Below are 56070 nucleotides of genomic sequence, written 5' to 3'. Positions count from 1 at the left end.
GCACAAGATCTTCCTGTACCACTTCTTCGAGGGCGCGGTACCGGGCAGCTGGTCGATGGGCGAACTGTACAACTACGACGAACCCAGCCAGGACGCCCGCAACTGCGGCACGACCGCCAGCTTCTGCGGCATCGAAAAGGCCCTGATCACGCACGACAGGCCGGCTCTGGACAAGGCCGTCGACCGTGATCTCATGCTGCACCGCACGATCGCGTTCCTGCGCGGCTTCCCGATGCTCAACTGCGGCGACGAGATCGCGCAGCTCAACGGCTGGGACTACAAGGAGGACCCGGACCGCATCGAGGACAGCCGCAACCTGCACCGCAGCAAGTTCGACTGGGACAAGGCCACGCTGCGCAAGCAGAAGGGCACGCTGCAGAACCGTCTGTGGGAGGGCATGGAGTCCCTGCGCGAGGAACGCAAGGATCCGTGCTTCGCGCCGGACGCGTGGGTGTCGACGTGGGATACGGCGAACGATGCGGTGCTGGCGATGGTACGCAAGATCGACGGCGAGACGCTGGTCGGCCTGTTCAACTTCTCGAACGCGCCGCAGCACGTCCACCTCAACGGCTCGCCGCAGGTGATGGACGCGCTCGACGCTGACCTCGAACCGTACGAGACCAAGTTCGTGCGTCGCTGACGTCGAGTCCTGATCGCAGCGTCGGCCGCTGATTCGACGGCCGCGCAAAAACCAGGGGCGGTTCCGACATCATCTGTCGGAACCGCCCCTGTCATATGCGGCGCTTGTCGGCGGCTGCGCGGCCGCCGACAAGTCTGCGATCACTTCCTGCGCTTGACTGCCAGCACGGCGATCGCGACGGCTACGAGCACCGCCACGACGATCGCCACCGGCAGCACCGCGGCGCCGGTCGAAGAGATCGTCGCCTTGTTGCCGGCCTGCGGCTTCCCGTTGCCGGGCTTGGTCGCATTGCCGTTGGTACCCGGCTTGGTGGTCGGCTTGCCGTTGTCGCCGGGCTTGGTCGTATCGGTCTTCGTCACGGTGACCGTGGCGGACACGGTGAAGTCGCCGACCTTGCCCGAAACGGTGAACGTGCCCGACGTCTCGATCCACGAGGCGTCGTAGTCGTCCCACGCCACCGTTTCGTCGGTGACGTCGCCGTTCGACCAGGTGACGGCCAGGGTCGCCGGCAGCGCCGGCTTGCGGCCGACCTGCGTGGTGACTTTCACGGCGCCGTTGTTCTCGACGCTGACCTGCGTGGCCGGGTTGACGTGCACGGTGATGCTCACGTCGAGACCGGCGGCGGTGCGTTCCTGCCGGGGTTGTCTGCCTGCCGATATTCGGCGATGATCATCACGAATCGTTCAGCAAAGGCGATTAGCCTTACGTTCCATGAGCACCAATGAACCTCAGCCGTCATCGGACGCGCCGTCGCCGGACTCCTGGCCGCAGCGGCCGGCCGTCGACCCGCAGACGCAGCAGTCTTCCTCGTCGTCCGTCGAACCGTCAACGCCATCTGCACAGTCCGCGCACACCGAGTCAGAATTATCTCCGCAGTCCGAGTCCGGACCGTCTTCGCAGTCTCAGCCGTCCCGGCCGTCCGCGCAGCCTTACACGCCGCCGCAACCACTGCCGCAGGGCGTGTATCCCGGCTATCCGCCTCAGCCGCAGTCCCAGCCGCCGTATCCGTACGGCCAGCCGGCCCAGCCGTACCAGTCTCAGCCGTATCGGTATGGTCAACCGCAGCCCGGTCAGTACGGTCATCCGGAAGCCCGGTATCAGCCGGCCGGTCAGTATCAGCCGCAGCCCGGTCAAGCCACGCAGCCTGCAGGCCAATACCCGCCGTCCGGACAGTACGCGAACCAGTATCCCGGCCAGACCGCGCCGTACCAGCAGCCTCAGTCCCAGCCGTACCAGCCCAATCCCTACCCGTATCCGCCGCAGTATCCGCAAACGGCGTATCCGTATCAGCAGTATCAGCCATACCAGCCGTATCAGCCGTATCAGCCGTATCCGCAGTACGCCGCCCGTCCGGTCGATCCGGTCGTCGCGCGCCGCCGCGCCCTGCGCAAGGCGGTCGGCCGTCCCGCCGGACTCACGCTCGCCTATCAGGGCGTGTTCACCGGCGCCAGCTTCGTGTGCGGACTTGTGCTCGGACTCGTCATGGGACTGGGCCGCTCCGGCGCGGGCCACATGTCCGGTTCGACGTTCGACCAGACCATGCAGGATGTCGCCCAGCAGACCGTGCAATGGATGGGCGTGCTGAGTCTCGTCTCGGTGGCGGTCGGATTCCTGTTCATGCTGCTCATGCGGCATCGGGTGATCCTCACTCGCGCGTTCTGGCTCGGCGATCCGCGCGAGCCGCACGCGCCGATGCGTCCCGCATGGTTCGCCGTGTTCGTCGCGCTGATCCTCGGCGTGCAGGGACTGTCGATCCTGTTGCAGCTCGCGTTCTCCGCGATCGGGCTGTCGCTCGTCTCTCCCACGTCGGAAAGCATCGACGAATCGGCCGTCACGATCAGCATGTGGCTGTACATCGGACTTTTCGGGCCGATCGTGGAGGAGGTCGTGTTCCGCGGCGTGCTCATGAAGGAACTCAAACCGCTCGGCAAGAACTTCGCGATCCTCACGTCGTCGCTCATGTTCGCGCTGTTTCACGACGACGTGGTGCAGGGCCTGTTCGCGTTCGGATGCGGTCTCGTGTTCGCGTTCGTCGCGATGGAATACTCGCTGATCTGGTCGATTGCGCTGCACATCTTCAACAACGCCGTCCTCAGCGGCGTACTCGGCGAATTCGCCGCCGGATTCGGCGAGACCGGCAACATGATCTACGCGGTATGCCTGCTGGTGATCGGCATCGGCGCACTCATCGCCGTGCTCGTCAAATACGGCTGGGGTCTCAAGCAGTACCGGCTGGCGAACCGCAGCATGCCCGGCACGTACTGGGGTTGGACGTCCGGACTGTTCCTCACGTTCGTGATCCTCAACGGCGGATACGCGCTGCTGTCGTTCGTGACGGCGATGATCTCCGCGAACGGGTGAGCCGGCGCGGCGCGTGCGTTGCCGGCGTGCCCTACAGTGGAAGTACCGCACCGATTACCACCGTGACCGTTGGGAGAACCATGAGTGATTTCGAACCGTTCTACGATGTCAACCTGAGCTACGACGACAACTACGCGAAAGGCCCGTTCGGCGCGTTCGCCGCGGCGCTGGCGGGCGGGACGACCCCCTCAGCCGGCTGCGCCGACAGCTCCCCCTGTCAGGGGGAGCAGGGGAAGGAATCCGAATGTTCTTGCTCCCCCCGTGAGGGGGAGCTGTCGGCGCAGCCGACTGAGGGGGTGCCTGAGCACTCCGACGCCGGCACCGCCGATTTCCTCGGCCATCGGGTGAACCTGCCGTTCGGCATCCCGGCCGGCCCGCTGCTCAACTCGCGCTTCACCACGGCCGCGTTCCGCATGGGCTTCGACCTCGCCACCTACAAGACCGTGCGCTCGCGTGCGTGGGGCTGCAACCCGTTCCCGAACGTGCTCGCCGTGCACCCGAAGGCCGCCGACGGCTCGCTCACCCCGGGCAGCGCCGAACTCGACGAGGGCGTGCTCGCCGATACCCGCTACGAGCAGCCGATCTCCATCTCCAACTCGTTCGGCGTGCCCTCGCGCGACCCGGACGAATGGCAGCCCGACATGAAGCGCGCCATCGAGGCCGCCGGCCCCGGCCAGTTGCTCATTCCGAGCTTCCAGGGCTCGCGCACGGAAGGCATGACTACCGAGGACTACATCGCCGACCACGTCGCCACCGCGCGGCTCGTCACCGAAACCGGCGCCGACCTCATGGTCATGAACACCAGCTGTCCGAACGAGGGCCACAACCGTCTGCTGTGCCATGATCCGGCGCTGGTCGGCCGCATCACCGAGGCTGTGAAGAACGAGATCGGCGACCGTGCGCTCGCGATCAAGCTCGCGTACATTCCGCCGACCGAAGTGACCGGTGGCTGGGGACCGGAGCGTCGCATCGTCGATGATTCCGCGCTTGAGTTCATGGTGCGCGAGACGGCCGCGCGCGGTTCGGTGCAGGCGTTCTCCGCGATCAACACGATTTCCGCGCGACTGGTTGACGCCGCCGGTCAGCAGGCGCTGCCGGGCGCCGGCCGCGACCGCAGCGGCGTGTGCGGCCGTGCGATCCGCCACGCCGGCCTCGACATGGTGGCGCGTCTGGCCGTGATCCGCGAGAAGCTCGGACTGGACTACACGATCATCGGCCTGGGCGGCGTGGTCTCTCCCGAGGATTACGCCGCGTACCGCGCGGCCGGTGCCGATGCGGTGATGAGCGCCACCGGCGCGATGTGGGACGCCGATCTCGCCCGCAAGATCAAGGCCGCCCGCTAAGCCTCGCGGGATCGTCCGGTCCCCGTCCCTTTTCCGTTCGTTTCCTAGGGTGTTCTCGTCCAATGGCCCTGTGGCGAGAGCACCCTAGAAATGTTTCGAACGACGGTCCGGCCCCGGTCCTGCCCCGCTCACACGCTCACGGTCGTCAGCGTCGGCGTCTCCGTGCTCGACTTGATTTGCTTGAAGCCCACGAACGCGATCGCCAGCGACGCCAATGCCAGCACGGTCACCACCAGGAATCCGCCGTGCGAGCCCATTCGGTCGATGAACTGGCCGGCGATCGCCGAACCCAGCGAACCGCCGATCGAATTCATCGCGCCCATCCACGCCATGCCTTCGGTGAACCGCGTCGGCGGCACCAGATGCAGCATGAGCTGGTTGCCGTTCACCCATGTAGGCGCTTGGCACACGCCCACCAGCAGGTAGATGATCATGATCACCCACAGGTGCCGCGCGAACAGGAAGCATCCGATGCCGAGATTCACCACGAGCAGGCAGAAGTAGAAACGCTTCCACAGCGGGATCGTCCAGTTCTTCGCGCCGTACACGAGCGCGCCCACCAGCGAGCTGATCGAGAAGCACGCGAACACGAAACCGGTGTACTGCTTCATGTTCGACTCGGTGGCGAACGCGACGATCGAAATGCCGGCCGCCGACTGGAACGCGCCCAGTCCGAACCACGTCACGCACATGGCGATCAGGCCCGGACCCCAGATCGACTCCTTGTGTCCGGCCAGGGCGTCGGCCTGCGCCCGTTCGACTGCCGCGCGCACGCCGGCTTCGTCCAGCCCCTCATCGATGGCCTGGCATCGCGCGCGTTCCACGGCGGCCTCGGCCTGCAGGGCCTTCGCCCGCGCCGCCTCGCGTTCGCGGTACTGCTTGCGTGTCATGCCCGCCTCGCGTGCGAGCACGGTCTGCGACTTCGGCTCGGTCGTCAGTTCCGTCAGAAACATCAGCGCGCCCACGACCACGCACATGCCGGTCACGGAGAACGCGAGCAGGCCGGAGATCACGGCCAGCGTCGAGGCGAGCGGATTGCCGATCACCCACATGGCCTCGTCGAACACGCTCGACAGGCTCAACGCGCGGTTCGTGCGTTCGCGGTCGCCCTTGAGCAGCGTCGTCCAGCGCTGGCGGCTCATCGCGCCCCACGGCGGGATCGCGGCCATGAACGGCACGATGCAGAACAGGATCCACGACGGCACGCGCGCGGTGATGCATGTCACCAGCGAGGTCGCCGCGATCATCCACACGATGATCGTCGGGATCGACACCTGCCGCTGGCCGAACTTGTCGACCAGCTTGCCGAGCACGGGGGAGAAGATCGCCAGCGCGATCGCCTGCACGGCCGTGAGCGCACCGGCCAGCGAATAGTTGCCGTAGTACTGCTGCACGGAGATCGTGATTGTCATGCCGACCATCGGGAACGGCATGCACGCGATGACCGATCCGACCGCGAACCGCGCGGTGTGGGGTATGCTCAGCAGTTCCGCATACCCGCCGAAGAGTTTATGGTTGATGTCCTTGATTGCGCCCACTACCTGGTTTGCCATAGCCGCTCCTTTCCGCTCACGGTTGGATATTGGGGCCGGTCGCCGTTTTGCGTCGCGGCGGACGGTCGTTCGTTGGTTTGATCGTTTGGCTGGTCGATGGTTTGACGTTCGCGCGCATCCTCGGCGCAGCGTTGATTACCACTTGGTAGCTTGAAGGAAACCGGCTGTCCCGTTACTCCCCAGCGGCAGGTCACTGCGTCATGTTGCCGTGCCTTGGGTCAGCCGTGCGAATGCATGCGTTGCTCTTCACTTGTGCAGTCATGGATACTCTAGAAGTTCGCCCGCCGCGACACGCGGTGCGCCGGATCATCCGTGTTGAATAATTGATGGAGAACACGAGTCCCGTCCACCGCACGAAGGAGCCGGACATGACAGCGACCACCATCCATTTCGTCCGTCACGGCAAGGTCTACAATCCCGGCCATCTGCTGTACGAACGGCTGCCCGGATTCCACCTGTCCGACCGCGGCATGCGCATGGCCCGGGCGACCGGCGCCTACCTCGCCGCCAACCCGCAGACCAACACCATCGCCGCCGTCTACTCGTCGCCGCTCGAACGCACGCAGGAAACCGCCGGCGCCATCATCGACGCGCTCAACCCGGTCCGCGCCGAACGCGGGCAGGAACCGCTCGCGCTCGTCACCGACCCGCGCGTCATCGAGGCGGGCAACGAGTTCCGCGGCCTGCGCATCGGCCACGGCGAAGGCGCGCTGTGGAAGAACGGCAACTGGAAGCTCGTGCTCAACCTGTACCGGCCGAGCTGGGGCGAGTCGTACCGTTCGATCGCCGAACGCATGAGCGCGTTCGCCCGCGAGAAGGTCGCGCAGCATCCCGGCGAGCAGATCGTCGTCGTCAGCCACGAATCGCCGATCTGGTCGTACCGTCACCTGCTCGAAACCGGACATCCCGAACACTGGATGTTCCTGCGGCACACCGCGCTCGCGTCCGTCACGTCCGTCACGTACGACTGCGAGAGCGGCGATGTGATGTCAATCACGTACGTCGACCCCGCCGCCGACGTGCAGTAGCGTGACAATGGTGAACGGTGACCGCCGCGTGATGCTCCCTAACGAGGGGCAGACGCGTTCCCTCCCCTGGCAGGGGAGGGTGGCCGACGGAGCCGGACGGGTGGGGTGCTACCCGTTGCGTTCGGCACGACGCGGTTCATATGCAAAGGAGCGAACATGACTTTTTCTCTTGATTCCGCTAAGGTCGCGCGCGTGGCCGCCCTGCCGGCCGTGCGCGAGGCGGCCGGGGCCGGGGCGCGACTGGTTTCGCTGTGGCCTCTGACCGACGCCAAGCAGATGGACAACGACGCGAAATACGCGGAGAACCTGCAGGTGCGGCTCACCCGCATGATCGCGCGCGTCGTCACCGGCGAGGACGTCACCGTGCCCGACGCCGAGTTCGTCTACGAGGGCGCGGACGAGATCCCCGGCCGCCCGCAGGAGATCGTCGACGTGCTGCTTGCCGCGAACGACGCGTACGACACGATGGTCGGATACCGTGACGCGCACGATCCTGCCGTGCTGTTCGAGGCGGCGTCCGCGATGGGTGTCGACTGGCCGGAAGCGACCGTCGCCGCGCTGGACGGCGCGATGCCGGCGATCGAGACAGTGCTGGCGGAAAGCGAGGCCGGCACGACCGGTACCGCGGACGGCGAGACGGATGCCGCGGCGGTCGCCGACGCGCTCGCCCGACGATTCGCCGAGGCGCTGACGATCTGCGACAGGCTGCTCGCCATCGTCTCCGAGACCGACACCGACCATCTGGCGACGGCCTCGCTGCCGGTCATCCTGTTCGTCAACGAACTGCGCGAACAGCTGTCGGTGCCTCGGCTGTGCCTGACCGACGAACAGTACCGTACGCTGCTCGACGCGCGCCGAAACGCGGACGATACGTTGTCCGCGACCGTTTCGACGATCGCCCCGATCGCCGCCGCCGAATGGAACCGCCACTACGACGACGTGACCTGGGATCCCGACGAGGCCAAGCGCCGCGCCAAGGAGGAGGACGAGCGCAAGAACAAGGAGGCGCTCGCCGCCAAGTTCGCGCATATCAAGGACGATCCGTCCAAACCGGCCGTCGAACTGTGAGATAACTGTTCGACGGCTATTGGCAGCCGCGATGTGCGTCGGCGGCCGTTCGGCGGCTGTTTGACGGATCCGGTACGTACGACGAGGCCCGTTGACCGATGACATCCATCATCGGCCAACGGGCCTCGTATCGTTCATGCTGCCGCGGGTGCCCGCGTTATGCGGACGTCACTGCTGCGCGGGGTTCTGCGTGCCCGGTTGGGACGGATCCTGCGGGTACTGCTGCGGATAGCCCTGTTGCGGCTGCGGATAATCCTGCGGTGCCTGCGGATACTGCTGGGTCGGGTCCGGGTACTGCTGAGACGGATACTGCTGATCCTGGGCGGGGTACTGTCCGGCCGGATACTGCTGGACGGACGTGTACTGCTGCGACGGATACTGCGCGGACGGATCGGTCTGGCCCGCGTACTGCGCGTCGGTCGGCTGCTGGTACTGACCCTGCTGGTACTGGTCCTGCGGGTAAGCCTGCGGCGCCTCCTGATACTGCGGGTACTGCTGTGCGTACGGATCCTGCTGGTACTGCTGCGTGTACTGCGACTGCAGCGCGGCCTGCCGGTAATCGTCGTCGAAGCGCACGCCTTCCGGTTTGGACGGCAACGCCATGTACACGACGTACACGATGCCCGGCACGACCACCAGCAACGCACCGATGACCAGCGCGATGCCGCCGCCGGCGAGCATGGCGCCGACGCCAGCGGCATCGCCCCCATGCAGTCCGACCGCGCTCATGACCGCGCCGAGGCCGCCGAAGAGCATCACCACGACGCCGACCGCCATCAGGCCGTAGAAGATGCCGACCAGCCATCCCGGACGGTTCGTGTCGTGCAGGCGGCGCATGCTCAGCGAGATCGTGGGAATGAAGGTCGCCAGATCCCAGACCGTGACGAGCAGGCTGATGCGGTCGTCGAGGCCGGAATTGGCGAAATCGAGCACGTTGCCGATGATCGTGGCGGCGAGAATCCACCACCAGAACTCGCTGCGGGACGCACGGCCGGAGAATTTCGCGTACTTCTTCCAGAAGCGCAGGAACGCCTCGGGGAACGGGCATCCGTAGTACGGCTTGTCCAGCGGTACGGTCGCCGCATACTGGCCGACGGCCGGCGGATACGCCGTCTGCTGCTGCGCGTACGGGTCGGGTTGCGGTGCGTACGCGTTCTGCTGTTGTGCGTATTGCGGTTGCGGTTGCGCGTACTGCTGACCGTAATCGGGCTGCGGTTGTGCGTACTGCGGCTGCTGTCCGTACTCCGGCTGTCCGTACTGTTGGCCATAGTCCGACTGTCCGTACTGCGGTTGTCCGTACTGCGCAGGCTGTCCGGAATATTCAGGCTGTCCGGAATGCGCGGGCTGCTGATAGTCCGGCTGCTGTCCGTACGATGGCTGCGCGTACTGCGGCTGTCCGTATGACGGCTGCTGCGGTCCCTCTCCGCTGGTGCCGTCGCCGGTGCCGAACGGGTTGTTTGATCCTTGATCGCTCATTGGGTACCCCTTCGTATGGCGAATGATGTCACCGTCATTGTCTCACGGATATTGCACGGCACGCGGCGATTCGTCTATTACGTGACGGTGTGCCGCATGCCGTGACATACGAAAAGGCCGCGGACGTGAAAATCCGCGGCCTTCGATCGTCTATCGTCTATCGTCAGTCGCCGTCGGCACCGCTTGCCACGGTATCGTCCTCGCCGAGCGCGATCCGTTCCACCAGCGTGATCACGCCGAGCAGCACGGCCGTCTCAACGATCACGACCACGGTGGCCGAGAAGATCAGCGGTGTACGGAACGAGTTGAACGCGGCCTGCAGCCAGATGCCGAGGCCGTTCATCGCGCCGAGGTATTCGGCGGTGGCGGCCGTGCCGAAGATGTAGGCCGCCGAGATGCGCACGCCGCCGAAGATCTGGCGGGCGGCCACGCGCATCTTCACATGCCACAGGGCCCATGCGCGGGTCGCGCCGCAGGTCAGGGCCACGTCCTCATAGAACTGCGGCACGGCGGCCAGTCCGCGGGTGGTCTGCACGGCGATCGGGAAGACGCCGAACACGGCGACGATCACGATCTTGCCGATCGGTTCGAAACCGAACCAGATCATGAACAGCGGGGCGACCGTGATCAGGGGGATCGTCTGCGCGGAGACGAGCAGCGGGAAGACCGCGCGGTGCAGCGTCTTCGACAGGTACAGTCCGATGCCGATCACGATGCCGGCGACGATCGCGACGGCGAAGCCGGCCAGACCCTCGTACGTGGTGATCGCCGTGGCCTCCATGAGATCGGACCAGTTGTCGGCGATCGCCTTGACGATCTGCGTCGGGGCGGCCAGCGTGCGTTCGGACACCTTGCCGAGCCGCACGCAGGCCTCCCAGACGATCAGCAGCACTCCGATCGTGACCGCGGGAGGCGCGACGCGGGCGAGCCAATTCCTGAGACTACGCATCGGTGCCGCGTCAGTCCACGAACTCGTTGGTGGAGATGTCGCCCATCTGCGGCGCCTTGTCCAGCGTCTTGCCGTCCTTGTCGGTGAACACCTTGTTCTCCTGCAGGAAGTCGAGGTACTCCTGGCCGTCCTGCTCGTTGAACGTGCCGTCGACCTTCTTCGGGTCCTTGGTGGACCAGATGTTCTGTTCGGTGATCATCTTCATCGACGCCTTGACCAGCTTCTCGTCGAGCTTGGCCTCCTTGGCCTGCTCGACGAGGATGTCGGAGGCCTTGTCCGGGTTGGCGAGCGCGTAGTCGTAGCCCTTCTTGGTGGCGGCGATGAACTTCTTGAGGTTCTCCTTGTTGCTGCCTTCGTTCAGCCACGACTTCTTGACGTGGAAGCCGATCTGGTCCGGGTTGCCGGGCACGCCCCAGTCGGAGGCGACGAAGCAGTTGAGCGCCGGGCCGTTGAGCTCGCTTTCCACGCCTTCCCAAGTGGCGTAGAAGCCGCCGAAGTCGCCCTTGCCGCTGGTGAGCGTGTTGAACGTGTTCGTGCCGGCCGTGGCGCGCTTGATTTCGGGGTTGCCGCCGGCGGTCTTGATCATCTGCAGGATGTTCGCGTCCTGTTCGGCCGAGCCGAAGCTCACGAACGTCTTGCCGGAGAAGTCCTTCGGGGTCTTGATGTCGGTGCGGCTGGCGAGCGAGCACCAGCGGGCGATCGGCTTCTGCACGAGGTCGAAGACGGCTTCGAGGTCGGCGCCCTGCGCGTTGTAGGAGGCGATGTTGGTCAGGCCGCCGAAGCCGACGTTCGCGACGCCGTTCTCGACGCTGGTCTCGGCGCCGGCCTGCGCGGTCGGCAGGATCTTCACGTTGATGCCGGCGTCCTTGTAGTAGCCGAGCTTTTCGGCCACGTACAGGCCGATGTGGTTCGTGTTCGGCGTCCAGTCGAGCATGAACGAAATGGTCGGCGTCGAGGCCGAGCCGTTGTCGGAGGCGTCGTTCGAGCTGCCGCACGCCGCCATCGTGAATCCGAGCGCCGTGGCCGCGGCCGCAGCCACGATCGAACGCATGCCCTTCTTGATCTCAATCCTCATCTTTGTCACCTTGCCTTTCGCGCGGTATCCCGCGCATTCGTTGCGGCCTGGCGCGCGCCGCGGGAAGGTGAGGAGCCCGCGCGAAACATCAGACCGCCGTTCCGTCGATGCCGTGCCTGACCATTCGCTTCCCTTGTCGGGAGTGCCGTCACGGAGTGACTGGGGGAATGGTCGGAAGGGATGACTCTGATCCGATCCGTCAAGTCACGTCGGTGTCGCGCGACATGAAAACGACGCGCGAACATGACGATGCCTGTGGTGGTGTGCGGAACTTGTTCCATATGATGCCGGCGCGATTGCTGCCACCAATCGCGCGAACGCCCCCAGTATAGGTGATGCGCCTGATCAGGTGGGGCCAAGTGAAATGTTAGTGAACTCACATTGTTCGTTATTGTGCGGTTCTGATGCATATGGTACGATTGAATCGTTTCATGAAGGTGCAGTGATGCATCTAAAACGGTTTAGTCAGCAATGGCGTGACGCTCAAGGAGGTGCCCAATGAACCAGCTCGAACGCGATACCCGCGATGACGAATCGCAGGATTGGACCGCACTGTTCGCCGGTCTGTCCGCCTGATCGAACGACGTACGCAGACGTGCGGCGAGACGTGGGGCATGACTTCCCGATCGGGGAGGTATGCCCCACGTCGTAACGGAAGGTCGCCGCGAAGGTGCGGCCCTCGTCCCGGTGCGGTCCACGTCCCGCTTGCGCGGCAGAATAAGGGATTATGACTGAAGCTGAAACCAATTCCGCAACCACCGAAAACACGAAGGACGGCAAGCCCGCCCTGCCGAAGGACGTGCGCGTGCGCTTCTGCCCGTCGCCGACCGGCACCCCGCACGTCGGCATGGTCCGCACCGCCCTGTTCAACTGGGCCGAGGCCCGCGCCACCGGCGGCAAGCTGATCTTCCGCATCGAGGACACCGACGCCGCCCGCGATTCCGAGGAAAGCTACAACCAGATCCTCGAAGCCCTGCGCTGGCTCGGCATCGACTGGGACGAGGGCATCGACGTCGGCGGCCCCCACGGCCCGTACCGCCAGTCCGAGCGCGGCGACATCTACAAGGACGTGGCCGCCAAGCTGCTTGAGGCCGGCTACGCGTACGAGTCCTTCTCCACGCCCGAGGAGATCGAGGCGCGCAACATCGCCGCCGGTCGTCCGAAGGAGTTTGGCTACGACGGCTACGACCGCAACCTGACCGAAGAGCAGAAGGCCGCGTTCCGCGCCGAGGGCCGCAAGCCCGCGCTGCGCCTGCGCATGCCCGACGAGGACATCGCGTTCGACGACCTGATCCGCGGCACCATCGAGTTCAAGGCCGGTTCCGTGCCGGACTACGTGATCGTGCGCCCGAACGGCGATCCGCTGTACACGCTCACCAACCCGGTCGACGACGCGATGATGGACATCAACGTCGTGCTGCGCGGCGAGGACCTTCTGAGCTCCACCCCGCGTCAGATCGTGCTCTACCGTTACCTCGAGGAGCTCGGCATCGCCAAGACCACCCCGCTGTTCGGCCACATGCCGTACGTGATGGGCCAGGGCAACAAGAAGCTTTCCAAGCGCGACCCGGAGTCCAACCTGTTCAACCACCGCGACGCCGGCTTCATCCGCGAGGGTCTGCTCAACTACCTCGCGCTGCTCGGCTGGTCGATCGCGCCGGACCGCGACGTGTTCTCGATGGAGGAGATGATTGAGAAGTTCGACGTGCGCGACGTCAAGGCCAACCCGGCCCGCTTCGATCTCGACAAGGCCATCTCGATCAACGCCGAGCACATCCGCATGCTCTCCGCCGATGATTTCCTGCGTCGTTCCGTGCCGTACCTGCACCGTGACGGCGTGGTGTCCGCCGCGTCCTGGGATGAGCTGACCGACCGCGAGCGCGCGATCCTGACCGCCGCCGCGCCGCTCGTGCAGCCGCGCGTGCGTCTGCTCGGCGAGGTCGCCGGCATGGTCGGCTCGCTGCTGTCGACCGAGGGCTACATCGAGCCGGCGGATGACGCGAAGAAGCAGCTCAAGGATTCCTCCGCGGCCGTGCTCGATCTGGCGATCGCGGCGCTCGAAGGCGTGTCCGAGGCCGATTGGAAGACCGACAACTTGCACGAGACGCTGAACAAGGCGCTCGTGGAGGACGGCGGCTACAAGCCGCGCCTGGCGTTCGGTCCGGTGCGCGTGGCCATGTCCGGCCGCCGCGTCTCCCCGCCGCTGTTCGAGTCGATGGAGATCGTCGGCAAGGATATCTCCTTGGCCCGTCTCAAGGGCCTGCGCGAGCACCTGTGATCGGCTGATCATTCTCTCGTCGCGTGAGTGCATGGGCGTCCGTTCCGTGGAACGGGCGCCTTTTTGGTTACGTCCGTCAGCTGTCCTATGCATGGCGAGAGTCGGTGAATCGTGTTCTGTCAACCGATGAATCACAATGTGACACGCCGTGCTTGACGTCGGTGAACCATTCCCGTATATTGGTCGTTCGTTGCGTGGTTCGCTACGTAGCGCACAACTTAAGCCCCCATCGTCTAGCGGTCTAGGACTACGCCCTCTCACGGCGCCAACACCGGTTCAAATCCGGTTGGGGGTACGGATCGCAAGGCCTCGGGTTCGCCCGGGGCCTTTGTCGTTTGGCGAACTTGGCCCCCTCGGTCGGGGATTCCCGAGTCGGTCGGCGCGTTCGCGTCCCGGAAATTCTTGGTCCCCTCGGCTGAGGGGCTCCCGGCAAAGCCGGGTGGGGGAGCGTCAAACCCGAAGGCCGTTTGTGACGATGATCGTGTGATGCATACGGCCATGCCGGCATCATGGGATATGCGAGGCCGCGCTTTCTTCCGCTGCGCAATCCAACAGGAATCCATAAAACCATTGGAAAATAACGCGACACGCCGTAAGTTGCGCAATGCATGGGATCCGCGTATATTAATCACTCGTTGCGCGGTTCGCTGCACAACCGGTTGAAAAACTGAATATGCCCCCATCGTCTAGCGGTCTAGGACTACGCCCTCTCACGGCGCCAACACCGGTTCAAATCCGGTTGGGGGTACGACGACTAGCTCTTCGGAGTTGGTACGCCAGCCAAATTGGGATGTGGTGTAATTGGCAACACAGCTGATTCTGGTTCAGCCATTCTTGGTTCGAGTCCAGGCATCCCAGCCAATGAGCCCTCGCTTCGTGCGAGGGTTTTTTGTTTTCCCGGGTACCGAACCAATGTGGCGTTCGGGCCTTTCGTTTGACTCCTCCGTCTGGCGCAACTATCTCGGAAACCATCCCATTGTTCCGAAAATGGTTGCACTGGCGTCGTCCTGGCGCAACTATCTCGGGAAAAGAGCGGTTGTGTCCGGAAATAGTTGCACTGACGGTATCCCAGCGCAACTCATTTCGGAGATGTGGGATGATTTCCGGAAATAGTTGCGCCGAGCCCGCGGTACCTAGCGTGCGGAATACTGGGAGCCATGACATATGTGAATGAAGGGCAGTCCGGAACCATCCCCGATGATGAATTCGAGTCGGGCAACGGCTCGGCTGACATGGCGGATGCGTCGGACACGTTGCTGAATGCCGGCGGACGCGAATCCGCGGCGGTCGCAGCGTCCGACAGCGTGATCACGATCCCGCGTGGCACCGTCGTGCTCGCCGCCACCCCGATCGGCAACGTCGGCGACGCGTCGGCCCGCCTGCGGGCGCTGCTCGCCGATGCCGACATCGTCGCCGCCGAGGACACGCGCCGCCTGTACGATCTGGCGAACCGTCTCGGCGTGCATGTGAACGGCACCGTCATCGCGTATCACGATCACAACGAGCGCAACAAGGCCGACGGCCTGCTTGACCGTGTCGAAACCGGTGCGACCGTGCTCGTCGTTTCCGACGCCGGCATGCCGACGATCAACGATCCGGGACTGGCGATCGTGCGCCGCGCGATCGAACGCGGCCTGCCGGTCACCTGCGCGCCCGGCCCGTCCGCCGTACTGGACGCACTCGCGCTGTCCGGCCTGCCGACCGACCGGTTCTGCTACGAGGGATTCCTGCCGCGCAAGCACTCCGAGCGTGTCCAGCATCTGCGCATGCTGCAATCCGAACGTCGCACGATCGTGTTCTATGAGACGCCGCACCGCATCGCCGAATCGATGGACGACCTGCTCGACGGGTTCGGTCCGAATCGCCCGATGGCATTGTGCCGTGAGCTGACCAAGGATTACGAGGAGATCCGCCGCGGCACGATCGCCGAAATCCGTCAGGGCGTGATCGACGAGCCGCCGCGCGGCGAGATCGTGCTTGTGATCGGCGGCGCGTCCGACGAGGAGGCTGCGGCGGCCGCGCCTTCCACGCTGAGCATCGAGGAACTGGCCGTGCTGGCGATCGACCGTGCCCTCGATGACGGCCTGCGCATCAAGGATGCGATCGCGCAGGTCGCGCAGGAGCATCCGCTGCCGGACGGATCACTGCCCAACCGCAAGCAGATCTACACCGCGGTACTGGCGATCAAGTCCTGAACGGGCCGCTCACCCGTCGAGCAGTACGGTCAGCGCGTCCCTGACGCCCGGTCCGCCGGCCTGCGCCACATATTCGAGCAACGCCGCGTCGGCCTTCGGATTGGCCACAAGCCAGCGGCGCAACTCCGGCGCATGACGGGCGATATGCCAGAGCACATCCGTATCGGTGTCGGGATCGCAGGCCAGCAGCGGCGTGAGCTTGATCGGCGGCTGCGGCGGACGCAATGACTGCGCGGGCTGACCTGACGGTTGTGCATGACCCGTCCGCAGACCCGTCCGTGCGGCGTCGAGCGCGCCCAGTCGTCGCCATGACGGCGACCTGCCGTGCCGTCGCATGGTCCGGGATCCGGACAGACGGAACAGGCGTCTCGCCGCATCGCCGACCGTCCCGCCGCGATGCCGTGCGCGTCGTCGGACAATGGTCATGGCTCGTTCATTCCTTCGAACATGGCGCGTGCGGTCGAGGCGCGAGGCCAGAACGGATTGAGGTTGAGAATGTCGAGGCAGTCGGCCGGCGTCACCTGATATTCGGCCATCAATTCGGCGATCATCCGGCCGATCGATTCGTTGCCGTCCTGCGTTTCGGGCAGCAACGCCAGATCGCAGACCGTGCGTACCGGCGTGGTCACGCGCGTGTCCCCTACGCGGATGAGATGTTCGGGTGGACTTTTGCGGTTGAACACGCGAATCGAACGTTCATGGACGGACGCCCGGTAATGCGAGCGCGAGATCACGTCGACGGTGCCGGGGAACGTGCCGCCGAGCCACAGCCATGCCGCGGTCGTCGCGCAGACGGTGGCGTTGCGCGGCACCATGCCGGTGAGGATCGTCGAGCGTCCGTACAGCGTGTCCGCGTGCGCCGCACGGTACCCGCTGACGTTGTCGAGCCGCCGCAGCGTGCCGTACCCGGCGAGCGAGTTGAGACTGAGTGGTCCGGGCAGATCCCTGTCGTTGAGCAGCGGCTTGTCGGCCGGGCGCAGGGTATTCGCAAGCCCGGTGGCGGTGGACGCGCCGCGTCTGCGTGCGGCGGCGAAGTTCGACAGGTCGGGATCGCCCAGATCGTAGGGTGATGCGTCGGTTTCGTCGCCACCCGGCGGGCGTGGTCCGGTGAGGATGGCGGACGTGGTGCGGGCCGTATCGTCGGTTCCGTTGCCGCCGTCCGTCGCGTTTCGTGTAGGTAATTCGATGGTCATGCCTTGACCTTAACGGTCGCCGACCGGCCGCGCCACCGGCCCGCATCCGATTGTGGATAATTCGCGTGCATCTTCCGATAATGTGGATAACGCGGTGGACGGCCGGCCGTGACCTCCCGCCCGAGCCCGCGCTGTCCCCGCTGAGCCCGATAATTTGGCCTTATGAGTCATATTCTGGTGAATGTTGCATGGCCGTACGCGAACGGCCCCCGTCATATCGGCCACGTCGCCGGCTTTGGTGTGCCGTCCGACGTCTACGCGCGCTACGAGCGCATGAAGGGCAACGACGTCCTGATGGTGTCCGGCACCGACGAACACGGCACCCCGATCCTCGTCGAAGCCGAGAAGGAAGGCGTGACCGCGCAGGAACTGGCCAACCGCTACAACCGCGTGATCGCCAAGGATCTGTGCGATCTCGGCCTGAGCTACGACCTGTTCACCCGCACCACCACCGGCAACCATGAGCACGTCGTGCAGGAACTGTTCAAGCAGTGCCTCAAGAACGGTTACATCTACAAGGGCACGCAGAAGGTCGCTATCTCGCCGTCCACCGGCCGCACCCTGCCCGACCGCTACATCGAGGGCGAGTGCCCGATCTGCCACGCCGAGGGCGCGCGCGGCGACCAGTGCGACGCCTGCGGCAACGAGCTCGACCCGGACGAGCTCATCAACCCCGTCTCCAAAATCAACGGCGAAACCCCGCGCTTCGAGGAGACCGAACACTACTTCCTCGACCTGCCGGCGCTCGCCGACGCGAACCTCGCGTGGCTCAAGACCCGTACCGGCTGGCGCACCAACGTCATCAACTTCTCGATCGGCCTGTTCAAGGAGGTCAAGCCGCGCGCGATCACGCGCGACATCGACTGGGGCATCCCGGTTCCGGTCGCCGGCTGGATCGACAACCCGAACAAGAAGCTGTACGTGTGGTTCGACGCGGTGATCGGCTACCTGTCGGCGTCGATCGAATGGGCCCGCCGCAAGGGCGACCCGGAGGCGTGGCGCGCATGGTGGAACGACCCGGCGTCCCCGGCCTACTACTTCATGGGCAAGGACAACATCACGTTCCACTCGCAGATCTGGCCGTCCGAGATGCTCGGCTACAACGGCCAAGGCTCCAAGGGCGGCGAGACCGGCGAATACGGCCCGCTCAACATGCCCGAGCAGGTCGTGGCCTCCGAGTTCATGACGATGGAAGGCAAGAAGTTCTCCTCCTCGCGCGGCATCGTCATCTACGTCAAGGACATCCTCGCCCGCTACCCCGTGGACGCGGTGCGCTACTACATCTCCGTGGCCGGCCCGGAATCCTCCGACTCCGACTTCACCTGGGCCGAGTTCGTGCGTCACAACAACGAGGAGCTCGCATCGAGCTGGGGCAATCTGGTCAACCGCGTCGCGAACCTCATCAACAAGAACTTCGGTGAGATCCCGGCCATCGACGAAGCGTCCCTGACCGACGAGGACCGTGCGCTGCTCGACGAGACGAACGCCGCGTTCGCGACCGTCGGCGGCCTGATCGAGCACCATCGCCAGAAGGGCGCGCTCAACGAGGCCATGAAGATCGTCGGCGACATCAACAAGTACATCTCCGCCACCGAGCCGTGGAAGATCAAGGACAACCCGGCGCGCCTGGGCACCGTGCTGCATGTAGCCGCGCAGGCCGTGTCCGACGCGAACCACCTGCTCGCGCCGTTCCTGCCGCACTCCGCGCAGAAGGTGTGGGAGGCGCTCGGCGGCACCGGCACCTTCTCGCCGCTGCCGCGCATCGAGGAGGTCGAGGATCTCGACAAGCCGGGCTTCACGTACCCGATCATCACCGGCGACTACAAGCTCGGCGAGACCGTGCACCCGTGGAAGCGCGAGGAGATCGTGCCGGGTACTCCGGTGGCCAAGCCGACGCCGATCTTCGCGAAGATCCCGCAGGAGGCCGTGGCCGAGGAGCTCGCCCGCTTCGACGCCGAGCTGGCCGCGCGCAAGGAGGCCGAGGCGAAGCGCCTTGCCGCCGCCAAGGCCGAACTCAACAAGTAAGCGGCCCGACGGCCTTCGACGGCTGATCGATGACAACGCCCGTACCCTGCGGTACGGGCGTTGTCATCGCGCATGCGGGATTCCGGCGCCTTGTATGGCGCCGCGTGCCGCGATCGGCGCGGCGCATTGCACAAACCCGTCACACGGTTCTCAGGGTTTTGTGAGGAACACGCATCGTTCCTCACAGCAACGGGCGGTTATATAGGTCATGTCAACGGTTACGGCCGATGGCGAGGTTCCGTGAGAACCCCATAACTGAACCCTTCTTCTCTCTTCTCTCTCGCCCGGCGGCTCCCACCGCCGGGTTTCTTCTTTTCCGGGCGGTTTTTCGTATCTTGGACGGCCGTACCCGTCACTGGATCCGGCGCATCACGCTGATGCTCAACGCCGGTATCGTCCACAGATCATGGTCGTACCGTCCGTCAGCGGTCGGCGCATCGGCCGGACCGTCATCGGTGTCGGACGTATGCTCCGCCACGTCGGCCGTGTCGTCGCCGACCTCGGACGGTACCGCATCGGTCGCCATGCCGGACGTCGAGTCGGTCGGGACTGCCGGCTCGGTTGATTCGGCAGAATCGAGAGAACCGGTCTCGTGTTCGGGCCCGTTCGTCGGCGCGCTAGCCGGACCGACGCTCGTCTTGTGCGCGTCGGTCGCGTCGGCGAGCGCCGCCTCACGCGGCAGATCCAGTTTCTCCTGCCGTTTCAGTTCGGCCTGCACAAGCTCGACCAGCTCGTGGATCGGATCCTGCTCGTCCACCGACACGGTCCAGTTCGTATCGGGGTAGTCGCGCGGGTTGAGCCGTTCGGTGAACAGGCCCTGCCCGGGCCGCACGCCGCACACCACGCTGGAGCTCCACTCGCACCGCCATTCGCAGTCCGACGGCAGACGGAACCGCTGATCACGGTCCACGCCGTTGATCACGATGAGGATGTCCGCCTCGTTGGCCGACAGCAGCCGCATCGCGAACGACCGCACGCTGGTGTCGAACCAGTCTTTCTCCATCGGCGTCGTGCCGTCCGTCAAATACCATTGCACGCGGCTCGACGGCTTGAACAGACCCAGCTGCGTGAGCCTGGTGAAGAACTCCTCGTGATGGTACAGGTCGAGCGACTTGCGGATGGCGATCAGCCGCGACACCGTCTCCAGACGCCGCATCTCCGGCGTCTTCTTCGTCTGGTACAGCCAGTCCCAGTTCAGCCAGGTGATGTCGTTGTCCTGCGAGTAGGCGTTGTTGTTGCCGTCCTGCGTGTTGCGGAACTCGTCGCCGGCGAGCATCATCGGCGTGCCGAGCGACAGCATGAGCGTGCCGAGCATGTTCATCGCCGCGCGTTCGCGGTTGCGCTCGATCGCCGGTTCGCGGGTCGGCCCCTCCACGCCGAAGTTCACGGAATGGTTCATGTTCGAACCATCCATGTTGTTCTCGCCGTTGGCCTCGTTGTGCTTGCTCACGTAGCGCGTCAGATCGGTGAGCGTGAAGCCGTCGTGGCAGGCCACGTAGTTGATCGAGGCGACGCATCCGCGGCCCGGGTCCGTGGCGAACAGGTCGGCGGATCCGCACAGGCGCGTCGCCATCTCCTGCATGCCGACGCTGCCGTCGGAGTCGGGCTGCGTGTCGGTCAGCCAGAATCTGCGCACCGTGTCGCGGAACCGGTCGTTCCACTCGCTGAACGGCATGCCGAAACCGCCGGTACGCCAGCCTTGCGGTCCCAGATCCCACGGTTCCATGATGAGCTTGAGATTGCCGAGCAGCAGATCGGAACGCAGCGCGTACAGGAACGGGTGATGCTTGGTGAAGTCGCCGTCGAGACGCGCGAGCGATGCGGCCAGGTCGAAGCGGAACCCGTCGATGCCGATGCGTTTGGCCCAGTATCGCAGCGAATCGACCGCGAACGTCACGACGTGCGTGTTCGTGAAATCGAACGTGTTTCCGCAGCCGGTCGTGTCCTCCAGCCGTCCGACGTTGTTCTTCTGCCGGCGGTAGTACGAGATCGCGTCGAGGCCGCGCCAGCAGACGGTCGGTCCTTCCACGCCGCCCTCGCAGGTGTGGTTGTAGACCACATCCATGATGACCTCGAAGCCGGCCTCGTGCATGGCGTTGACCATGGCGATGACCTCGTCGCGCACGCCGCCCGCGCCCTTCGCGCGTGCCGCCGCGGTCGCGTACGACGGTTCGGGGGAGAAGTAGCCGAGCGTCGAATAGCCCCAGTAGTTCGGCCGTCCGTGCTCCTGGAGGAACAGCTCGTCCTGCTTGGCCTGGATCGGCAGCAGTTCGATGGACGTGACGCCGAGCCCCTGCAGATACGCCAGCGTGATCGGATGCGCGAGTCCGGCGTACGTGCCGCGCAGTTCGGGAGGCAGCCACGGCGCGTTCTTCGTGAATCCCTTGACGTGCAGCTCGTACAGCACGGTCTTGCTCCACGGCACATGCGGGTGCACGGGGTCGCCGTCATGCTTGGTGACGTCGCGGTCGTCGATCGCCACCGACAGCGGCACCTTGCCGAGCGCGTCCACCGTGCTCATCGCGCCGAACGCGGATCCGCGCACCTTGCGGTCCGGACCGATCTCGCACTGGTAGGAGAACGCCGCCGGGTCGAGCTCCATCTTCCCGTCGATGCCTTTGCCGTACGGGTCGAGCAGCAGCTTGTACGGGTTGAACCGCAGGCCATGCTTCGGATCCCACGCGCCGTCGACGCGGTAGGCGTAGCGCATGCCGTCCCATGCCTTGGGCAGATGCACGTACCACAGGCCGTAGTTCGGTCCTTCCATGCGGAACAGCGTCTCGCGCACGTACATCGATTCGATGATGCGCGTGCACACCTCGTGCTCGTGGATCTCGTTGATGAACGGCGTGCTGGAATCCTCGAAGATGCGGATCGCGCCGTTGAAGAATTTGGTCGGCTGGTCGACGGGCTCGTAGACGCACAGCCACACCTGATCGGCGGTTTCGGAGCGGACGACGGCGTCGGCGCCACCGTCCTCGGTGAAGTACAGGCCCGGCCTCGTCGCATAGCGGTGCGGTATCGCATACCGCTGGGGTATCGCGTTCTTCATACACTCATTGTAGACGTGTCGGCTTACGGCGGTTCGGGGCGGGGCGCGGGGCGTGCGGGGAACGCGGGCTGGATCGGCCATCGTGTCCCGCACGCCCCTGCAATTCGGCGGGTCGCCGAGGGGCGACGGTTCGATGCGGTTGTGCCGGCTCGATCACAGGCCGATGAGATCGTGCAGGTACCGTTGCGTGAACCGCAACGCCGCACCGGTCAGATGCAGCCGGTCGTCGGCGCGGGCTGCGCGCAGCGTGAACGACCCGTCGTCGTCTTCCGTTCTCATGCACACGCGCCGTTTCAGTTCGGTGAGATCGTCGTCGTCCAGATACTGCGCCGCCTCGCCGCCGACGATCACGTCGCCCGTCACGACGGAACGCGCGTTCGTGATCGCCTGCGCCACGTAGCCGAGCCACTCGTCCATGCGCTCGCGATGATGCGTTTCGCCCTGTTCGAGCACGCTGAAGAAGCCCGGGATGCTTTCGTAGTCCTCAGGCAGCGTCTGCGGCGAACAGTACGCGCTCATGCAGCCGAGACGGCCGCACGTGCACTTGCGTCCGCCGGGCACGAGCGTCATATGCTCGATCGTTCCGTTGCGGTGTGCGACGATGGTGCCTGCGTCGTCTTCGTCGGACGTTCGGATTGTCGGCTGATGCAGTCGTCCGCCGATGATGAGCGAACCGCTGGGCTGACGGTCCAGGTAGACGCAGACCGCGTCGTCGATCGTCGGATCGAACCATGCCTCGGCCGTGGCCGAGGCGTCCGCATGGTGGATCGTGACGTACGGATGGCGTGTGGTCTGGGTGAACGGTGCGACTGCCGGCGTACGCAGACACAGTCCGATGCCGAGTACCGTCGCCGCATTGCCGCCGGCAGGCGCGGCGACGTTCCGGCCGCGCGATGTGACGGCGTTCGCGGCGAATTCGTTGACGATGATGTCGACCCGTTGCCAGTATGCGGCATCATCGCGATAGGGGAGCGTGCGGTTGAGATCGGCGACCGTGTCGCCGTACAGGTTGATCGCCCGCAACGTTACGGTGGTCGGCGTGGAGGCGACGCCGATCGCGAGATGATGGTTCGGATTGAAGACGAAGTCGCGGGCCTTGCGTCCTCCGGTGGATCGTTGCAGTCCGCCGGGGGAGACGGTGCCGTCGGCTATCAGTTCGCGCAGGTTCTGCGTGACCGTGGGGGCGCTCAGGCCGAGCGACTGCATGAGTTCCTGCGTGGTGGCCGTTCGATGCGTATACAGATGACGTGCGATCATGGCGCGGTTGCGCGCTTTGGCTGAGGGCGCTGGCATCGACTCCATTGTTGGCCTTTCGCGTGGGTTGGCGATGGATACCAGCATACTTTATGAAAGCTATTTTGTATAACTTGGTCTGACTTGATGACTTATGTAAAGGTATTTTCATAAAGTTGTTCCGGGGATGTGTGCGGTAGCTTGTGATGTCGATGGAAAAAGCGAACAAAAGACGGCGAAAACATGATTTTTGTTGTCAACTTGTCATAAATCGACCTTATAACGAACAAAAACAAGACAAAAAAGCACATGAAACGCCGCGGTTTTTGTGCGTGTGCGAGGCGAACGTTCGTTCGGTACATTGTGGCGTAGGCCACAAAGCGGCGACCGATTCAGGTGCCGTACGACCGGCGGTTTTCGGCCGTTGATGTGGCGGGAATAAGTTGCTCCGGACAAGTCGAGGAGGATTCATGGCAGAAGCAAAGCAGGCCGAGGCTCCCACCAAGCCGACCCCTGAAGAGAAGAAGGCGGCCGCCGAGGCCGAGGTCGACGCGCTGGTCAAGAAGGGTCTGAAGGCCCTCACCGAGTTCGAGAAGCTCGACCAGAAGCAGGTCGACCGCATCGTCGCCAAGGCTTCGATCGCCGCGCTGAACAAGCACCTCGTGCTCGCGAAGATGGCCGTCGACGAGACCGGACGTGGTCTCGTCGAAGACAAGGCCACCAAGAACATCTTCGCGTGCGAGCACGTCACCAACTACCTGGCGGGACAGAAGACCGTCGGCGTGATCCGCGAGGACGACGTCATGGGCATCGACGAGATCGCCGAGCCGGTCGGCGTGGTCGCCGGCGTCACCCCGGTCACCAACCCGACCTCCACCACCATCTTCAAGTCGCTCATCGCGCTCAAGACCCGTTGCCCGATCATCTTCGGCTTCCACCCGTTCGCACAGAAGTGCTCCGCCGAGGCGGCGCGCATCGTGCGTGACGCGGCCATCGAGGCCGGCGCCCCGGTCGACTGCATCCAGTGGATCGAGCACCCGTCCATCGAGGCCACCGGCGCGCTCATGAAGCACGACGGCGTCGCCACCATCCTCGCCACCGGCGGTCCGGGCATGGTCAAGGCCGCGTACTCCTCCGGCAAGCCGGCCCTCGGCGTCGGCGCCGGCAACGCCCCGGCCTACGTCGACTCCGACGTTGACATCGTGCGCGCCGCGAACGACCTGATCCTGTCCAAGCACTTCGACTACGGCATGATCTGCGCCACCGAACAGGCCATCATCGCCCACAAGGACATCTACGATCCGCTGGTCAAGGAACTGAAGCGCCGCAAGGCGTACTTCGTCAACGACGAGGAGAAGGCCAAGCTCGAGCAGTACATGTTCGGCTGCACCGCGTTCTCCGGCGGCACCCCGAAGCTCAACTCCGTCGTGCCGGGCAAGTCCCCGCAGTACATCGCCAAGGCCGCCGGCTTCGAGATCCCCGCCGACGCGACCATCCTGGCCGCCGAATGCTCCGAGGTCTCCGACAACGAGCCGCTCACCCACGAGAAGCTCGCCCCGGTGCACGCCGTCCTCAAGGCCGACTCCAAGGAGCAGGCCTTCGAGATGTGCGAGGCCATGCTCAAGCTCGGCGCCGGCCACACCGCCGCCATCCACACCAACAACGAGGCGCTCGTGCGCGAATACGGCCTGCGGATGCACGCCTGCCGCATCATCTGGAACTCCCCGAGCTCGCTCGGCGGCGTCGGCGACATCTACAACGCCATCGCCCCGTCGCTCACCCTCGGCTGCGGCTCCTACGGCGGCAACTCGGTGTCCGGCAACGTGCAGGCCGTGAACCTGCTCAACATCAAGCGCATCGCTCGGAGGAACAACAACATGCAGTGGTTCAAGATCCCGGCCAAGACCTACTTCGAGCCGAACGCGATCAAGTACCTTCGCGACATGTACGGCATCGAGAAGGCCGTCATCGTGTGCGACAAGGTCATGGAACAGCTCGGCATCATCGACAAGGTCATCGACCAGCTGCGCGCCCGTTCCAACCGCGTCACCTTCCGCATCATCGACTACGTCGAGCCGGAGCCGTCCGTCGAGACCGTCGAGAAGGGCGCCGAGATGATGCGCGAGGAGTTCGAGCCGGACACGATCATCGCGGTCGGCGGCGGCTCCCCGATGGATGCCGCCAAGATCATGTGGCTGCTGTACGAGCACCCGGAAATCTCCTTCTCCGACGTGCGCGAGAAGTTCTTCGATATCCGCAAGCGCGCCTTCAAGATCCCGCCGCTGGGCAAGAAGGCGAAGCTCGTGTGCATCCCGACCTCGTCCGGCACCGGCTCCGAAGTCACGCCGTTCGCCGTGATCACCGATCACAAGACCGGCTACAAGTACCCGATCACCGACTACGCGCTGACCCCGTCCGTCGCGATCGTCGATCCGGTGCTCGCCCGCACCCAGCCGCGCAAGCTCGCCTCCGACGCCGGATTCGACGCCCTGACCCACTCGTTCGAGGCGTATGTGTCCGTCTACGCGAACGATTTCACCGACGGCATGGCGCTGCACGCGGCCAAGCTCATCTGGGACAACCTGGCCGAGTCCGTCAACGGCGAGCCGGGTCTGGAGAAGACCAAGGCGCAGGAGAAGATGCATAACGCCGCCACCATGGCCGGCATGGCGTTCGGCTCCGCGTTCCTCGGCATGTGCCACGGCATGGCGCACACCATCGGCGCGCTGTGCCACGTCGCCCACGGCCGTACCAACTCCATCCTCCTGCCGTACGTGATCCGCTACAACGGCCAGGTGCCGGAGGAGCCGACCTCGTGGCCGAAGTACAACAAGTACATCGCCGACGAGCGTTACCGCGACATCGCCATCAACCTCGGCATCGACCCGGGCAAGACCCCGGCCGAAGCCGTCGAGAACCTGGCGAAGGCCGTCGAGGACTACCGCGACAACAAGCTCGGCATGAACAAGAGCTTCAAGGATTGCGGCGTCGACGAGGACTACTTCTGGAGCGTGCTCGATCAGATCGGCATGCGCGCCTACGAGGACCAGTGCGCCCCCGCGAACCCGCGCATCCCGCAGATCGAGGACATGAAGGACATCGCCATCGCCGCGTACTACGGCGTGCCGCAGGCCGAAGGCCATCGCATCCGCGTCGAGCGCGAGGGCGTGGCCGCCACGGAGGAAGCCTCCGAGCGCGTCTGACCGGTGGATTGGTCCGCTGATCAAGCCTTGAAATAAGGGAGTTCACCCATCCTCGGGTGAACTCCCTTATTGCTGTATGGTGCTGCACACACGCCTCTCATTTGCCGTATGCATGCTCCGAACGCGATCGCGTGAGGCTTGTTGCCGGATTCACGCGACGGATGTAATCGGGTCAATTCCATCCCGTGCGTTGTTACTTCGTATCGCCTTCCGCGCTGGTGATCGCCTCGGCGATCGGATCGTTGCTGAAATCATGGGCGCGGTACTGCGGGTCGTCCACCGGCAGATGCTGTACGAGCGTATCGAACACCTGGCTGTAGATCTCGCCATGATCGAGCACCGCATCCAGCACATGCCCGCCGAACGTGCGGTCGTCCGACAGAAAATGCTCGTGGAACCCGGCCACCGCCGCGCCATGGAACATCAACGGCGAAAAATAGCCGAGCATCGTGCCTTTCACGTCATGCCGCAGGAACATGGCCTGCCGGTCGGCCACCTCCACCAGCGTCGGATACGGGGCCTGCTGCTTGATCACCGCGCGGGTCTTCATGAAACTGAACGTGCCGCGCACGATCACCGAAAAGAACGTGTTCGCGCGGCCGTTCGCCTCGACGATGCGACGGTTCAGCTCCTCGAGGCCGATGTCCGAGCGCGCGCACTGATATTGGAACGCGGCGTGATGCACGTTCGCGAACGGCATCGTGAAGTCGTCCGGCACCCGCTCAGCCACGCCGCTGCTGCCGACCTTGTACGCCACGCCGTCGAGGATGATGAGCTCGCCGTCGAGTCCCTCACCCGTGCCGATGCCGGTATCGCCGTGCGTCAACAGCTCTCCTATGGTCGTCGTGCCTTCGAGCAGTCCGGGGACGAGCAAGGCAAGTGTGCCATGCTGATACAGCTGGTTGGCGTGATGTGCCGTGATGGGTCTGATCTGGGAGCCGCGTGATGTCGTCACGGAATCCACGATAAAGGGCGTGATCCCTTCGGATTCATCTTCGTCTCGTGCTGCGTTCGTGACCCGCGTCACATATATGGCCACGACGACGGATGACTGGGAACCTTCCGGGATTCCCGGTCAGAAAGTCGTGATCACGGTGATGAACACCGCCAGGCTCGACGCCATCTCCACCAATCCCACGGCGATCGGCCTGATCGTGCGACGGCGGGCGATCAGCGGCATTGCGACCGCGCGGGCCAGCAGCCAGACGCCAACCGCCGTCGGAGCCGCGAACAGCCGCCCGAATCCGGTCACGCCCCAGACCGCGAACGACGCCGTCAGCAACGCGCCATGCCACATCCACGACGCCAGAAGATATCCGGTATTGCCTCGCTCGCGGATCATGGTCTTCACGAACAGCACCGAACCGAACTGGGCGAGCAGGAACGTGATGGCCGCCGGCAAGCCGCCATTGGCGAGAGCCGGATACTCGGCGCCGGCTGCGTGATCGCCGAACGAGCCGACGACCATGGGCATCATGCAGGAGGCAAGGATGGCGACCGCATTGCCCCAGAGCGATCGTTCCCGGCGCAGCCATGCGGCGGCGAACGACAGCGCGGCCAGTACGGCGTACGGCGGGGCCCACCACAGGATCGTCGGATTGACGACCACGAATGGCAAGCCGACCGCGACGAGCAACACCGTATATATAACGGTCGGCGGAAGATACCGGTGCGCGAACCTCGATTTGATCCATCGCGCCGCGGTGAACTGCACGCAATAGCACAGCGCCCATGCGATGAGCGGCCAGATCGTGGCCGCATTCGTGCCGCCGACGATCATGCCGGCCAATGCGGGCAGCAGGGCCATCGCCCATGCGCCGGGCTGATCGGGGACCCAGTCGCGGGCCGTCGTCGGCCGTGCACTGGCCCGTGGACGTCGCGGTTGTGATGATGCGGTCATGTTCGTAACGATAGGGGAGAGCCCCGCAACGCGCCAGCCATGACATGGTCGGCCGGGAAGCCGGTAGGTTCCCGGTAGCCGACCCGAGGTCGGCCGGTAGGGAAGTCCGGGAATCGGGGATGGGCGGTATCTCCCCGCGCGGTGTTTCGTCTGGTGTTCCGGGTGGTCGGGGATTGCGGTTGACCGTAGGGCTGAAGATGTCTGATTTTCCCCACAAAGTCTTGTTGATATGGATTGTTCTATCGTGGGAACCGGCATATGTGGGGACATGACGACCATGAGATGAATCCAGCCGGCGCATGATCGGTTCATAATCGTCAATGGTGGGGAATAACCGTCATTACGTCATGCGAGATAAGCCCGCTGATGACACCTGCATCCCCACATACGGATTAATGCGGGAAAGTGGGGAAATCCGTATCATGAACCGGCGGAAATTGGGCCGTATATGACCGATCCTCCCCACATCGAAATTAATCATCCGAACGTGGGACTCGGGCCTTGGCGAGCTTGGCTGTCAGCGGATGACGCCGATAGGCCTCGGCGAAGGAGAATCGGACCATGTCGTCCGCGACCAGCCGGATCCGTTCCTCGCGTTCCTTCTCCTCGATGATCGTTTTCGGCAGACTGCCGTCCTTGTACATCGACGGATCCGTGTATTTGATGCGGCCGTCCAGTTCGGCCACGATGAACCGGCCATCTTCGGTATGCCATGAGAAATCGACCCGGTCGCGCCGGCTGAGATCAAAGGGATTGATGATCTCCTCCTGAACCGATGGCGGTACGAATCCCTCATCGACCATCACGGCATAAGCGTAGGCTTCGCCGCCGTTTTCGGTGCCGCCGGGAGCCAGTGTCACCGCCCTCAGCGCTTTCCGCCGGAATCGACCGGATAAGGTACGGCACCGGTCGGTCATGTGTTCCCGGCTTATCAGGGATTGCCGCAGAGCCGATTCCGCTACGCACAGTCCATCCGGGAATTCCAGCCGGCGCGTGCAGTCGAATATCGTCCTGTCGAGCGGTGTGACCCGCACGCCGTCGACCACCTGCGATTGATCGAATTCGTCGTCCGGCAGCAGATGATAGCGGAGTCGGGCATGATCGTGGGAATGGCGCCGCCGATCGGTCATGAGGTGGATATCGTCGAGGTGCCGTCTCGAGTCGTTGATGCCGTGCATGGTCGCGGCCGTCATGTCCCCGAACACCCAGTCCGGATGCAGGACGGCCATTGTCCGTATGATGCGGCGGTACCGTTCCACCGGATCCAGCGTGTTCCATGATGAGGCACGGGCATAGCAGGAACGTGCCACCCGTAGCATGTCGCCGGATGCCGCATGCCGCAGCAGAGTCCGCCGTTCGGCTTCGGTACGGCCCCACGCGCATAGCCGGAGGCGGTCGAGTTCCTCGCAGCGCTTGTTCAGTACGGTATTCGTTCTCATGATCGAACCGTAGCGGATCCCCGACGGGAAACGCGCATGTTTCGATGTATGTGGTCGAACGCTTCGTGGGTTATCCACAACGCTCGCCGTCGGAGACGACCGGCCGGGAGGATGAGGGAATATGGGCAGTATCCGGGCGACTCGCCCACGGCGCCGTGAAGCGAAGAGTCCGGTGGACTCTTCGTAGGCGACGCCGAGGGCGACCGATAGGGAAGCCCGAGGGAATATGACAGGGTGAGGGCGTGTCGCAACGCGACACGCCCGAACTCCATAAGGCCATGCCTAGTGCTTTAATAAACAAGTTGCCTGATTTGGGCTCGCAAATTGGAATCAAAAAAGCGAGCGCGGAGCGGGACTTCACGAAAGTGGAGCGACGCATGCCGCGCACTGATGTGGTTTGGCCACAAGTCTCACCCTAAGGGGTGTGTCTTGGTGCGGCCAGGTCTCCGGTGCCCTAGAAGCAGGCTGGTAAACAGTACACGAATCGCTAGAAAGGGCGGACGGCAATGGCGGGACAGAAAATCCGCATCAGGCTTAAGTCCTATGACCACGAGGTCATCGACCAATCGGCGAAGAAGATCGTCGAAACGGTGACGAACGCGGGCGCAACTGTGGTTGGCCCGGTTCCGCTCCCGACCGAGAAGAACGTCTTTGTTGTTATTCGTTCTCCTCACAAGTACAAGGATTCTCGCGAGCACTTCGAGATGCGCACTCATAAGCGCCTCATCGACATCGTGGACCCGACCCCGAAGGCCGTGGACTCCCTGATGCACATTGATCTGCCCGCGGATGTCAACATCGAGATCAAGCTGTAAGGGAGGAGGGGACCACTATGACTTCGCAGAGAGGTAGCCACAAGGCTCTGCTGGGCAAGAAGCTCGGCATGACTCAGGTCTGGGACGAGAACGGTTTCTTCGTCCCCGTCACCCTCGTTGACGTGTCCACCAACGTGGTGACCGCCGTCAAGTCCGAGGAAACCGACGGCTACAAGGCCGTCCAGATCGGCTATGGCCAGATCGATCCCACCAAGGTGACCAAGCCGCTCGCCGGCCACTTCGCCAAGGCCGGTGTGACCCCGCGTCGCCACCTCGTCGAGGTGCGCACCGAGGACGCCGCCGAGTACGAGCCGGGCCAGGAGCTCAGCATCGAGTTCTTCCCGGAGGGCTCCGAGGTCGACGTCACCGGCACCACCAAGGGCAAGGGCTTCGCCGGCACCATCAAGCGCTGGGGCTTCAAGTCCTACCGTCGTTCTCACGGCTCTCACAAGAACGAGCGTCGCCCCGGCTCTGTCGGCGCATGCGCTACCCCGAGCCGTATTCTCAAGGGCAAGCGTATGGCCGGCCGCATGGGTCATGTGACCGCGACCGCTCAGGGCTTGACCGTCATGTCCGCGGATGCCGAGAACAGCATTCTCGCCATCAAGGGCGCGATCCCGGGCCCGAAGGGCGGCATCGTTCTCGTCCGCACGGCAGTGAAGTAAGGGGAGTCTGAATCATGGCAAACGTTACTCTGAACGTGTCTGACGCCCAGGGCGCTACCACCGGCACCGTCGAGGTCCCGGCTGAGATCTTCGGCCACACCGCCGAAGAGGTCGCCTCCCGCGTCCCGCTGATCCACCAGGTCGTTGTGGCTCAGCTCGCTGCTGCCCGCGCCGGCACCCACGCCACCAAGACTCGTGGCATGGTCTCCGGCGGCGGCAAGAAGCCGTGGAAGCAGAAGGGCACCGGTCGTGCTCGTCAGGGCTCCATCCGCGCCCCGCAGTGGTACCACGGCGGCACCGTGTTCGGTCCGCAGCCGCGCGACTACTCGCAGCGCACCCCCAAGAAGATGAAGGCCGCGGCCCTGCGCTACGTCCTGTCCGATCGTGCGAACGCCGGCCGCGTCGCCGTGGTGAACTTCGGTATCACCGATACCCCGTCCACCAAGGCCGCCGTCGCCGCGCTGTCCCCGATCACCGAGAACAAGTTCACCACCGTGGTGCTGTCCCGCGAGAACATCAACGAGTGGCTGTCGGTCCGCAACATCCCGACCGTCCACCCGATCTTCGCCGATCAGCTCAACACGTACGATGTGGTCACGGCTCAGTATGTCGTCTTCACCCAGGAAGGCCTTGACGCTTTCCTCGCGGGTAAGACCGAGCCGGCCGCGAAGGAGGACTGATCTTAAATGGTCGCAATCCACAAGCCCGCACACGACGTCATCCTCAAGCCTGTCGTCTCCGAGAAGAGCTACGCGCTCTCCGATCGTGGCCAGTACACCTTCGTGGTGGCCCCGAACGCGAACAAGGTGCAGATCAAGCAGGCTATCGAAGAGATCTTCAAGGTGAAGGTGACGAACGTCAACACCCTCAACCGCGACGGCAAGCGCAAGCGCTCCCGTTACGGCTTCGGCCAGCGCGTTTCCCAGAAGCGTGCGATCGTGACCGTCGCCGAGGGCCAGACGATCGACATCTTCGGCAACTGAAGGCTAGCCGAGAAAAGTTAAAGGAAGAACTATATTATGGCTATCCGCGTTTATAAGCCGACGACTGCTGGCCGCCGCAACGCGTCTGTCTCGGATTTCTCCGACCTTACGCGCTCCACGCCCGAGAAGTCGCTGGTTCGCAAGCTGACCAAGACCGGCGGTCGTAACTCCTACGGTCGTATGACCTCCCGTCATCGCGGTGGCGGCCACAAGCGCGCCTACCGTCTCATCGACTTCCGTCGCTGGGACAAGGACGGCGTGCCGGCTACCGTCGCTCACATCGAGTACGACCCGAACCGTTCCGCTCGTATCGCACTGTTGCACTACGCCGATGGTGAGAAGCGTTACATCATCGCTCCGGAAGGCGTCAAGCAGGGCGACGTGATCGAGACCGGCGAGAAGGCCGACATCAAGCCGGGCAACAACCTGCCGCTCAAGAACATCCCGACCGGTACCGTGGTCCACGCGATCGAGCTCAAGCCGCTTGGCGGGGCGAAGATCGCCCGTTCCGCCGGTGCCGCCGTCCAGCTCGTCGCCAAGGATGGCGCCTACGCCCAGCTGCGTATGCCGTCCGGCGAAATCCGCAACGTCGACGCCCGCTGCCGTGCGACCGTCGGTGAGGTCGGCAACTCCGACCACGCCAACATCCAGCTCGGTAAGGCCGGTCGCGCCCGCTGGATCGGCAAGCGTCCGTGGACCCGTGGTGAGTCCATGAACCCGGTCGATCACCCGCACGGTGGTCGTACCCGCGGTGGCAAGCCGCCGGTTTCGCCGTGGGGCAAGGGCGAGGTTCGTACTCGTCGTCCGAAGAAGGCTTCGAACAAGATGATTGTTCGTCGTCGTCCGAATGGTAAGAACCGCAAGTAAGGGAGTGTCGAGTAGATGACTCGTAGCATCAAGAAGGGCCCCTTCGTCGACGCCCACCTGCAGAAGAAAGTCGACGAGCAGAACGAGAAGGGCACCCACAACGTCATCAAGACGTGGTCCCGTCGTTCGATGATCACCCCTGATTTCATCGGACACACGTTCGCTGTTCACGATGGCCGCAAGCACGTCCCGGTGTTCGTCACCGAGGCCATGGTCGGTCACAAGCTCGGTGAGTTCGCCCCGACCAAGACCTTCAAGGGTCATGTGAAGGACGACAAGAAGGCCCGCCGCTAAAGGATAAGGAAAAGAACATGGAAGCTAAAGCAATCGCTCGTCACGTCCGCGTGACGCCGCGCAAGGCTCGCCGCATGGTCGACCTCATCCGCGGCAAGCAGGCGACCGAAGCCGTCACCATCCTCAAGTTCGCTCCTCAGGACGCGTCCCTGCCGGTTCGCAAGGTCCTCGAGAGCGCCATCGCCAACGCTCGCGTCAAGGCCGACAAGGCCGGTGAGCCGTTCCGCGAGAACGATCTGGTCATCAAGGAGACCTATGTGGACGAAGGTGTGACGCTCAAGCGTTTCCGCGCCCGCGCCCAGGGCCGTGCCGCTCGCATCAACAAGCGCACCGCCCACATCACGGTCGTTGTCGCTACCAAGGAAGGAGCCCGCTAAAGATGGGTCAGAAGATCAATCCCTTTGGCTATCGTCTGGGCATCACTGAAAACCATCGTTCCAAGTGGTTCTCCGATTCCAACAAGCCTGGCGAGCGCTACAGCGACTTCGTCCTCGAGGATGACAAGATCCGCAAGGAGATGAACAAGGACCTCGAGCGTGCGGGCGTGTCCCGCATCGTCATCGAGCGCACCCGCGACCGCGTGCGTGTGGACATCCACACCGCCCGTCCGGGCATCGTGATCGGCCGCCGTGGCGCCGAAGCCGAGAAGGTTCGCGCCAAGCTCGAGAAGCTCACCGGCAAGCAGGTCCAGCTCAACATCTTCGAGGTCAAGAACGCCGCTCTGGACGCCCAGCTCGTCGCTCAGGGCATCGCCGAACAGCTGACCAACCGCGTGACCTTCCGTCGCGCGATGCGCAAGGCCCAGCAGGACGCGATGCGCGCCGGCGCCAAGGGTATCCGCATCAAGCTCTCCGGCCGCCTCGGCGGTGCGGAAATGAGCCGCTCGGAGTTCTACCGCGAGGGTCGCGTTCCGCTGCAGACCCTGCGCGCCCTGATCGATTACGGCTTCTTCGAGGCCAAGACCACCTACGGCCGCATCGGCGTCAAGGTGTGGATCTACAAGGGCGACATGACCGAGCGTGAGTTCGAAGAGCAGCAGCAGGCGCAGCAGAACAGCCGTCCGGGCCGTCGTGGCGGCGATCGCCGCCCGCGTCGCGGCAACCGCAACGCTGCCCAGCAGGCCACCGAGGCCCCGAAGGCCGAGGCCGCCGCCGCTGAGGCTCCTGCCGCAACGGAAACGAAGGAGTGAACTGATGCTTATCCCGAAGAGGACTAAGTACCGCAAGCAGCATCGTCCGGTCCGCTCTGGCATGTCCAAGGGCGGCAACGAGATCGCGTTCGGCGATTTCGGCATTCAGGCGCTCGCGCCGGCCTACGTGACCAACCGTCAGATCGAGGCCGCACGTATCGCCATGACCCGTTACATCAAGCGTGGTGGCCGTGTGTGGATCACGATCTTCCCGGATCGCCCGCTGACCAAGAAGCCGCTCGGCACCCGAATGGGTTCCGGTAAGGGCACGCCGGAGTTCTGGATCGCCAACGTGCGTCCGGGCCGTGTGATGTTCGAGATCGGTGGCGTTTCCGAGGATGTCGCTCGCGAGGCCCTGCGCCGCGCCATCGACAAGCTCCCGATGAAGTGCCGCATTATCGCTCGCGAAGGTGGTGATATCTGATGGCAGTCGGTACCGCTGAATATGCAATCAAGAATCTGAACGAGAAGACCAACGAGGAGATCGAAGGTTTCCTCAAGAAGTCCAAGGAAGAGCTGTTCAACCTGCGCTTCCAGCACGCGACTGGTCAGCTCGACAACACTGCCCGCCTCAAGGCGGTCAAGCACGACATCGCCAGGATGTACACCGTCCTGCGCGAGCGTGAGCTCGGCATCAGCCAGGCGCCCGAGGCATCCGAAACGAAAGCTGAGGAGAACTAATGGCTGAAGAGCGTAACTTCCGCAAGGTTCGTCGCGGTTACGTCGTGTCCGAAGCGATGGACAAGACGATCACCGTCGAGCTCGAGCAGCGTTCGACCCACCCGCTGTACGGCAAGGTCGTTCGTTCCACCAAGAAGGTCAAGGCCCATGATGAACACAACGACGCGCACGTTGGCGACCTCGTGAGTATTATGGAGACTCGGCCCCTGAGCAAGACCAAGCGTTGGCGTCTCGAATCCATCATCGAGCGCGCTAAGTAACAAGTTCGGCAAGGCTCCGCGAGTCACCCCGCCCATGCTCGTACAGGTGGGCGGGGTGCTTGGGGAGAACCAGCTCGGCTAAGGAGAATCAATGATTCAGCAGGAAACGCGGCTTCATGTCGCCGACAACACGGGTGCGAAGGAACTCCTCTGCATCCGAGTGCTCGGCGGATCGAAGCGACGCTATGCCGACCTGGGCGACGTGATCGTCGCCTCCGTCAAGGACGCGATCCCTGGCGGGTCGGTCAAGAAGGGCGACGTGGTCAAGGCCGTCGTCGTCCGCACCGTCAAGGAGCACCGTCGTGTCGACGGCTCCTACATCAAGTTCGACGAGAACGCCGCCGTTATTCTCGGCTCCGGCCGTGAACCGAAGGGCACTCGTATCTTCGGACCGATCGCCCGTGAGCTGCGCGACAAGCGCTTCATGCGTATCGTGTCCCTCGCTCCGGAGGTGATCTGACATGGTAGCCAAGATCAAGAGCGGCGACCTGGTCAAGGTCATCCGCGGCAAGGATAAGGGCAAGGAAGGCAAGGTCACCCGTGTGCTGGCCGACGATCGTCTGATCGTCGAGGGCGTGCAGATCGTCAAGAAGCACGTCCGCGCCACGCAGCAGGGCCAGCAGGCCGGCATCGTCTCCGTCGAGGCGCCGATCCATCGCTCCAACGTGATGCTGATCGACCCGGAGACCAAGCAGCCGACCCGCGTGGGCGTTGTGGTGAAGGAAGAGGCTCGTGACGGCAAGGTGAAGACCGTGCGCGTGCGCGTGGCCAAGAAGTCCGGAAAGGAGCTGGCATGACCGATACGACCGTTGAGGCGCCGGCGACCCCGCGCCTGAAGCAGAAGTACAACGAGGTCATCATCCCCGAGCTCGAGAAGGAGTTCAACTACTCCAACCCGATGCAGGTGGCCCGCATCCAGAAGGTCGTTGTCTCCATGGGCGTCGGTGCCGCTGCTCGCGACTCCAAGCTCATCGAAGGCGCCGTCAAGGACCTCACCCTGATCACCGGCCAGAAGCCGAAGATCACCAAGGCCAAGAAGTCCGTCGCGCAGTTCCACCTGCGTGAGGGCCAGGCCATCGGCGCGTACGTCACCCTGCGTGGCGACCGCATGTGGGAGTTCCTGGATCGTCTGCTGACCCTTGCGCTGCCGCGTATCCGCGATTTCCGCGGCATCAACGGCAAGCAGTTCGACGGCCAGGGCAACTACAACTTTGGTCTCACCGAGCAGTCCATGTTCCACGAGATCGATCCGGATTCGATCGATCACCAGCGCGGTATGGACATCACCGTGGTGACCTCCACCAAGGACGACAAGGAAGCTTCCGTGCTCCTCAAGCACCTCGGCTTCCCCTTCAAGGAGAACTGATATGGCAAAAACCGCTCTGAAGAACAAGGCGGCCGCCAAGCCGAAGTTCAAGGTTCGCGCTTACACGCGCTGCCAGGTTTGTGGTCGTCCCCACTCCGTCTACCGCAAGTTCGGCCTGTGCCGCATCTGCCTTCGTGAGAAGGCTCACCGCGGCGAGCTGCCCGGCGTTACGAAGTCCAGTTGGTAAACATCGACGCTGAAGGTCCGCGGCCCGATCGCCTGAAGCCTCATGGCCGGGCGTGAGGGCGGCGGAAACCATAGCGAGAAAGGGCAACAAGCCCAAATGACAATGACAGATCCTATCGCAGACATGCTTACGCGTCTGCGTAATGCGAGCGCGGCGAAGCACGAGACCGTGGACATGCCGTACTCCAAGTTCAAGGCGAACATCGCCGAGATCCTGAAGCGTGAAGGCTACATCAAGGACTTCACCGCCAAGGAAGCCAAGGTTGGCCAGACTCTTGAGGTCACCCTCAAGTACGGCCCGAACGGCGAGCGTTCCATCCAGGGCATCAAGCGCATCTCCAAGCCGGGCCTGCGTCGCTACGCGAAGTCCGACGCGCTGCCGATGCCGCTCGGTGGTCTCGGTATCGCCATCATCTCGACCAGCTCGGGACTGATGACCCAGAAGGAATGCCTCGACCGGGGCATCGGCGGCGAGATCGTCGCCTACGTGTGGTGAGAAAGGAGAGCTAGATCATGGCATCGCATATTGGTAAGCTCCCCGTCGCCATCCCGGCCGGCGTGGAAGTCACTATCGACGGTCAGAACTTCTCCGCCAAGGGTGCGAAGGGTTCCGACTCCTACGTCATTCCCGAAGGCATCACCGCTGCGGTCGAGGGCAACGAGATCGTCCTCACCCCGGCTGATGACCTGCGTCCGACCCGTGCCAAGCACGGTCTGGCTCGCGCCATCGTCGCCAGCATGGTCAAGGGCGTGCACGAAGGCTACGCCAAGACCCTGCAGATCGTTGGCACCGGTTACCGCGCCACCCTCAAGGGCAAGAGCATCGAGTTTGCGCTCGGTTACTCCCACACCATCACCGTCGACCCGGCCGAAGGCATCGAGTTCGAAGTGCCGAACGCCAACACGGTGATCGTCAAGGGCACCGACAAGCAGGCCGTCGGCCAGGCTGCCGCGAACATCCGCAAGCTGCGTGCTCCGGAACCCTACAAGGGCAAGGGCATCAAGTACGCTGACGAGCGTATCCTGCGCAAGGCTGGAAAGGCTGGTAAGTGATATGAGCGTTAAGATTCTCGGCAAGGGCAAGAAGGTCGCGCTCAAGCGTCGTCACGCCCGTCTGCGCAAGCACATCTCCGGCACTCCGGAAATGCCGCGTCTCGTTGTCTCCCGCTCCAACCGTCACATGGTCGCCCAGATCGTCGACGACACCAAGGGCATCACCCTGGTCTCCGCTTCGACCCTGACCGCCGACTTCGCCGGTTTCGAGGGCACCAAGGTCGAGGCCGCCAAGAAGGTCGGCGAGCTGGTGGCCGAGAAGGCCAAGGCCGCGGGCATCGAGGCCGTCGTCTTCGACCGTGGCGGCAACAAGTACACCGGTCGCGTTGCAGCTGTCGCTGAAGGCGCCCGCGAGGGAGGTCTGGCACTGTGAGCGACGAAATCCAGAAGGAAACCCAAGTGGCTGAAGAAACTCAGAACACTGAGGCGGCTGAGACCAACAACGCGAACGAGGACCGCAAGTCCCGTCGTGGCCAGCGCGGCGAAGGCCGTCGCGGCGAGCGTCGCAACCGTCGCGAAGAGAAGCAGGGCGATGAGCTGCTCGACCGCGTGGTGACCATCAACCGTGTGTCCAAGACCCACAAGGGCGGCCGTACGTTCAGCTTCGCCGCGCTCGTGGTCGTCGGTGACGGCAACGGCACCGTCGGCGTTGGCTACGGCAAGTCCCGTGAGGTTCCGGCCGCCATCGCCAAGGGCCAGCTCGACGCCAAGAAGCACATGTTCACCGTTCCGCGCGTCCGCGGCACCGTCACCCACCCGGTGATCGGCCACGACGCCGCCGGCACCGTGCTGCTTCGCCCGGCCGCCCCGGGTACCGGCGTTATCGCCGGTGGTCCGGTCCGCGCCGTCATGGAGTGCGCCGGCATCACCGACATCCTGACCAAGTCGATGGGCTCCGCCACCGCCGTGAACATGGTTCGCGCCACCGTGGCCGCCCTCAAGCAGCTCGAGGATCCGGAAGAGATCGCGGCCCGCCGTGGTCTGGCCCTCAACGAGGTCGCTCCGGACGCCCTCCTGCGCGCCCGCGCCGCCGGCATCGACGAGGCCCGCAAGGCCCGCGAAGAGGCTGCGGCCGCCGCCCAGGCTCAGCAGAAGGATGGTGAGTGATAGATGGCTAACCTGAAGATCACCCTGCACCACGGTCTGGTAAACCGTACGCCCAAGCAGCGCGCCACCGCTCAGACCCTCGGTCTGCGCAAGATCGGCCAGAGCGTTGTCCTCGAGGACAACAAGAACACTCGTGGCATGATCCTGACGGTGCGCCACCTGGTCACCGTTGAGGAGGTCGACTGATTATGGCAGAAGAAGAAACCACCATCCTGCAGATGCACGATCTGCGTCCGGCTCCGGGCGCCAAGAAGGATCGCATCCGCGTGGGCCGCGGTGAAGGTTCCAAGGGTAAGACCTCGGGCCGTGGCGAAAAGGGCACCAAGAAGCGTTACCAGGTTCGTCCGGGCTTCGAAGGTGGCCAGCTGCCGCTGTACATGCGCCTGCCGAAGCTCCGTGGCTTCAAGAACCCCTTCAAGCAGGAGTTCCAGGTCGTGAACGTGGAAGCCCTCGCCAAGCTCTTCCCGGCCGGCGGTGACGTGACCGTCGCCGACCTGGTCGCCAAGGGTGCCGTGCGCGCCAACCAGCCCGTCAAGGTGCTGGGCGACGGTGAGGTCACCGTTGCGCTCAACATCAAGGGCGTGAAGGCCTCCGCTTCGGCCAAGTCGAAGATCGAGGCCGCCGGCGGTTCCGTCTCCGAGGAGTAATCTCCCCGCGCGAGATACACCGCAGTGCGATACGAATGATGACCCTCGACCGCGTATGCGGCCGGGGGTCATTTTCGTTCCCGTGAATATCGTCTTCGCATATCGTCTCCCGCCCCTGTGTCCGGGGAATGCCAGGGGAGTCGGGAACCGATCGGGAACACAACAATATTGGACATGAGAACCGCTGCTATGGGGCAGAGGTAGACACTGTACGCTAGACTCGACGACTAGAGTCTGTCCGGATGGGTGCGCGTGGGGCGCACATAGGAAAGGAACCCAGGTGAGGACGTTAATCCAGGCCTTCCGTACCAAAGAGCTACGAAACAAGATACTGTTCGTGTTCGGCATGATCATCATCTACCGCATCGGTTCGTTCATTCCGACGCCGGGCGTTGATTACAAGGTCGTGCAGGAATGCGTGGGCACGATGAAGACCGCGTCCGAAAACTTCATCGGACTGGTCAATCTGTTCTCGGGCGGCGCCATGCTGCAGCTGTCGATCTTCGCGCTGGGCGTCATGCCGTACATCACCGCGTCCATCGTCGTGCAGCTGCTGCGCGTCGTCATCCCGCGCTTCGAGGCGCTGCACAAGGAAGGCCAGTCCGGCGAGGCGAAGCTGACGCAGTACACCCGTTACCTGACCATCGGCCTGGCGGTGCTGCAGTCCACGACGATCCTCGTCACCGCCCGTTCCGGCGCGCTCTTCAACTACTCCTGCTCCCAGGTCATCCCGGACGGTTCCGTGTGGAACCTCATCGTCATGGTGCTCATCATGACCGGCGGCACCGGCCTGATCATGTGGATGGCCGAATTGATCACCGACAAGGGCATCGGTCAGGGCATGTCCATCTTGATCTTCATGTCCATCTGCTCCGGCTTCCTGCCGCAGCTGTGGGAGATCGGCTGGGGCACCAAGGGCACCGACGGCAACTGGCCGAAGTTCGCGATCGTCGCCGGCGTGCTGCTGGTCATCCTGATCTTCGTCGACTTCGTCGAACTGTGCCAGCGCCGCATCCCGGTGCAGTACACGCGCCGCATGATCGGCCGCAAGATGTACGGCGGCTCCTCCACCTACCTGCCGCTGAAGATCAACATGTCCGGCGTCATCCCGCCGATCTTCGCGTCCTCGATCCTCGCCATCCCGACCCTGATCGCGCAGTTCGGCGATTCCGACGCGAACTGGGTCAAGTGGATCAACAACAACCTCGCCAACACCACGTCCGTGTGGTATATCGGCCTGTACGCGCTGATGATCGTGTTCTTCTGCTTCTTCTACACCGAGATCACGTTCAACCCTGACGAGACCGCCGACAACATGAAGCAGTACGGCGGCTTCATCCCGGGCATCCGCGCCGGCAGCGCCACCAGCCGCTACCTGAGCTACGTGATGAACCGCCTGAACACGGTGGGCGCCGTCTACCTGCTGTTCGTGGCCCTCATCCCGACCGTGCTCATCATGGGCCTGCAGCTCAACACCCAGCTGCCGTTCGGCGGCACCACCATTCTGATCATCGCGGGCGTCGGCCTCGACACGCTGCGTCAGGCCAAGGCCCAGACCGAGCAGTTCCAGTACACCGGCTTCCTGCTCGAGAACGTGGATCACAAGGAAGGCAAGTAAGAGTTTTCTCGGCTCACCTGGCCGCCCGCAATGGGCGGGCGGCCGCGCGAGGAGGAGGACAGTCCCGTGGACCGTCCGACGACGGAGCCATCCGTTTCCAAACACCCAATACATCAGCAAAGGAGCCAAGACATGCGTCTTCTTATCATGGGCCCGCAGGGCGTGGGCAAGGGCACTCAGGCCGCGCTGCTCGCCGAGCACTTCGGCATCCCGGCCATCTCCACCGGCGACATCTTCCGTTACAACATCAAGAACAAGACCGAACTGGGTCTTGAGGCCCTCAAGTACACCGACAAGGGCGAGCTGGTCCCGGACGAGCTGACCAACAAGATCGTTAAGGACCGTCTGGCCATGGACGACGCCAAGAACGGCTGGATCCTCGACGGCTACCCGCGCAACGCCTCCCAGGTCGAGGCCCTCGACCAGATGCTTGAAGAGCTGGGCACCCCGCTCGACAAGGTCGTCGCCCTTGACGCCGACCACGACGTGCTCATGGAGCGCATCGCCAAGCGTGCCCAGGAGCAGGGCCGTTCCGACGACACCCCGGAGGCCATCGCCAAGCGCCTGGCCACCTATGCGAAGGAAACCGCCCCGCTGCTCGACGTCTACAAGCAGCGCGGCCAACTGGTCGCCATCGACGGCGTCGGCGAGATCGACGCGATCCAGGCGAACATCGTCAAGGCGCTCGAGGCCTGAGCGACGGTCGCCGGCACCGCACCAGCGCATAGCATATTTTCACCGAACACGGGGATCATGACACTCGGCGTGTCGTGATCCCCGTGTTCGTGTATATTATTCCGTTGGTGTGTCTTCGGACTCACTAACGGTAATTGTCCCGAGGAACGGATAACGAGGCTCATGGCAAAAGACGGTGTGATTGAAGTCGAAGGTCAGGTAGTGGAAGCGCTGCCGAACGCGATGTTCCGCGTCGAACTCGAGAACAAGCACATCGTGCTCGCCACGATCTCCGGCAAGATGCGCAAGAACTACATTCGTATCCTGCCGCAGGATCGCGTGGTGCTTGAGATGAGCCCGTACGATCTGAACCGCGGAAGGATTACGTACCGCTACAAGTAAAGGTACAAGTAAAGGAAAACCATGAAGGTCAGCCCTAGTGTGAAGAGGATCTGCGAAAACTGCCGCGTGATCCGTCGTCACGGCCGCGTCATGGTGATCTGCACGAACCCGCGCCACAAGCAGCGTCAGGGCTGAGAGCAGATCCAGCGGCACCATAAATAAACCAGGCGCTGAGTCACAGGCGAGTCTCTCCCGAGAGGCGCGTCTGAACCCCGGGTACGCAGGCCCGGGCCGGGAGACCGGACGACTCGGTGCACGACCTGCGGAGCATAGAAGGAATCGCAATGGCACGTCTTGCCGGAGTCGACATCCCCAATGAGAAGCGCATTGAAATCGCCCTCACCTACATCTTCGGTGTGGGTCGCACTCGTGCGAAGGAAACGCTTGCCGCGACCGGTATCAACCCGGACACCCGCGTCAAGGATCTGACGGATGAGCAGCTGATCACGCTGCGTGACTATCTTGAGGGCAACTACAAGATCGAAGGCGATCTGCGTCGTGAAATCGATGCGGACATCCGTCGTAAGATCCAGATCAACTGCTATCAGGGCATGCGTCATCGTAAGGGTCTGCCCGTGCGCGGTCAGCGCACCAAGACCAACGCCCGTACCCGCAAGGGCCCGAAGCGCACGGTCGCCGGAAAGAAGAAGGCCACCAAGTAGTAGGTGGCTCGTCCGGGCCACGGGATGATCCATCCCATCGTCCGGACAGACAAACAAGTTCGTTACTAGGAAACGAGGGTCAATGGCAGCTGCAAAGCAAGCCGCTCGTAAGCCCGTCCGTCGCCGCGACCGCAAGTCGATCCCGGTGGGTCAGGCTCACATCAAGTCCACTTTCAACAACACGATCATCTCGATCACCGATCCGTCCGGCGCCGTCGTGTCCTGGGCGTCCGGTGGCGATGTCGGCTTCAAGGGCTCCCGTAAGTCCACGCCGTACGCCGCTGGCATGGCCGCTGAGTCCGCCGCCCGCAAGGCGATGGAGCACGGTCTGAAGAAGGTCGACGTCTTCGTCAAGGGCCCGGGTTCCGGTCGCGAGACCGCCATCCGCTCCCTGCAGTCCGCCGGTCTTGAGGTCGGTTCGATCACCGACGTCACCCCGCAGGCGCACAACGGCGTTCGTCCGCCGAAGCGTCGTCGCGTCTGAGCCGTCTGAGCACTAGACATCGCAATTCATCCAAAGCCGCTTGCCTGGCCGGTGAGTGCACCACCGACCAGAAGCTGAAAGGATAACACAGTGCTTATCGCACAGCGTCCGACACTGACCGAGGAAGTCCTCAACCCGCAGCGCTCCCGCTTCACCATCGAGCCTCTTGAGCCTGGTTTCGGCTATACGCTGGGCAATTCCCTGCGCCGTACCCTCCTGAGCTCGATTCCGGGCGCGGCTGTGACTTCGGTTCGCATCTCCGGCGCCCTGCACGAGTTCACCACTCTGCCGGGTGTCGAAGAGGACGTGACCGAGATCCTGCTCAACATCAAGGGCATCGTGCTCACCAGCGAGTACGACGAGCCGGTCGTCATGTATCTGCGCAAGAGCGGCGAAGGCGAGGCCACTGCGGGTGACATCACCCCGCCGGCCGGCGTTACCATCGCCAACCCGGAGATGCACATCGCGACCCTGGCCGAGGATGGCGAACTCGAGATCGAGTTCACCGTCGAGCGCGGCCGCGGCTACGTGCCGGCGCAGATGAACAAGCAGGACAACGACGAGATCGGCCGCATCCCGGTCGACTCGATCTACTCCCCGGTGCTCAAGGTGAGCTACAAGGTCGAGGCCACCCGTGTGGAACAGCGCACGGATTTCGACAAGCTCATTCTGGACGTGGAGACCAAGCCCGCCATCTCGCCGCGTGACGCGGTCGCTTCCGCCGGTTCGACCCTGGTCGAGCTCTTCGGCCTGTGCCGTGAGCTCAATGCCCAGGCCGAAGGCGTCGAGGTCGGCCCGGCCCCGGTGGCCGAGGAGACCAACCCGGAGATGGCCGTGCCGATCGAGGATCTCAACCTCACCCAGCGCAGCTACAACTGCCTCAAGCGTGAGGGCATCCACACCATCGGTGAGCTGGTCAACCACACCGAGCAGGATCTGCTCGACATCCGCAATTTCGGTATGAAGTCGATTGACGAGGTCAAGGACAAGCTGCAGTCCCTCGGACTGTCGCTCAAGGCCTCCCCGCTGGGCTTCGATACCACCAACCTCGAAGGCGGCACCTTCTACTCGCCCGAAGACGAGTGATTTCCCGCTTTTGACCAACCACTCCGCCGCGCCCGGACGTTCGGGCATATGCCCACCTGAGCGCGGCGGGGCATTCAAGGAGTTAACATGCCTACACCGAAGAAGGGGCCGCGTCTGGCCTCCAGCCCGGCCCACGAGCGCCTGATGCTCGCGAACATGGCCACGAGCCTGTTCCAGAACGGCCGCATCGTCACCACGCTGCCGAAGGCCAAGCGCCTCCGTCCGCTGGCCGAGCGCCTGATCACCTTCGCGAAGCGCGGTGATCTGCACTCCCGTCGTCGCGTGATGCGCGTCATCCGCAACAAGTCCGTCGTGCACGTTCTGTTCACGCAGATCGCCGAGCAGATGGAGCAGCGCGAGGGCGGCTACACCCGCATCGTGAAGATCGCCCCGCGTAAGGGCGACGCCGCTCCGGCCGCGATCATCGAGCTCGTCACCGAGCCGGTCGCCAAGAAGGCCGTCGTGAAGGAAGCCGAAGCCGCGACCAAGGTCGCCGAGGAGACCGCTGCGCCGGCTGAGGCCGTTGCCGAGGCTACCGAGGCTCCCGCCGAGAACGCTGAGTGAGTCTCTTAGCTGATTGAATTGCCTAGTCAGGCAACAATAACGGGGCTGACATCCGTAAGGTGTCAGCCCCGTTTTCGTATGGCATGCAGCCATGTATTGAGTTATCTGTTCAGTTATCGGCGTGAGCCCGGCGACAGGCCGGGCTCACATGCCATGAGCCGTCAGGCGCGAGCCTTGCGGGTCTTCATCGCAATGCCACAGGCGAGCAGCAGCGCACCCATCAGGGCCACAGCCGAGACCGTTGCACCGGTGTCGGCAACACCGGGCTTCTTGTTCGGCTTGGTGGTGCTGGAGGTGTCTCCGGAAGCCGGCACGACCTCAACGGTGATCTGTCCGGTCTTGCCGCCAGCGGTGGCGGTGATGGTCACCTTGCCAGCCTTCACGCCGGTCACCACGCCGTTGGCGTCAACCGTAGCGATGGACTCGTCCGAAGACTTCCACGTGACGGCAACGTTCTTGCCAGCCGGCTTGGTGGTTACCGCAGCGTTCAGCGTGAGCTTCTTGCCGGCGGTAATCTTGTTCTTGCCGTCGGCGCTGGTCACGGCCACGGATTCGACAGTGACCGTCGTTTCCGGCTTCTGATCGTCGCCGTTTCCGCCGCTCTTGGCGGTGACGGCGATGGTGATTTCGCCGTACTTGCTCGAGTCGGCAACCGACGTGGCGGTGATGGTCACGTTGCCTTCGGCCTTTGCCGTGACGGTGCCATCGGCGTCAACCGTGGCGACCGAAGTATCCGAGGACTTCCACGTCACGGACTTATCGGTGGCGTTGTCGGGCTTAACGGTCGCGGTCAGCGTCTGCTCGTCATCGACCTTCATCGAAGCGTTACCGGACACCTTCACGGATTCCACCGGAACAACCGTGTCGGGGATCTTCTCGAACTTCGCAGTGTATGCGACGTTGCCGTTCGGTGTGATCTCATACGAGGCGTCGGTCGAAACCGCGTTCTCGCTGACATTGTCGTACCAGCCGACGAAACGATAGCCTTCCTCGGCGGTGGCCTTGAGCGTCACGGTGGTTCCGGCGGCCACATCCACGGATGCGGTCGCGCCGACCTCGCCAGCTTCGTCGCCCTCGACGGTGGCACTCACCGTGCCCGCCTCAGCCGGCGACGCGCCAGCCCACACATGGGAGCGTACGTCGTTCACCTCGAACTCGGATACGGCGACCCAGTCATCGTTCGACTGCTTGGCGGTGAACTTGACGGCCTTGACCTGCTGCTCGGGGAAGGAGAAGGTCTTCGTGGAGTGGTCGGCGGCGAACGCCTGATCCGTGGCAACCGTCTTCCAGTCGGTGTCGCTCGGTCCCTTGATTTGCAGATCGGCCTTGGTGACGATGCCGCTGTCTTTATCGGTACGCGGAGTGAACGAGAACTGGTTGATGGTCAGCGGGTTGCAGAACGTGATCTCGGCGTAGTACGTCTTGCCGTTCGTCAGCTGGTCGCTTGCGCCGACCCAGTTGGAGTGCCAGATGGTGTTTGACTTGCCGTCGAACGCGTAGCTGAGCAGACCTTCGGTGCCGTTGGACTGGGCGGGTGTTTCGGAGTTCGTCGCGCCGGTCCAGCAGCTCTTCCCATACGGATCGGCGTTCTTCTCCGTGGCCTTCCGCACGGTCACGTTGTCGATCGTCGCGTTGATGGCCTGGGTCTTGGACCCGATACGCTGCAGCGGCAGGGCGAACGTGGAGTTCGTGATGCCGGTCTTCTTGGTCAGACCCTTGTTCACGAACTTGCCGGACGCGTTGGCCACGAACTTGCCGTCGATGTACAGCTGGGTCTTCTGCTGGCTGGTGACGATGGTCACGTTGACCTTCTTGCCGACCGGCAGCGTATAGCCGAAGCTGTAGTCGTACAGTTCGCGCGTGAAGCCCAGCGTGCCGTCGTCCATGATGCGGATGTCCTGCGTGGAGTAGTCGGTGTCCGACTCGAACAGGATATCGCCGGGCTTGGTGGGCTCGTTGAGCGTCACGTCGAAGGAGACCTCGTTGCCGTTGCCGAGTTTGTCGAGCGGCGTGGTGACGTAGGACTCACCACCCTTGAGGTTCAGCGCGCCGTCCTTGATTTCGGCGGTGTTGCCGTCGCCGTCAAGGGTCAGGTCGCGGCCGGACTCGGAGGAGTCGGCCTTGGCTGCGTCGCCGGTGCCGTCGAACGCGTACTGCTCGTAGTCGCCGTTGCCGTCAGCCGTTGCATGATAGTAGGGGTTGGTGCGAGGAGCATCGCCCTGCGTCTTGGCGAGCGCGGTGAGCGCGGCGGCCGTACCCTTCTCCTTGCCGGTGGTGGCCCAGTTCTTCTCGGCGTAGACGGGCAGCGCGTCGAAGAAGCGGGCGTACTCATCGGATTCGGTCAGGCCGGAAGCCCTCTTGTCGATGTTGTCGTTCCAGATGGCGAACGCGGCGCCGAGCGTCTGATCGGAGCTGGACGGGATGTACTTCCAGCCTCCCGAAGTGCCGACGCGGTTGGCGGCGAAGTTGTTGAACACGTCGGTCACGTTCAGGTAATCACCGTATGCGCCCTTGGAGCCGGAGCCGTTCGGGACCATGTAGCCGTAGGTGTCGATGGTGTTGATGAGCTTGTAACCCATGTTGTACATCTGCACGCCGTCGGCCCAGCCGCTTGACCACAGGTTCATCTCGACATTGTCGATGGCGTCCTTGGTGATTACGGTGCTGCCGGTGGCGTAGGACAGGCTGCCCCACAGACGCACCGGGTTGGTGGCCTTGACGTAGGGCACGATGTCATTGACGAACTTACGGTAGCCTTCGTTGCTGGCCAGGAACTCGTCGGCACCCACATGCACGGTGGTCTTCGAATCGAACGTCGGGTTGTCGCCCTTGGTGTAGTCGTCGAAGATCGACTCGATCAGACGCATGGTCTCGTCCTTGGTCACGTCAAGGTGATCGATGAGCGGTCGCTTTCCGCCCTGCGTCGACTTGTTCTGGACGGCCAGCTCGGGCCACACCTTGGTGAACGCGGTCGCGTGGGCCGGCATATCGATCTCGGGCACGATGTTCATGCCGACGGAACGTTCGGACTGGATGAACTCACGGAAGTCCTTCTTGGAGATCGCGTAGTCGGTGGCGGTGGGGGATTCTCCCTTGCTGTTCGTGACGCTGGTCTCCAGGCGGAACGCGTCGTAGGCCTTGTATCCCTCGTCCTCGGTGTCGTAGACGCCGTAATCCTCAAGGAAGATGTAGTTGTCGGACAGGTGGGTCTGCAGGTCGTTCATCTTGTAATAGCGCATGGTACGGGCCATCTGCTTGACCATGTCAAGCGAGATGGGCTTGCGGGCCATGTCGAGCACGAATCCGCGCACGGTGAAGCGCGGATAGTCACGCATCTGGCCGATGACGAAACCGGTGTCGTCCTGCTTGGTCATCTGCAGAATGGTCTGCATCGCATACATGTTGCCGGTCACGGACGTGGATGCGGCGTCGATGCGGTCGGCCTTGATGTCCATCGTGTAGCCTTCGTCGCCCAGCTGCTTGAGCATGGCGCTCGCCGAAGCGTCGGCCGGCTTGGAGAAGTTGAACGCGTTGGCCTTGGCGGCTTCCTTGGAAGCGGTCAGCGTGCGGCCGGTGAAGTCCTTGTAGTCGGCGACGAACTCGTCGACCACGGCCTTGAGCGAGTCGTCGTCATAGGTGACGGCGGTCAGCGAGGCTGCGGAAACCTTCATATCGGACTCGGAATGCCATTCGGCGATCTCCGGGATGATGTTCGGCTTCGCGTTCTTGCCGGTCTGCTCGGTGGCGGTGCCGGTCAGCGTGTACGGGATGTCTTCGGTGGTGGCCGTGGTGTTGTCGGAGGTCTTGGTGACCACGTAGGACACGTTCACGGTCTTGTCGTTGAGTGGGTGGTTGATCTTGAGATCCTTGGAGATCAGCTGCTCGAAGTCGGCGCCGTTGAACTTGATCGTGTAGCCGGTCGGCACTTCGGGGAGCGTGAGCGTGTCAACGTCGGTGCCGATGGTCTTGTGATCGTTCTGCAGTTGCGCGACGATGCTGTCGAGCGAGGCGACCTGTTCGTTGGAATAGGCCTTCCAGTCGGCGATCGAGATGTTGTTCCAGTTGGTGTTGCCGTCGGTGTTGAAGTTGGTCAGCGTCAGCGACTCGGCGGTGATGGCCTCGTCAAGCTTGATCGTCACCTTGGTGGCGAAACCTTGTCCGCTGGCCTCGACCGCATGGTTTGCCTCGGCGGTCTGCTCGGCGCCGTTCTCGTCGGTGTACTTCAGGTCGAAGGACTTGACGTTGGAGGGTTCCGGCGAGGTGTTACGGGTGTTGAAGGTAATCTGCACCTCTTTGATGACCGTCGGGTTGGCGAAGGTGCCCTTGATCCACTGGGCGGTCGATGCCGTGTAGTCACTGGCCCAACGGGTGCTCGCATCGCTGTCCGTCGCCTTGTCGGCGGTGAACTGCGTACCCTCTTCCACGGTTGATGCGGTCATCGTGGCGCTGGACATGTGGTTCACGTCTGCGGTGGAGATGATGTCCTTCTGGATGCTCGCATAGACGGAAAGCTCGTTGATGCCCACGTTGACCCAGTTGAGCGTGCCGCCGTCGGCCTTGAGGATGGTGACCCTCACATCGGTGGCCTGCTTGTCGGCATCGAACTGCACGCGTTCATGCTGCTTGGCACGGGTGCCGTCGTTGGCCTTGGTGTAGGCGGTCTCGTAGGTGCCTTCTGCATTCTTGAGCTCGACCTTATAGCTCAGGATGTTTTGCGCGGCATCGGTACGTTCGAAGTCGATGTTGACCTGACGCACGGTTTCCGCGGTGTCGGCCAGGTGAACATTGAGCCACTCGTTATCCGCGACGTTTTGACCGGTACCCCAACGGGTGGATTCATCGCCATCCACGGCCTTGTCGGCGGTGAACGTGGTGCCGGACTCATATGAGCTCGCCGTGGCTGTTTTATTCAAGGCAAGATTGGCGTCGTCCGCAGCGAATGCGGTCCCCACGCCGGTTATGCCTATGCTGAGCAGCGTTGCGGCAGCGATGATGCCTCCGAGCGCTCGTCGTATGCCTTTCAGTTGCATATTTTCTCCATTACTGTTGGTTGACGCCTCCTTGCGCCAATGTAAACAAAGTTTACATATTGGGGTAGTCTTCGATGTCTCGTATAGTGATTCGTTTGCATCGTTGGGGTGCTCGACCGCACATGCCGCTGACTGCCATCGACCGAACCACGTTCGTGCCGGTATACTGGTCAGCCGTGATACGACTGCGAATCGACCTGGCATATGACGGCGGCGGATTCTACGGCTGGGCGAAACAGCCCGCCCTGCGCACCGTGCAGGGGGAGATCGAATCCGCGCTGCACCGCATCCTGCGCGTACCCGACGGCGACGTGGACGAACCGTTGCGACTGGTCGTCGCCGGCCGCACCGACACCGGCGTGCACGCCAGTCATCAGGTCTGCCACGTCGACGTGTCCGAAGACGTGCTCGCGCGCGCGGTCGGACACATGGACGTGCCGCCGGTCGTCGCGCTCACCCGACGCATGCAGAGAATCCTGCCGCCCGATATCACGATCCGATCGATTACGCCGGCGCCGGACGGCTTCGACGCGCGGTTCTCCGCGCTGGAACGCACCTACGTCTACCGCATCGCCGACCGCGCGTCCGAAGTCGACCCGCGCATGCGCGGCTTCGTGCTGCATCTGGACGCCGATCTCGACGTTGCCGCGATGAACGAGGCCGCCGCGATGACGATCGGCCTGCATGACTTCGGCTCGTTCGCCACCCCGAACCCGGGCGGCACGACGATCCGCGACGTCAAGACCGCATACTGGCGGCGGATCCCGTCCCGCCCTCTGATCGGCAACGACGAGGCGATGGGGGAGCGATACCGTACGCCGGCCGTCGAATCGGGACTGCTGTGCTTCACGATCGTGGCCGACGCGTTCGCGCGCAACATGGTGCGATCCCTGGTCGGCGGCTGCGTGCAGGTCGGCATCGGCAAACGTTCGCTGGACTGGTTCGCCGGCAAGATGGCGACGCCCCTGCGCGAAGGGTCGACCGGACCGATCGCGCCGCAGGGACTCACGCTCGAACACATCGCCTACCCGGCCGACGACCAGCTCGCCGCCCGCGCCGAAGCCATCCGCGCCAAGCGCACGCTGTAGCACTCCCGTAACACAGTCGCCCATGTCCGGTAACCGTGCGCGACTACGGTAACCGGTATTCACGGCGATGGCCGCGGCGCAAGCGCGCGCTTGCGACGGTCGGCCTGCCGCCGCCCGCCAAGGTCCATGCATGGCACGCGTCATCATGCACCGGCGGCGGGAACCGGAAACGGACGGACGAAGGCGAGGAGCGAGACATGGCTGCATCGGCGATCAATCTGGCGGGCGAACTGGTCAACCGTCGCGAGGCGATCAACCGCGAGCTGAGCCGCAACGGCGTGCGGTTCGGCGTATACAAGAACGGCGAATACCACGACCGCCTGTTCCCCTACGATCCGATCCCGCGCATCATCGAGTCCGATGAGTTCGACGAGCTGGAAGCCGGTCTCAAACAGCGCGTCAACGCGCTCAACGCGTATCTCAAGGACATCTACTCCGACAAGCACATCATCCACGACGGCATCATCCCCGAGGAATACGTGTACACGTCGGCCGGCTACTTCCCGCAGGTCAACGGCGTGACCCCTCCGGGCGGCATCTTCGCGCACATCGCCGGCGAGGATCTCGTGCAGGGCGAGGACGGTCGCTGGTGGGTGCTCGAAGACAACCTGCGCATCCCGTCCGGAGCCAGCTACCCGCTGTTCGCGCGCGACATCGAGCGTCGCACCAACCCGAAGCTGTTCCGCGAGGTGCACGTGCGCGACAACCGTGACTATCCGCGCCTGCTGCGCAAGGCGATGGACTTCGTCTCGACCGAAGGCATCGCCGTGGTGCTCACGCCCGGCCGCTACAATTCCGCGTTCTTCGAGCACGCCTACCTCGCCGAGAAGACCGGCGCGGCGCTTGCGTTCCCCGAGGACCTCGAAGTCGTCGACAACAAGCTGTTCTTCCTTGATTACGCCGGCAACCGGCATCGTGTGGGCGCGGTGTACCGCCGCCTGTCGGATGAGTATCTGGACCCGTTCGCGTTCAACCCGGATTCGGTGATCGGCGTGCCCGGACTGCTGTCGGCGTACCGTTCCGGCAACGTCGCGATCATCAACGCGCCCGGTAACGGCGCGGCCGACGACAAGGCGATCTACTATTTCGTGCCGCAGATGATCAAGTACTATCTCGGCGAGGAACCGATCCTGCACAACGCGCCGACGTACATGCCGATGTTCGACAAGGACCGCAAGGAGGTGCTCGACCGGCTTGGCGAGCTGGTGATCAAGGACGTGGCCGAAGCCGGCGGATACGGCGTCGTGTTCGGCTCGTCGCTTGACGCCGCCGCGCGCGAGGAGCTGGCCGACCGGATCAAGGCCGAGCCGCGCCGGTTCATCGCCCAGGAGGTCATCCAGTTCCGCGACATCGACGTGATCGATCCCGAAACCGGCGAGGCGAGCCCGCGCAAGGCCGACCTGCGTGCGTTCGTCGTGACCGGACAGAACACGCACGTCTGGTATTCCGGACTGACCCGCTATTCGTCGGTGCCCGGCCAGATGATCGTCAACTCGTCGCAGGGCGGCGGGTTCAAGGACACGTGGGTGCTCGCGCCCGAGCACGGCAGCGAGTCGCACGAGCGCGCGCAGCAGCGCAACGAATCGGTCGCGTCCGTGAACCTGATCCCGCATTCGCGCAAGCATACGCTGTCGCTGGTCACCGCGTCCAAGGCGGACAACCTGTATTGGCTCGGCCGGTACACCGAGCGCGCGTTCACCACGCTCGTCCAGTTCTTCCCGTTCTACGACCGAGTGATGGACACGGACGTGGACGCGTTCCGTCCGTTCGCCCGCGCGCTCGACCTGCCCGAGGACTTCGAGGACTTCGACGAGTTCATCCACTCGTTCCTGTACGACGGCAAGAATCCCGATTCGGTGCGCAGCGCGATCGTCTCCGCGTTCAACAACGCCGTCGTGCTGCGGCCGGAGCTCACGTCCCGGCTGCTGCAGTACGTCGAACTCGCCGTCACGAACATCACCGACGCGGCCGAACGGTCGGCCAGCGCGAGCGACATCTACGCGCAGCGCGACATCGCCGACGACATGCTCGCGTTCTGGGGCGGCGTCGAGAACTCGACCGTCGACGTGACGCTCAAGGCGTTCATCTTCATCGGCAAGTACATCGAACGCATCGACCTGTACACGCGCTTCCGCCTGCCCGAGGACGAGCTGGATGCCCCGCTCGCCAAGCTGGAGACGTATTCGCGCGCGCTCGACGGCAAGCCGCTGCCGTCCTGCTTCGTGTCGGGCATCAGCTGGCTGCTCGGCCAGCTGCCGGACCGCGGCTATCCGGAACTGACCAAGCGCCTGCAGGGATTCCTCGACGATTTCAACAGCCGTGCGATCGCCGGCGACGTCAAGGACGCGGGGTCGCTCAGCTCGATGAACATGGACGCCAAACGTCCGTGACGTCGTCGTTCGTTCCGCCGGCGGTCCGGCTTCGGTCCTGCCGGCGGCGGGCGGCCCGCGGCATGGCCGATTGTGTGCGCCATGCCCGCCGGTAGGCTACAGTGGAGAAGAAAGCAGGTAGGGCCGTCCACCGAGGAGTCGTGTTCATGAAAAAACTGGTGTTCGACTACGAGATGAAGCTGTCGTTCAGCTCGCCGGTCACCGATCACCGATTCCAGCTGCGCTGCGTGCCGGCGACCGGACCGCGCCAGCAGGTCGTGGACGTGGAAGTGGACATCGAACCGCATGTCGATCTCGAAACCACGATCGACTCGTTCGATTCCGTGGTGATGACCGGGTTCATCCCCGAACCGCACGAAATGTTCAACTACACGGTCAAGGGCATCGCGTTCGTCGACAACGAGCACATCAAGCCGGAGATCTACAAGCCGCTGTACCGGTTCAATTCCGCACTGACCATTCCCGGACCGTGCATCGAGCGCATGATCGAAATGTGCAGGATCAGGCTGTCCGCGTTGCCGATCGACGCGACGCCGATCGATCAGGCGCGCGAGGTGATGGACGAAGTGTTCCACGCGTTCGTCTACACGCCGGCGTCCACCACGATCCGCACCACGGCCGAGGAGGCGCTCGCCCAGCGCAAGGGCGTGTGCCAGGACTACGCGCATGTGATGCTGTCGGTATGTCGTCACGTCGGACTGACCGCGCGATACATCGCCGGTCTGCTTGGAGGCGAAGGGGCGACGCACGCGTGGGTCGAGATCTACCATGGCGGACGCTGGATCGGCCTCGATCCGACGCACGACCGCATGGTCGATGACAATTACATCACCATCGCGCACGGACGTGATTACCGTGACTGCATGCTCGACATCGGCATCTTCTCCGGATACGACGTCAAGCAGACGCAGTGGGTGAACGCCTCCGTGCACGAACAGCGGCTGTAGGCGTTGGTCACCTTGGCCCCCTCGGCTGAGGGGGCTGTCAGCAAAACTGACCGGGGGAGTGTCACACTCAACGGCCGCCAACAACTTAACAACGGCCAGCACACTCAAAACACGCGCCACGCCGGGGGCGGGCAATTTGCAAAATCCTCGTGTCGCCTTATAATGAACAAGTTGCGTTTTGCGCAGCGCATGGATAAGTGTCCGAGCGGTCTAAGGAGCACGCCTCGAAAGCGTGTGAGGTTAACCCCTCCGCGAGTTCGAATCTCGCCTTATCCGCCCCTAGGGTTTCAGGCTTCGGCCTGAAACCCTTTTTTCATGCCGAAACCGGTGTCATGCCGGCTGCGACGGTGGGGGGATCATGACGTTCCCGCTTCCCGTCGTGGGTGCCTTCCGCGGCAGGAAACAGGAACCATCAGTTGGCGTTCAATCCGAATTCGCGGGTTCCGAGCTTGTCCTTGTACAGGTTCTCCATCTCGACGACCTGGTCTGTGGACAGGCCACTGTCCAACACCCGGAGCACCGAGTATTGCAGGTTTTTCTCATAGCCTTCGCCGCCGCGGTTCAGCAGATCCACGAGCAGTTTGTTGCCGCCGTCCCCGGATCCTCCGCGTCCCCGCGTGTGCGCATACGTGCTCCAGCGTTGCCACAGTCCTTCGCCGCCATAGGCGGACCCGACATACTGCTTTCCGCTTTTAGTGTCGGTGATGAGATAGATGGCGCTGACCTGGCTCATGGCATCGTAATAGGCGCTGTAGTAGTCAGGATCCGCGATGACGTCGGTCAGTTCTTTGAACTCGAGAATGAGGCCGTCGAATCCGGGGAAGGCGCGTTTCTCTCGTCGTTCGATTGAGATAATCGGCCTGTCGTTGTTGCCGTCTAGTTTCCAGTTTATGGCGTCGGGCCAATATACCGTGAGCCTGTTCTCCACCGTGTTTAGTTAACTGATGGATTGAGTGGCGACGCTGACGCTCGCACCATGCGTGGTGTTGTTTGAAAAACG

55 protein-coding genes and 4 tRNA genes (1 of these 59 only partly in view) are annotated in these 56070 nt (G+C 63.6%); 45 read left to right on the top strand and 14 right to left on the bottom strand.

The annotated features are described in order from the left end of the window. Positions 1 to 640, top strand: partial view of an alpha-amylase family protein gene (locus GFD25_RS09370; protein ID WP_163232168.1) — the final stretch only. 1175 nt of this gene lie to the left of the window's left edge; the window shows 640 of its 1815 coding nt (coding positions 1176–1815); its start codon lies beyond the left edge, outside the window; the stop codon is at positions 638 to 640. 140 nt (positions 641 to 780) lie between these two features. On the opposite strand, the gene GFD25_RS09365 is transcribed toward GFD25_RS09370, so the two are convergent. Further along, positions 781 to 1248, bottom strand: coding sequence for an Ig-like domain-containing protein (locus GFD25_RS09365; protein WP_163232166.1), 468 nt, complete (start codon positions 1246 to 1248; stop codon positions 781 to 783). Positions 1249 to 1351: 103 nt separating this feature from the next. Between GFD25_RS09365 and GFD25_RS09360 the strand changes: the two genes are divergently transcribed. Next, entirely contained in the window at positions 1352 to 3001 is a 1650-nt protein-coding gene (locus tag GFD25_RS09360; protein ID WP_163232164.1) for a CPBP family intramembrane glutamic endopeptidase, read from the top strand. A gap of 80 nt (positions 3002 to 3081) precedes the next feature. Next, a complete protein-coding gene (locus tag GFD25_RS09355; protein ID WP_163232162.1) occupies positions 3082 to 4344 on the top strand; it encodes a beta/alpha barrel domain-containing protein in 1263 nt (420 codons plus the stop codon). A 128-nt stretch (positions 4345 to 4472) separates the two neighbouring features. Here the strand turns inward: GFD25_RS09355 and GFD25_RS09350 are convergent, their stop codons facing one another. After that, complete coding sequence (locus GFD25_RS09350) at positions 4473 to 5897, bottom strand: MFS transporter (protein WP_163232160.1); 1425 nt, start codon at positions 5895 to 5897, stop codon at positions 4473 to 4475. Between the two features lie 368 nt (positions 5898 to 6265). On the opposite strand from GFD25_RS09350, the gene GFD25_RS09345 reads away from it, so the two are divergent. Further along, positions 6266 to 6925, top strand: coding sequence for a histidine phosphatase family protein (locus tag GFD25_RS09345; protein WP_163232158.1), 660 nt, complete (start codon positions 6266 to 6268; stop codon positions 6923 to 6925). A 156-nt stretch (positions 6926 to 7081) separates the two neighbouring features. Next, positions 7082 to 7993, top strand: coding sequence for a hypothetical protein (locus GFD25_RS09340; RefSeq protein WP_163232156.1), 912 nt, complete (start codon positions 7082 to 7084; stop codon positions 7991 to 7993). 168 nt (positions 7994 to 8161) lie between these two features. Here GFD25_RS09340 and GFD25_RS09335 read toward each other — a convergent pair whose 3' ends face one another. The 3 genes from GFD25_RS09335 to GFD25_RS09325 form a co-directional block, all read right to left on the bottom strand. Further along, positions 8162 to 9469, bottom strand: coding sequence for a DUF805 domain-containing protein (locus GFD25_RS09335; protein WP_163232154.1), 1308 nt, complete (start codon positions 9467 to 9469; stop codon positions 8162 to 8164). A gap of 163 nt (positions 9470 to 9632) precedes the next feature. Further along, entirely contained in the window at positions 9633 to 10418 is a 786-nt protein-coding gene (locus tag GFD25_RS09330) for an ABC transporter permease (protein WP_163232152.1), read from the bottom strand. Between the two features lie 10 nt (positions 10419 to 10428). Further along, positions 10429 to 11487, bottom strand: a complete 1059-nt coding sequence (locus tag GFD25_RS09325) for an ABC transporter substrate-binding protein (RefSeq protein WP_420837553.1) — start codon at positions 11485 to 11487, stop codon at positions 10429 to 10431. A gap of 733 nt (positions 11488 to 12220) precedes the next feature. On the opposite strand from GFD25_RS09325, the gene gltX reads away from it, so the two are divergent. From gltX to rsmI, 5 genes are all read left to right on the top strand, one after another. Then, on the top strand, positions 12221 to 13771 hold the full coding sequence (gene gltX / locus GFD25_RS09320; protein WP_163232148.1) for a glutamate--tRNA ligase: 1551 nt from the start codon (positions 12221 to 12223) through the stop codon (positions 13769 to 13771). A 222-nt stretch (positions 13772 to 13993) separates the two neighbouring features. Beyond that, a tRNA-Glu gene (locus tag GFD25_RS09315) sits at positions 13994 to 14066 on the top strand. A gap of 380 nt (positions 14067 to 14446) precedes the next feature. Next, positions 14447 to 14519: transfer RNA gene (locus GFD25_RS09310), tRNA-Glu, on the top strand. A gap of 38 nt (positions 14520 to 14557) precedes the next feature. Beyond that, positions 14558 to 14632, top strand: a tRNA-Gln gene (locus tag GFD25_RS09305). 371 nt (positions 14633 to 15003) lie between these two features. Then, complete coding sequence (gene rsmI / locus GFD25_RS09300; protein WP_239512523.1) at positions 15004 to 15966, top strand: 16S rRNA (cytidine(1402)-2'-O)-methyltransferase; 963 nt, start codon at positions 15004 to 15006, stop codon at positions 15964 to 15966. Between the two features lie 9 nt (positions 15967 to 15975). Here the strand turns inward: rsmI and GFD25_RS12295 are convergent, their stop codons facing one another. Then, the gene (locus tag GFD25_RS12295) at positions 15976 to 16392 is read right to left on the bottom strand and encodes a variant leucine-rich repeat-containing protein (protein WP_239512518.1); all 417 of its coding nucleotides are present in this window, start codon (positions 16390 to 16392) and stop codon (positions 15976 to 15978) included. Beyond that, a complete protein-coding gene (locus tag GFD25_RS09290; RefSeq protein WP_163232144.1) occupies positions 16389 to 17159 on the bottom strand; it encodes a hypothetical protein in 771 nt (256 codons plus the stop codon). Before GFD25_RS09290 ends, GFD25_RS12295 begins: the two co-directional genes overlap by 4 nt. Before the next feature lie 162 nt (positions 17160 to 17321). Here GFD25_RS09290 and metG point away from each other — a divergent pair, with 162 nt between their 5' ends. Next, on the top strand, positions 17322 to 19184 hold the full coding sequence (metG, locus tag GFD25_RS09285; protein ID WP_163232142.1) for a methionine--tRNA ligase: 1863 nt from the start codon (positions 17322 to 17324) through the stop codon (positions 19182 to 19184). A gap of 352 nt (positions 19185 to 19536) precedes the next feature. Here metG and glgX read toward each other — a convergent pair whose 3' ends face one another. After that, the gene (gene glgX, locus GFD25_RS09280) at positions 19537 to 22236 is read right to left on the bottom strand and encodes a glycogen debranching protein GlgX (protein WP_163232140.1); all 2700 of its coding nucleotides are present in this window, start codon (positions 22234 to 22236) and stop codon (positions 19537 to 19539) included. A gap of 153 nt (positions 22237 to 22389) precedes the next feature. Then, complete coding sequence (locus GFD25_RS09275; protein ID WP_163232138.1) at positions 22390 to 23529, bottom strand: ROK family transcriptional regulator; 1140 nt, start codon at positions 23527 to 23529, stop codon at positions 22390 to 22392. Between the two features lie 410 nt (positions 23530 to 23939). Between GFD25_RS09275 and adhE the strand changes: the two genes are divergently transcribed. Beyond that, positions 23940 to 26672: a bifunctional acetaldehyde-CoA/alcohol dehydrogenase gene (gene adhE / locus GFD25_RS09270; RefSeq protein WP_163232136.1), complete on the top strand. Its 2733-nt coding sequence runs from the start codon at positions 23940 to 23942 to the stop codon at positions 26670 to 26672. Between the two features lie 193 nt (positions 26673 to 26865). Here adhE and budA read toward each other — a convergent pair whose 3' ends face one another. The 3 genes from budA to GFD25_RS09255 all read right to left on the bottom strand — a co-directional run bounded on the left by budA (position 26866) and on the right by GFD25_RS09255 (position 29765). After that, positions 26866 to 27627, bottom strand: coding sequence for an acetolactate decarboxylase (gene budA, locus GFD25_RS09265; protein ID WP_163232134.1), 762 nt, complete (start codon positions 27625 to 27627; stop codon positions 26866 to 26868). Positions 27628 to 27747: 120 nt separating this feature from the next. Beyond that, positions 27748 to 28572 carry a YwiC-like family protein gene (locus GFD25_RS09260; protein ID WP_163232132.1) on the bottom strand — a complete coding sequence of 275 codons (825 nt, stop codon included), beginning with the start codon at positions 28570 to 28572 and terminating at the stop codon, positions 27748 to 27750. Positions 28573 to 29045: 473 nt separating this feature from the next. After that, positions 29046 to 29765 (bottom strand): hypothetical protein, encoded by a 720-nt coding sequence (locus tag GFD25_RS09255; protein WP_163232130.1) that lies wholly within the window; start codon positions 29763 to 29765, stop codon positions 29046 to 29048. Positions 29766 to 30517: 752 nt separating this feature from the next. On the opposite strand from GFD25_RS09255, the gene rpsJ reads away from it, so the two are divergent. The 29 genes from rpsJ to rplQ all read left to right on the top strand — a co-directional run bounded on the left by rpsJ (position 30518) and on the right by rplQ (position 45615). Further along, positions 30518 to 30826: a 30S ribosomal protein S10 gene (gene rpsJ, locus GFD25_RS09250; protein WP_003808013.1), complete on the top strand. Its 309-nt coding sequence runs from the start codon at positions 30518 to 30520 to the stop codon at positions 30824 to 30826. 17 nt (positions 30827 to 30843) lie between these two features. After that, a complete protein-coding gene (rplC, locus tag GFD25_RS09245; protein ID WP_163232128.1) occupies positions 30844 to 31491 on the top strand; it encodes a 50S ribosomal protein L3 in 648 nt (215 codons plus the stop codon). A 14-nt stretch (positions 31492 to 31505) separates the two neighbouring features. Continuing rightward, positions 31506 to 32171: a 50S ribosomal protein L4 gene (gene rplD, locus GFD25_RS09240; RefSeq protein WP_163232126.1), complete on the top strand. Its 666-nt coding sequence runs from the start codon at positions 31506 to 31508 to the stop codon at positions 32169 to 32171. Positions 32172 to 32177: 6 nt separating this feature from the next. Further along, complete coding sequence (gene rplW, locus GFD25_RS09235) at positions 32178 to 32474, top strand: 50S ribosomal protein L23 (protein WP_163232124.1); 297 nt, start codon at positions 32178 to 32180, stop codon at positions 32472 to 32474. A 36-nt stretch (positions 32475 to 32510) separates the two neighbouring features. Continuing rightward, entirely contained in the window at positions 32511 to 33341 is an 831-nt protein-coding gene (gene rplB, locus GFD25_RS09230; protein ID WP_163232122.1) for a 50S ribosomal protein L2, read from the top strand. A gap of 15 nt (positions 33342 to 33356) precedes the next feature. Continuing rightward, the gene (gene rpsS, locus GFD25_RS09225) at positions 33357 to 33635 is read left to right on the top strand and encodes a 30S ribosomal protein S19 (RefSeq protein ID WP_015450968.1); all 279 of its coding nucleotides are present in this window, start codon (positions 33357 to 33359) and stop codon (positions 33633 to 33635) included. A 17-nt stretch (positions 33636 to 33652) separates the two neighbouring features. Beyond that, positions 33653 to 34012 carry a 50S ribosomal protein L22 gene (gene rplV / locus GFD25_RS09220; protein ID WP_163232120.1) on the top strand — a complete coding sequence of 120 codons (360 nt, stop codon included), beginning with the start codon at positions 33653 to 33655 and terminating at the stop codon, positions 34010 to 34012. 2 nt (positions 34013 to 34014) lie between these two features. Then, the gene (rpsC, locus tag GFD25_RS09215) at positions 34015 to 34824 is read left to right on the top strand and encodes a 30S ribosomal protein S3 (RefSeq protein WP_163232118.1); all 810 of its coding nucleotides are present in this window, start codon (positions 34015 to 34017) and stop codon (positions 34822 to 34824) included. A gap of 4 nt (positions 34825 to 34828) precedes the next feature. Beyond that, the gene (gene rplP, locus GFD25_RS09210) at positions 34829 to 35248 is read left to right on the top strand and encodes a 50S ribosomal protein L16 (protein WP_094730272.1); all 420 of its coding nucleotides are present in this window, start codon (positions 34829 to 34831) and stop codon (positions 35246 to 35248) included. Continuing rightward, positions 35248 to 35505 carry a 50S ribosomal protein L29 gene (rpmC, locus tag GFD25_RS09205; RefSeq protein WP_163232116.1) on the top strand — a complete coding sequence of 86 codons (258 nt, stop codon included), beginning with the start codon at positions 35248 to 35250 and terminating at the stop codon, positions 35503 to 35505. Before rplP ends, rpmC begins: the two co-directional genes overlap by 1 nt. Further along, positions 35505 to 35765: a 30S ribosomal protein S17 gene (gene rpsQ, locus GFD25_RS09200; RefSeq protein WP_033493921.1), complete on the top strand. Its 261-nt coding sequence runs from the start codon at positions 35505 to 35507 to the stop codon at positions 35763 to 35765. The genes rpmC and rpsQ overlap by 1 nt, the downstream gene beginning before the upstream one ends. 91 nt (positions 35766 to 35856) lie before the next feature. Beyond that, positions 35857 to 36225, top strand: a complete 369-nt coding sequence (rplN, locus tag GFD25_RS09195) for a 50S ribosomal protein L14 (protein ID WP_152357685.1) — start codon at positions 35857 to 35859, stop codon at positions 36223 to 36225. Position 36226: 1 nt separating this feature from the next. Further along, positions 36227 to 36562: a 50S ribosomal protein L24 gene (gene rplX / locus GFD25_RS09190; protein WP_152357686.1), complete on the top strand. Its 336-nt coding sequence runs from the start codon at positions 36227 to 36229 to the stop codon at positions 36560 to 36562. Further along, entirely contained in the window at positions 36559 to 37131 is a 573-nt protein-coding gene (rplE, locus tag GFD25_RS09185) for a 50S ribosomal protein L5 (protein WP_163232115.1), read from the top strand. The genes rplX and rplE overlap by 4 nt, the downstream gene beginning before the upstream one ends. A 1-nt stretch (position 37132) precedes the next feature. Next, entirely contained in the window at positions 37133 to 37318 is a 186-nt protein-coding gene (locus GFD25_RS09180) for a type Z 30S ribosomal protein S14 (protein ID WP_003808046.1), read from the top strand. A gap of 96 nt (positions 37319 to 37414) precedes the next feature. Beyond that, positions 37415 to 37813, top strand: coding sequence for a 30S ribosomal protein S8 (gene rpsH, locus GFD25_RS09175; RefSeq protein ID WP_163232112.1), 399 nt, complete (start codon positions 37415 to 37417; stop codon positions 37811 to 37813). Between the two features lie 17 nt (positions 37814 to 37830). Beyond that, the gene (gene rplF / locus GFD25_RS09170) at positions 37831 to 38370 is read left to right on the top strand and encodes a 50S ribosomal protein L6 (RefSeq protein ID WP_163232110.1); all 540 of its coding nucleotides are present in this window, start codon (positions 37831 to 37833) and stop codon (positions 38368 to 38370) included. 1 nt (position 38371) lies between these two features. After that, positions 38372 to 38743 (top strand): 50S ribosomal protein L18, encoded by a 372-nt coding sequence (gene rplR / locus GFD25_RS09165; protein WP_163232108.1) that lies wholly within the window; start codon positions 38372 to 38374, stop codon positions 38741 to 38743. Beyond that, positions 38740 to 39477, top strand: a complete 738-nt coding sequence (gene rpsE, locus GFD25_RS09160) for a 30S ribosomal protein S5 (protein WP_163232106.1) — start codon at positions 38740 to 38742, stop codon at positions 39475 to 39477. The genes rplR and rpsE overlap by 4 nt, the downstream gene beginning before the upstream one ends. Before the next feature lie 3 nt (positions 39478 to 39480). Beyond that, positions 39481 to 39663 carry a 50S ribosomal protein L30 gene (rpmD, locus tag GFD25_RS09155; protein WP_163232104.1) on the top strand — a complete coding sequence of 61 codons (183 nt, stop codon included), beginning with the start codon at positions 39481 to 39483 and terminating at the stop codon, positions 39661 to 39663. Between the two features lie 2 nt (positions 39664 to 39665). Beyond that, positions 39666 to 40124: a 50S ribosomal protein L15 gene (gene rplO / locus GFD25_RS09150; protein WP_163232102.1), complete on the top strand. Its 459-nt coding sequence runs from the start codon at positions 39666 to 39668 to the stop codon at positions 40122 to 40124. Between the two features lie 280 nt (positions 40125 to 40404). Beyond that, positions 40405 to 41742, top strand: a complete 1338-nt coding sequence (gene secY, locus GFD25_RS09145; protein ID WP_163232100.1) for a preprotein translocase subunit SecY — start codon at positions 40405 to 40407, stop codon at positions 41740 to 41742. Positions 41743 to 41874: 132 nt separating this feature from the next. After that, the gene (locus GFD25_RS09140) at positions 41875 to 42438 is read left to right on the top strand and encodes an adenylate kinase (protein ID WP_163232098.1); all 564 of its coding nucleotides are present in this window, start codon (positions 41875 to 41877) and stop codon (positions 42436 to 42438) included. A gap of 162 nt (positions 42439 to 42600) precedes the next feature. Then, positions 42601 to 42819: a translation initiation factor IF-1 gene (infA, locus tag GFD25_RS09135; RefSeq protein ID WP_003808114.1), complete on the top strand. Its 219-nt coding sequence runs from the start codon at positions 42601 to 42603 to the stop codon at positions 42817 to 42819. Between the two features lie 21 nt (positions 42820 to 42840). Then, complete coding sequence (gene rpmJ, locus GFD25_RS09130; RefSeq protein WP_003814578.1) at positions 42841 to 42954, top strand: 50S ribosomal protein L36; 114 nt, start codon at positions 42841 to 42843, stop codon at positions 42952 to 42954. A 149-nt stretch (positions 42955 to 43103) separates the two neighbouring features. Next, a complete protein-coding gene (gene rpsM, locus GFD25_RS09125; protein ID WP_152357696.1) occupies positions 43104 to 43481 on the top strand; it encodes a 30S ribosomal protein S13 in 378 nt (125 codons plus the stop codon). A gap of 82 nt (positions 43482 to 43563) precedes the next feature. Further along, entirely contained in the window at positions 43564 to 43965 is a 402-nt protein-coding gene (gene rpsK / locus GFD25_RS09120) for a 30S ribosomal protein S11 (RefSeq protein ID WP_033493949.1), read from the top strand. A 90-nt stretch (positions 43966 to 44055) separates the two neighbouring features. Beyond that, positions 44056 to 45051 (top strand): DNA-directed RNA polymerase subunit alpha, encoded by a 996-nt coding sequence (locus tag GFD25_RS09115; protein WP_163232096.1) that lies wholly within the window; start codon positions 44056 to 44058, stop codon positions 45049 to 45051. Between the two features lie 87 nt (positions 45052 to 45138). After that, positions 45139 to 45615, top strand: coding sequence for a 50S ribosomal protein L17 (gene rplQ / locus GFD25_RS09110; RefSeq protein WP_163232094.1), 477 nt, complete (start codon positions 45139 to 45141; stop codon positions 45613 to 45615). Positions 45616 to 45776: 161 nt separating this feature from the next. Here the strand turns inward: rplQ and GFD25_RS09105 are convergent, their stop codons facing one another. Then, positions 45777 to 50645, bottom strand: coding sequence for a discoidin domain-containing protein (locus tag GFD25_RS09105; RefSeq protein ID WP_204314855.1), 4869 nt, complete (start codon positions 50643 to 50645; stop codon positions 45777 to 45779). A gap of 185 nt (positions 50646 to 50830) precedes the next feature. Here GFD25_RS09105 and truA point away from each other — a divergent pair, with 185 nt between their 5' ends. From truA to GFD25_RS09085, 4 genes are all read left to right on the top strand, one after another. Further along, complete coding sequence (truA, locus tag GFD25_RS09100; RefSeq protein WP_239512521.1) at positions 50831 to 51733, top strand: tRNA pseudouridine(38-40) synthase TruA; 903 nt, start codon at positions 50831 to 50833, stop codon at positions 51731 to 51733. Positions 51734 to 51930: 197 nt separating this feature from the next. Further along, positions 51931 to 54123: a circularly permuted type 2 ATP-grasp protein gene (locus GFD25_RS09095; protein ID WP_163232091.1), complete on the top strand. Its 2193-nt coding sequence runs from the start codon at positions 51931 to 51933 to the stop codon at positions 54121 to 54123. Positions 54124 to 54269: 146 nt separating this feature from the next. After that, positions 54270 to 55070, top strand: a complete 801-nt coding sequence (locus tag GFD25_RS09090) for a transglutaminase family protein (RefSeq protein ID WP_163232089.1) — start codon at positions 54270 to 54272, stop codon at positions 55068 to 55070. 191 nt (positions 55071 to 55261) lie between these two features. Continuing rightward, a tRNA-Ser gene (locus GFD25_RS09085) sits at positions 55262 to 55346 on the top strand. A gap of 136 nt (positions 55347 to 55482) precedes the next feature. On the opposite strand, the gene GFD25_RS09080 is transcribed toward GFD25_RS09085, so the two are convergent. Then, the gene (locus GFD25_RS09080; RefSeq protein ID WP_163232087.1) at positions 55483 to 55998 is read right to left on the bottom strand and encodes a GIY-YIG nuclease family protein; all 516 of its coding nucleotides are present in this window, start codon (positions 55996 to 55998) and stop codon (positions 55483 to 55485) included. Positions 55999 to 56070: the final 72 nt, after the last annotated feature.

Origin of the sequence: Bifidobacterium aerophilum (genome assembly GCF_010667685.1) — a bacterium.
Taxonomy (GTDB): domain Bacteria; phylum Actinomycetota; class Actinomycetes; order Actinomycetales; family Bifidobacteriaceae; genus Bifidobacterium; species Bifidobacterium aerophilum.
This window is presented reverse-complemented; position numbering and strand designations above follow the sequence as displayed.

What these genes read in the sequence shown, in the direction of transcription:
- GFD25_RS09095 (WP_163232091.1), top strand. Translation starts at nt 51,931, where the DNA reads ATGGCTGCATCGGCGATCAATCTGGCGGGCGAACTGGTCAACCGTCGC.
- GFD25_RS09335 (WP_163232154.1), bottom strand. Translation starts at nt 9,469, where the DNA reads ATGAGCGATCAAGGATCAAACAACCCGTTCGGCACCGGCGACGGCACC.
- GFD25_RS09350 (WP_163232160.1), bottom strand. Translation starts at nt 5,897, where the DNA reads ATGGCAAACCAGGTAGTGGGCGCAATCAAGGACATCAACCATAAACTC.
- rplR (WP_163232108.1), top strand. Translation starts at nt 38,372, where the DNA reads ATGAGCGTTAAGATTCTCGGCAAGGGCAAGAAGGTCGCGCTCAAGCGT.
- rplD (WP_163232126.1), top strand. Translation starts at nt 31,506, where the DNA reads ATGGCAAACGTTACTCTGAACGTGTCTGACGCCCAGGGCGCTACCACC.
- GFD25_RS09345 (WP_163232158.1), top strand. Translation starts at nt 6,266, where the DNA reads ATGACAGCGACCACCATCCATTTCGTCCGTCACGGCAAGGTCTACAAT.
- rpmJ (WP_003814578.1), top strand. Translation starts at nt 42,841, where the DNA reads ATGAAGGTCAGCCCTAGTGTGAAGAGGATCTGCGAAAACTGCCGCGTG.
- GFD25_RS09290 (WP_163232144.1), bottom strand. Translation starts at nt 17,159, where the DNA reads ATGACCATCGAATTACCTACACGAAACGCGACGGACGGCGGCAACGGA.
- GFD25_RS09275 (WP_163232138.1), bottom strand. Translation starts at nt 23,529, where the DNA reads ATGCCAGCGCCCTCAGCCAAAGCGCGCAACCGCGCCATGATCGCACGT.
- GFD25_RS09330 (WP_163232152.1), bottom strand. Translation starts at nt 10,418, where the DNA reads ATGCGTAGTCTCAGGAATTGGCTCGCCCGCGTCGCGCCTCCCGCGGTC.
- rpsC (WP_163232118.1), top strand. Translation starts at nt 34,015, where the DNA reads ATGGGTCAGAAGATCAATCCCTTTGGCTATCGTCTGGGCATCACTGAA.
- rpsK (WP_033493949.1), top strand. Translation starts at nt 43,564, where the DNA reads ATGGCAGCTGCAAAGCAAGCCGCTCGTAAGCCCGTCCGTCGCCGCGAC.
- rpsQ (WP_033493921.1), top strand. Translation starts at nt 35,505, where the DNA reads ATGGCTGAAGAGCGTAACTTCCGCAAGGTTCGTCGCGGTTACGTCGTG.
- GFD25_RS09105 (WP_204314855.1), bottom strand. Translation starts at nt 50,645, where the DNA reads ATGCAACTGAAAGGCATACGACGAGCGCTCGGAGGCATCATCGCTGCC.
- rplE (WP_163232115.1), top strand. Translation starts at nt 36,559, where the DNA reads ATGACCGATACGACCGTTGAGGCGCCGGCGACCCCGCGCCTGAAGCAG.
- GFD25_RS09090 (WP_163232089.1), top strand. Translation starts at nt 54,270, where the DNA reads ATGAAAAAACTGGTGTTCGACTACGAGATGAAGCTGTCGTTCAGCTCG.
- rplP (WP_094730272.1), top strand. Translation starts at nt 34,829, where the DNA reads ATGCTTATCCCGAAGAGGACTAAGTACCGCAAGCAGCATCGTCCGGTC.
- GFD25_RS12295 (WP_239512518.1), bottom strand. Translation starts at nt 16,392, where the DNA reads ATGACCATTGTCCGACGACGCGCACGGCATCGCGGCGGGACGGTCGGC.
- rplC (WP_163232128.1), top strand. Translation starts at nt 30,844, where the DNA reads ATGACTTCGCAGAGAGGTAGCCACAAGGCTCTGCTGGGCAAGAAGCTC.
- GFD25_RS09255 (WP_163232130.1), bottom strand. Translation starts at nt 29,765, where the DNA reads ATGACGGCCGCGACCATGCACGGCATCAACGACTCGAGACGGCACCTC.
- rpmD (WP_163232104.1), top strand. Translation starts at nt 39,481, where the DNA reads ATGGCTAACCTGAAGATCACCCTGCACCACGGTCTGGTAAACCGTACG.
- rplQ (WP_163232094.1), top strand. Translation starts at nt 45,139, where the DNA reads ATGCCTACACCGAAGAAGGGGCCGCGTCTGGCCTCCAGCCCGGCCCAC.
- rsmI (WP_239512523.1), top strand. Translation starts at nt 15,004, where the DNA reads ATGGCGGATGCGTCGGACACGTTGCTGAATGCCGGCGGACGCGAATCC.
- GFD25_RS09260 (WP_163232132.1), bottom strand. Translation starts at nt 28,572, where the DNA reads ATGACCGCATCATCACAACCGCGACGTCCACGGGCCAGTGCACGGCCG.
- GFD25_RS09140 (WP_163232098.1), top strand. Translation starts at nt 41,875, where the DNA reads ATGCGTCTTCTTATCATGGGCCCGCAGGGCGTGGGCAAGGGCACTCAG.
- metG (WP_163232142.1), top strand. Translation starts at nt 17,322, where the DNA reads ATGAGTCATATTCTGGTGAATGTTGCATGGCCGTACGCGAACGGCCCC.
- rpsJ (WP_003808013.1), top strand. Translation starts at nt 30,518, where the DNA reads ATGGCGGGACAGAAAATCCGCATCAGGCTTAAGTCCTATGACCACGAG.
- GFD25_RS09340 (WP_163232156.1), top strand. Translation starts at nt 7,082, where the DNA reads ATGACTTTTTCTCTTGATTCCGCTAAGGTCGCGCGCGTGGCCGCCCTG.
- rpsM (WP_152357696.1), top strand. Translation starts at nt 43,104, where the DNA reads ATGGCACGTCTTGCCGGAGTCGACATCCCCAATGAGAAGCGCATTGAA.
- rplV (WP_163232120.1), top strand. Translation starts at nt 33,653, where the DNA reads ATGGAAGCTAAAGCAATCGCTCGTCACGTCCGCGTGACGCCGCGCAAG.
- rpmC (WP_163232116.1), top strand. Translation starts at nt 35,248, where the DNA reads ATGGCAGTCGGTACCGCTGAATATGCAATCAAGAATCTGAACGAGAAG.
- rpsH (WP_163232112.1), top strand. Translation starts at nt 37,415, where the DNA reads ATGACAATGACAGATCCTATCGCAGACATGCTTACGCGTCTGCGTAAT.
- GFD25_RS09355 (WP_163232162.1), top strand. Translation starts at nt 3,082, where the DNA reads ATGAGTGATTTCGAACCGTTCTACGATGTCAACCTGAGCTACGACGAC.
- adhE (WP_163232136.1), top strand. Translation starts at nt 23,940, where the DNA reads ATGGCAGAAGCAAAGCAGGCCGAGGCTCCCACCAAGCCGACCCCTGAA.
- infA (WP_003808114.1), top strand. Translation starts at nt 42,601, where the DNA reads ATGGCAAAAGACGGTGTGATTGAAGTCGAAGGTCAGGTAGTGGAAGCG.
- rplN (WP_152357685.1), top strand. Translation starts at nt 35,857, where the DNA reads ATGATTCAGCAGGAAACGCGGCTTCATGTCGCCGACAACACGGGTGCG.
- GFD25_RS09360 (WP_163232164.1), top strand. Translation starts at nt 1,352, where the DNA reads ATGAGCACCAATGAACCTCAGCCGTCATCGGACGCGCCGTCGCCGGAC.
- rplF (WP_163232110.1), top strand. Translation starts at nt 37,831, where the DNA reads ATGGCATCGCATATTGGTAAGCTCCCCGTCGCCATCCCGGCCGGCGTG.
- rplO (WP_163232102.1), top strand. Translation starts at nt 39,666, where the DNA reads ATGGCAGAAGAAGAAACCACCATCCTGCAGATGCACGATCTGCGTCCG.
- rplB (WP_163232122.1), top strand. Translation starts at nt 32,511, where the DNA reads ATGGCTATCCGCGTTTATAAGCCGACGACTGCTGGCCGCCGCAACGCG.
- GFD25_RS09180 (WP_003808046.1), top strand. Translation starts at nt 37,133, where the DNA reads ATGGCAAAAACCGCTCTGAAGAACAAGGCGGCCGCCAAGCCGAAGTTC.
- rpsS (WP_015450968.1), top strand. Translation starts at nt 33,357, where the DNA reads ATGACTCGTAGCATCAAGAAGGGCCCCTTCGTCGACGCCCACCTGCAG.
- gltX (WP_163232148.1), top strand. Translation starts at nt 12,221, where the DNA reads ATGACTGAAGCTGAAACCAATTCCGCAACCACCGAAAACACGAAGGAC.
- rplX (WP_152357686.1), top strand. Translation starts at nt 36,227, where the DNA reads ATGGTAGCCAAGATCAAGAGCGGCGACCTGGTCAAGGTCATCCGCGGC.
- rplW (WP_163232124.1), top strand. Translation starts at nt 32,178, where the DNA reads ATGGTCGCAATCCACAAGCCCGCACACGACGTCATCCTCAAGCCTGTC.
- glgX (WP_163232140.1), bottom strand. Translation starts at nt 22,236, where the DNA reads ATGAAGAACGCGATACCCCAGCGGTATGCGATACCGCACCGCTATGCG.